The organism is Streptomyces sp. NPDC046335, assembly GCF_055587985.1.
Genome location: NZ_JBVJFF010000018.1, coordinates 112,795 through 170,465, shown reverse-complemented (window position 1 = coordinate 170,465; position 57,671 = coordinate 112,795). Strand labels below are relative to the sequence as shown.

The 57,671-nt window shown below is 71.7% G+C and carries 44 protein-coding genes (1 of these 44 running past the window's edge); 13 read left to right on the top strand and 31 right to left on the bottom strand.

Annotated elements, in window-relative coordinates; genetic code table 11:
* Positions 1-722, top strand: partial view of an RNA polymerase sigma-70 factor gene (locus ACZ6JY_RS35855; protein ID WP_469202888.1) — the 3' portion only. 205 nt of this gene lie to the left of the window's left edge; the window shows 722 of its 927 coding nt (coding positions 206-927); its start codon lies off the left edge, out of view; its stop codon occupies positions 720-722.
* Between the two features lies 1 nt (position 723).
* Here the strand turns inward: ACZ6JY_RS35855 and pcaDC are convergent, their stop codons facing one another.
* The 6 genes from pcaDC to ACZ6JY_RS35825 form a co-directional block, all read right to left on the bottom strand.
* Complete coding sequence (gene pcaDC / locus ACZ6JY_RS35850) at positions 724-1,851, bottom strand: bifunctional 3-oxoadipate enol-lactonase/4-carboxymuconolactone decarboxylase PcaDC (RefSeq protein ID WP_469202886.1); 1,128 nt, start codon at positions 1,849-1,851, stop codon at positions 724-726.
* Entirely contained in the window at positions 1,848-3,194 is a 1,347-nt protein-coding gene (gene pcaB, locus ACZ6JY_RS35845; protein WP_469202884.1) for a 3-carboxy-cis,cis-muconate cycloisomerase, read from the bottom strand. Before pcaB ends, pcaDC begins: the two co-directional genes overlap by 4 nt.
* Positions 3,195-3,213: 19 nt before the next feature.
* Entirely contained in the window at positions 3,214-3,801 is a 588-nt protein-coding gene (pcaG, locus tag ACZ6JY_RS35840; protein ID WP_469202882.1) for a protocatechuate 3,4-dioxygenase subunit alpha, read from the bottom strand.
* Complete coding sequence (gene pcaH, locus ACZ6JY_RS35835) at positions 3,801-4,586, bottom strand: protocatechuate 3,4-dioxygenase subunit beta (RefSeq protein WP_469202881.1); 786 nt, start codon at positions 4,584-4,586, stop codon at positions 3,801-3,803. Before pcaH ends, pcaG begins: the two co-directional genes overlap by 1 nt.
* Before the next feature lie 98 nt (positions 4,587-4,684).
* Positions 4,685-5,332 carry a CoA transferase subunit B gene (locus ACZ6JY_RS35830; protein WP_469202879.1) on the bottom strand — a complete coding sequence of 216 codons (648 nt, stop codon included), beginning with the start codon at positions 5,330-5,332 and terminating at the stop codon, positions 4,685-4,687.
* Positions 5,332-6,087, bottom strand: a complete 756-nt coding sequence (locus tag ACZ6JY_RS35825; protein WP_469202877.1) for a CoA transferase subunit A — start codon at positions 6,085-6,087, stop codon at positions 5,332-5,334. Before ACZ6JY_RS35825 ends, ACZ6JY_RS35830 begins: the two co-directional genes overlap by 1 nt.
* Before the next feature lie 190 nt (positions 6,088-6,277).
* Here ACZ6JY_RS35825 and ACZ6JY_RS35820 point away from each other — a divergent pair, with 190 nt between their 5' ends.
* Positions 6,278-6,739 (top strand): MarR family winged helix-turn-helix transcriptional regulator, encoded by a 462-nt coding sequence (locus tag ACZ6JY_RS35820; RefSeq protein ID WP_469202943.1) that lies wholly within the window; start codon positions 6,278-6,280, stop codon positions 6,737-6,739.
* 7 nt (positions 6,740-6,746) lie between these two features.
* Here the strand turns inward: ACZ6JY_RS35820 and ACZ6JY_RS35815 are convergent, their stop codons facing one another.
* From ACZ6JY_RS35815 to ACZ6JY_RS35805, 3 genes are all read right to left on the bottom strand, one after another.
* On the bottom strand, positions 6,747-7,676 hold the full coding sequence (locus tag ACZ6JY_RS35815) for a DUF3048 domain-containing protein (RefSeq protein WP_469202875.1): 930 nt from the start codon (positions 7,674-7,676) through the stop codon (positions 6,747-6,749).
* A gap of 30 nt (positions 7,677-7,706) precedes the next feature.
* Positions 7,707-9,497 carry a hydroxysqualene dehydroxylase gene (locus ACZ6JY_RS35810; RefSeq protein ID WP_469202873.1) on the bottom strand — a complete coding sequence of 597 codons (1,791 nt, stop codon included), beginning with the start codon at positions 9,495-9,497 and terminating at the stop codon, positions 7,707-7,709.
* A 151-nt stretch (positions 9,498-9,648) separates the two neighbouring features.
* Complete coding sequence (locus tag ACZ6JY_RS35805; protein ID WP_469202871.1) at positions 9,649-10,728, bottom strand: ATP-dependent DNA ligase; 1,080 nt, start codon at positions 10,726-10,728, stop codon at positions 9,649-9,651.
* Positions 10,729-10,801: 73 nt separating this feature from the next.
* On the opposite strand from ACZ6JY_RS35805, the gene ligD reads away from it, so the two are divergent.
* Positions 10,802-11,833, top strand: a complete 1,032-nt coding sequence (gene ligD, locus ACZ6JY_RS35800; protein ID WP_469202869.1) for a non-homologous end-joining DNA ligase — start codon at positions 10,802-10,804, stop codon at positions 11,831-11,833.
* Positions 11,834-11,894: 61 nt separating this feature from the next.
* Here the strand turns inward: ligD and legP are convergent, their stop codons facing one another.
* Complete coding sequence (gene legP / locus ACZ6JY_RS35795; protein WP_469202867.1) at positions 11,895-13,757, bottom strand: Dot/Icm T4SS effector Zinc-dependent metalloprotease LegP; 1,863 nt, start codon at positions 13,755-13,757, stop codon at positions 11,895-11,897.
* 103 nt (positions 13,758-13,860) lie between these two features.
* On the opposite strand from legP, the gene ACZ6JY_RS35790 reads away from it, so the two are divergent.
* Positions 13,861-14,202 (top strand): hypothetical protein, encoded by a 342-nt coding sequence (locus tag ACZ6JY_RS35790; protein ID WP_469202865.1) that lies wholly within the window; start codon positions 13,861-13,863, stop codon positions 14,200-14,202.
* A gap of 116 nt (positions 14,203-14,318) precedes the next feature.
* Here ACZ6JY_RS35790 and ACZ6JY_RS35785 read toward each other — a convergent pair whose 3' ends face one another.
* Entirely contained in the window at positions 14,319-16,547 is a 2,229-nt protein-coding gene (locus ACZ6JY_RS35785; protein WP_469202863.1) for an OmpL47-type beta-barrel domain-containing protein, read from the bottom strand.
* On the bottom strand, positions 16,547-19,072 hold the full coding sequence (locus ACZ6JY_RS35780) for a ThuA domain-containing protein (RefSeq protein WP_469202861.1): 2,526 nt from the start codon (positions 19,070-19,072) through the stop codon (positions 16,547-16,549). Before ACZ6JY_RS35780 ends, ACZ6JY_RS35785 begins: the two co-directional genes overlap by 1 nt.
* Positions 19,073-19,316: 244 nt before the next feature.
* On the opposite strand from ACZ6JY_RS35780, the gene ACZ6JY_RS35775 reads away from it, so the two are divergent.
* Positions 19,317-20,345 carry a multicopper oxidase domain-containing protein gene (locus tag ACZ6JY_RS35775; protein ID WP_469202941.1) on the top strand — a complete coding sequence of 343 codons (1,029 nt, stop codon included), beginning with the start codon at positions 19,317-19,319 and terminating at the stop codon, positions 20,343-20,345.
* A gap of 55 nt (positions 20,346-20,400) precedes the next feature.
* Here the strand turns inward: ACZ6JY_RS35775 and ACZ6JY_RS35770 are convergent, their stop codons facing one another.
* The 10 genes from ACZ6JY_RS35770 to ACZ6JY_RS35725 all read right to left on the bottom strand — a co-directional run bounded on the left by ACZ6JY_RS35770 (position 20,401) and on the right by ACZ6JY_RS35725 (position 33,632).
* Positions 20,401-21,384, bottom strand: coding sequence for a class I SAM-dependent methyltransferase (locus ACZ6JY_RS35770; protein ID WP_469202859.1), 984 nt, complete (start codon positions 21,382-21,384; stop codon positions 20,401-20,403).
* A 47-nt stretch (positions 21,385-21,431) separates the two neighbouring features.
* On the bottom strand, positions 21,432-23,591 hold the full coding sequence (locus ACZ6JY_RS35765) for an MMPL family transporter (RefSeq protein ID WP_469202857.1): 2,160 nt from the start codon (positions 23,589-23,591) through the stop codon (positions 21,432-21,434).
* Between the two features lie 24 nt (positions 23,592-23,615).
* Positions 23,616-25,337, bottom strand: a complete 1,722-nt coding sequence (locus ACZ6JY_RS35760; RefSeq protein ID WP_469202855.1) for an AMP-binding protein — start codon at positions 25,335-25,337, stop codon at positions 23,616-23,618.
* Positions 25,334-25,588: an acyl carrier protein gene (locus tag ACZ6JY_RS35755; RefSeq protein ID WP_469202853.1), complete on the bottom strand. Its 255-nt coding sequence runs from the start codon at positions 25,586-25,588 to the stop codon at positions 25,334-25,336. The genes ACZ6JY_RS35760 and ACZ6JY_RS35755 overlap by 4 nt, the downstream gene beginning before the upstream one ends.
* 11 nt (positions 25,589-25,599) lie before the next feature.
* The gene (locus ACZ6JY_RS35750; protein ID WP_469202851.1) at positions 25,600-26,658 is read right to left on the bottom strand and encodes a 3-oxoacyl-ACP synthase III family protein; all 1,059 of its coding nucleotides are present in this window, start codon (positions 26,656-26,658) and stop codon (positions 25,600-25,602) included.
* A complete protein-coding gene (locus ACZ6JY_RS35745) occupies positions 26,655-29,276 on the bottom strand; it encodes an aminotransferase class III-fold pyridoxal phosphate-dependent enzyme (RefSeq protein ID WP_469202849.1) in 2,622 nt (873 codons plus the stop codon). Before ACZ6JY_RS35745 ends, ACZ6JY_RS35750 begins: the two co-directional genes overlap by 4 nt.
* Before the next feature lie 20 nt (positions 29,277-29,296).
* Positions 29,297-30,286 carry an NAD-dependent epimerase/dehydratase family protein gene (locus tag ACZ6JY_RS35740; protein ID WP_469202847.1) on the bottom strand — a complete coding sequence of 330 codons (990 nt, stop codon included), beginning with the start codon at positions 30,284-30,286 and terminating at the stop codon, positions 29,297-29,299.
* Positions 30,283-32,043: an N-acyl-D-amino-acid deacylase family protein gene (locus tag ACZ6JY_RS35735; RefSeq protein WP_469202845.1), complete on the bottom strand. Its 1,761-nt coding sequence runs from the start codon at positions 32,041-32,043 to the stop codon at positions 30,283-30,285. Before ACZ6JY_RS35735 ends, ACZ6JY_RS35740 begins: the two co-directional genes overlap by 4 nt.
* Before the next feature lie 100 nt (positions 32,044-32,143).
* A complete protein-coding gene (locus ACZ6JY_RS35730; protein WP_447041549.1) occupies positions 32,144-32,272 on the bottom strand; it encodes a hypothetical protein in 129 nt (42 codons plus the stop codon).
* Between the two features lie 133 nt (positions 32,273-32,405).
* Positions 32,406-33,632: an MFS transporter gene (locus ACZ6JY_RS35725; RefSeq protein WP_469202843.1), complete on the bottom strand. Its 1,227-nt coding sequence runs from the start codon at positions 33,630-33,632 to the stop codon at positions 32,406-32,408.
* 25 nt (positions 33,633-33,657) lie between these two features.
* Here ACZ6JY_RS35725 and ACZ6JY_RS35720 point away from each other — a divergent pair, with 25 nt between their 5' ends.
* Positions 33,658-34,092: a helix-turn-helix domain-containing protein gene (locus tag ACZ6JY_RS35720; protein WP_469202841.1), complete on the top strand. Its 435-nt coding sequence runs from the start codon at positions 33,658-33,660 to the stop codon at positions 34,090-34,092.
* 295 nt (positions 34,093-34,387) lie between these two features.
* Complete coding sequence (locus ACZ6JY_RS35715) at positions 34,388-34,954, top strand: helix-turn-helix transcriptional regulator (RefSeq protein WP_469202839.1); 567 nt, start codon at positions 34,388-34,390, stop codon at positions 34,952-34,954.
* A gap of 44 nt (positions 34,955-34,998) precedes the next feature.
* Here ACZ6JY_RS35715 and ACZ6JY_RS35710 read toward each other — a convergent pair whose 3' ends face one another.
* Genes ACZ6JY_RS35710 through ACZ6JY_RS35685 form a run of 6 tightly spaced genes read right to left on the bottom strand, consistent with a single transcriptional unit; the run spans position 34,999 to position 42,726 of the window.
* Positions 34,999-36,108, bottom strand: coding sequence for a M16 family metallopeptidase (locus tag ACZ6JY_RS35710; RefSeq protein ID WP_469202837.1), 1,110 nt, complete (start codon positions 36,106-36,108; stop codon positions 34,999-35,001).
* The gene (locus ACZ6JY_RS35705) at positions 36,105-37,166 is read right to left on the bottom strand and encodes a M16 family metallopeptidase (protein ID WP_469202835.1); all 1,062 of its coding nucleotides are present in this window, start codon (positions 37,164-37,166) and stop codon (positions 36,105-36,107) included. The genes ACZ6JY_RS35710 and ACZ6JY_RS35705 overlap by 4 nt, the downstream gene beginning before the upstream one ends.
* 11 nt (positions 37,167-37,177) lie before the next feature.
* Positions 37,178-37,939 (bottom strand): DUF5944 family protein, encoded by a 762-nt coding sequence (locus tag ACZ6JY_RS35700; protein WP_469202833.1) that lies wholly within the window; start codon positions 37,937-37,939, stop codon positions 37,178-37,180.
* A gap of 10 nt (positions 37,940-37,949) precedes the next feature.
* Entirely contained in the window at positions 37,950-40,208 is a 2,259-nt protein-coding gene (locus ACZ6JY_RS35695) for a TOMM precursor leader peptide-binding protein (protein WP_469202831.1), read from the bottom strand.
* A complete protein-coding gene (locus ACZ6JY_RS35690; protein WP_469202829.1) occupies positions 40,205-41,773 on the bottom strand; it encodes a SagB/ThcOx family dehydrogenase in 1,569 nt (522 codons plus the stop codon). The genes ACZ6JY_RS35695 and ACZ6JY_RS35690 overlap by 4 nt, the downstream gene beginning before the upstream one ends.
* Positions 41,770-42,726, bottom strand: coding sequence for a hypothetical protein (locus ACZ6JY_RS35685; RefSeq protein WP_469202827.1), 957 nt, complete (start codon positions 42,724-42,726; stop codon positions 41,770-41,772). Before ACZ6JY_RS35685 ends, ACZ6JY_RS35690 begins: the two co-directional genes overlap by 4 nt.
* A 143-nt stretch (positions 42,727-42,869) precedes the next feature.
* On the opposite strand from ACZ6JY_RS35685, the gene ACZ6JY_RS35680 reads away from it, so the two are divergent.
* Together ACZ6JY_RS35680 and ACZ6JY_RS35675 are read left to right on the top strand one after the other, a co-directional pair.
* Complete coding sequence (locus ACZ6JY_RS35680; protein ID WP_469202825.1) at positions 42,870-44,408, top strand: FAD-binding oxidoreductase; 1,539 nt, start codon at positions 42,870-42,872, stop codon at positions 44,406-44,408.
* 140 nt (positions 44,409-44,548) lie between these two features.
* Positions 44,549-45,634, top strand: coding sequence for a LacI family DNA-binding transcriptional regulator (locus ACZ6JY_RS35675; protein WP_469202823.1), 1,086 nt, complete (start codon positions 44,549-44,551; stop codon positions 45,632-45,634).
* A 30-nt stretch (positions 45,635-45,664) separates the two neighbouring features.
* Here ACZ6JY_RS35675 and ACZ6JY_RS35670 read toward each other — a convergent pair whose 3' ends face one another.
* On the bottom strand, positions 45,665-46,600 hold the full coding sequence (locus ACZ6JY_RS35670; RefSeq protein WP_469202821.1) for a LysR family transcriptional regulator: 936 nt from the start codon (positions 46,598-46,600) through the stop codon (positions 45,665-45,667).
* A gap of 177 nt (positions 46,601-46,777) precedes the next feature.
* Here ACZ6JY_RS35670 and dnaE point away from each other — a divergent pair, with 177 nt between their 5' ends.
* Entirely contained in the window at positions 46,778-50,413 is a 3,636-nt protein-coding gene (gene dnaE / locus ACZ6JY_RS35665; protein WP_469202820.1) for a DNA polymerase III subunit alpha, read from the top strand.
* Here dnaE and ACZ6JY_RS35660 read toward each other — a convergent pair.
* Positions 50,408-51,643: a glycoside hydrolase family 64 protein gene (locus tag ACZ6JY_RS35660; RefSeq protein WP_469202818.1), complete on the bottom strand. Its 1,236-nt coding sequence runs from the start codon at positions 51,641-51,643 to the stop codon at positions 50,408-50,410. The two genes, dnaE and ACZ6JY_RS35660, sit on opposite strands and share 6 nt — an antisense overlap.
* A gap of 239 nt (positions 51,644-51,882) precedes the next feature.
* Between ACZ6JY_RS35660 and ACZ6JY_RS35655 the strand changes: the two genes are divergently transcribed.
* The 3 genes from ACZ6JY_RS35655 (at position 51,883) to ACZ6JY_RS35645 (ending at position 55,007) form a co-directional block, all read left to right on the top strand.
* A complete protein-coding gene (locus tag ACZ6JY_RS35655) occupies positions 51,883-52,668 on the top strand; it encodes a VOC family protein (protein ID WP_469202816.1) in 786 nt (261 codons plus the stop codon).
* Between the two features lie 259 nt (positions 52,669-52,927).
* Positions 52,928-53,179, top strand: a complete 252-nt coding sequence (locus ACZ6JY_RS35650; RefSeq protein ID WP_469202814.1) for a WhiB family transcriptional regulator — start codon at positions 52,928-52,930, stop codon at positions 53,177-53,179.
* Between the two features lie 538 nt (positions 53,180-53,717).
* Positions 53,718-55,007, top strand: a complete 1,290-nt coding sequence (locus tag ACZ6JY_RS35645) for a hypothetical protein (RefSeq protein ID WP_469202812.1) — start codon at positions 53,718-53,720, stop codon at positions 55,005-55,007.
* Here ACZ6JY_RS35645 and ACZ6JY_RS35640 read toward each other — a convergent pair.
* Entirely contained in the window at positions 54,998-57,469 is a 2,472-nt protein-coding gene (locus ACZ6JY_RS35640; protein WP_469202810.1) for a prenyltransferase/squalene oxidase repeat-containing protein, read from the bottom strand. The genes ACZ6JY_RS35645 and ACZ6JY_RS35640 overlap by 10 nt on opposite strands.
* Positions 57,470-57,671: the final 202 nt, after the last annotated feature.

Here is a 57,671-nt window from a genome sequence, read left to right as displayed (position 1 = left end):
GGGCGAGGCGCGAGCAGTACGTGGGCCCCTGGTTCCCCGAGCCGCTGCTCAGCGACCCGTACGAGGACCCGGCGCGCTCGGCGGAGCTGGCGGACTCCGTCTCCATGGCCGCCCTGCTGCTCATGGAGCGGCTCAGCCCGCTGGAGCGGGCGGTGTTCGTGCTGCGTGAGGTGTTCGGCTTCGGGTTCGACGAGGTGGCCGCGGCGGTGGGGCGTTCGGAGCCGGCGTGCCGGCAGCTCCTGGTGCGGGCGCGGGGGCACATGCGGGCCGGCCGCCCGCGTTTCGAGGCGGACCGCGAGGAGCGGGAGGCGCTGTCGGCGCGGTTCTTCGACGCCCTGCGCGAGGGCGACGTCGACGGGCTGCGGGAACTGCTCGCCGCCGACGTGTCGCTGGTCGGCGACGGCGGCGGCAAGACGCCGCAGCTCGCCAGGTCCATCTTCGGCGCGCAGAACGTGGCGCGGCTGCTCGCCGCCGTCATCCCCCGGATGGCCTGGATCGACGTCACCTTCGCGCCGCAGGAGGTCAACGGCCAGCCGGGCGCGGTCTTCCGCGACCGGGACGGCAGGGTCCTGCACACGTGGGCGCTCGACGTGATCGAGGGCCGGATCCAGGCGATCCGCATGGTGGTCAACCCCGACAAGCTCGGGCACGTGGGTCCGGTGGCGGACGCGTGGGCCCTCCACCACGAGCTGAAGAAGGCGGGCCGGACGCCTCCGAAGTGACCTACGACCGCTCCTCCTCCGCGAGCACCCGCTGGGCCACCGCGAACGCCGAGTTGGCCGCGGGGACCCCGCAGTAGACCGCCGTCTGGAGCAGGACCGCGCCGATCTCCTCGGGGGTGAGGCCGTTGCGCCGGGCGGCGCGGACGTGCATCGCCAGCTCGTCGAGGTGGCCGTGGGCGACCAGCGCGGTCAGCGTGATCATGCTGCGCTCGCGGCGGGCCAGCGTCGGGTCGGTCCAGATCTCGCCCCAGGCGTAGCGGGAGATGAAGTCCTGGAAGCGGGCCGTGAACGGCGTGGTGTTCGCCAGCGCGCGGTCCACGTGCGCGTCGCCGAGCACGGCCCGCCGGACGGCCGTCCCGCCCTGGGCCGAGAGCCCCGCGAAGTGTGCGCGCAGGGCGGCGGCCACGGCGTCCGGGCGCTCGGCGGGCGCCAGGTGCGAGGCCCCCGCGAGCTCCACGAGGGACGCGCCGGGCACCGCGTCGGCGATCTCCCGGGCGTGGGAGGGCGGGGTCGCCGGGTCCTCGCGCCCGGCGATCACCAGGGTCGGCGCGCCGATCGCCGCCAGGGACTCCCGCAGGTCGTACGCGGCCAGGGCGTCGCAGCACGCGGCGTACGCGCCCGTATCGGCGGCCCGGTGGTCCGCCACCAGGGCGGGCACGGTGAACCCGGGCGTGAACCAGCGCCCGGGGGCCGCGTCCGCCAGTTCGGCGAGGCCGGCGCGGCGCACGGCCGCCGCCCGCCGTTCCCACGGCTCACGGCCGCCGAAGTGCGCCGAGGAGCAGATCGCGGCGAGGCCCGTCACCCGCTCGGGGTGATGGACCGCGAGGTGCAGCCCGACGGCGCCACCGATCGACACCCCCGCGTACGCGAAGCGGTCGATGCCGAGCGAGTCGGCGAGCCCGAGCACGAGCCCGGCGAGGTCGGCGACGGTCGCGCCGGGCCCGATCAGCCCGGCGGGGGAGCGGCCGTGGCCGGGCAGGTCCCACCGCACGACGCGATGAGCGGTGGACAGCGCGGGCGCGACACCGTCCCAGAGCCGGCTCGATGTGCCGAGGGAGGGGCCGAGCAGCAGCGGGGGCGCGGTGTCGGCGCCCTCGACGGTGTGATGCGGCAGGTTCTCGTGGGTCAACGTCGCTCCAGGGCACGGTCGGTCAGGGGGCCGGCGGAGCCGGTGTAGTGGGTGGGGTCGGTGAGTTCGGTGAGGTCGACGCCGGCCAGGGCGGGCTCCTCGCCCAGGGCCTCCGCGAGCGGCCGCCCGTCCGCCCGTGCGCGCCGGGCCGCGTCCGTCACCAGCTCCTTCGCCCGCGCCCTGCCGACCCGTGGCGCGAGCGCGGCCACGAGCCGCTCCGACACGATCAGCCCCTCCGTCAGGTCCAGGTGCGCACGCATGGCCTCCGGGTGGACGCGCAGCCCCTCGGTGAGCTCGGCCGCGTCGCGGGCCGCGCCGCCCACCAGACGGAGCAGGTCACGCAGTGGCTCCCACTCGGCGTGCCAGGCACCCGGGGGCCGCTCGTCCTCCGCGACCAGCGAGCCGAGCAGGGTGGCCGCGAGAGAGGGCGCGCGGCGCGCGGCGGCGGCGATGAGCGTGGCGCGCACGGGGTTGGCCTTGTGCGGCATGGCGGACGAACCGCCCCCCGACCCCTCGGAGACCTCGGCGATCTCGGTACGGGAGAGCGTGAGGACATCGACCGCGGCCTTGCCGAGCGCCCCCGCGGCGACGGCGAGGGCGGCGGCGAGGTCGGCCACGGGGGTACGCAGCGTGTGCCAGGGCAACGGCGGCTCGGCGAGCGGCAGTTCACGCGCGTAGGCGGCGACCAGTGCCTGCCCGATGTCACCGTCCCGCGTGGCCGACGGCGCCTCGGGCGAGGCGTACGCCCGGAACGCGGCCAGCGTCCCCGCCGCTCCCCCCAACTGCACCGGCAGCCCCTCCCGTGCCCGCACCAACCGGTCCCTGGCGTCCAGCACCAGTGACCGCCAGCCCGCAGCCTTCAGCCCGAGTGTCGTCGGCACCGCGTGCTGGGTGAGCGTGCGGCCCGGCAGGACCGTGTCCCGGTGCTCCGCCGCGAGGCGGGCCAGGGCGCGTTCCGTACGGGTCAGGTCGGCGAGGAGCGGGTCCAGCGTCCGCGTGGCCACCAGCATCAACGCCGTGTCGAGGATGTCCTGGCTCGTCGCGCCCCGGTGGACGTGCGGCGCGGCCTCCGCGGGTACCGCCGCCGTCAGGTCGGCCACCAGGGGGATCACCGGGTTTCCGCCCGCCCGCGCGCGCAGGGCGATCGAGCGGGTGTCGAAGCGGGCCGTGTCGGAGGCCGCCGACGTGACCGCCGCGGCGGCCTCGCGGGGCGCCAGACCCACCGCGGCCTGAGCGCGCGTCAGGGCCGCCTCAGCGTCGAGCAGGGCCCGCAGGAAGGCGTCGTCGCCGGTCGCCTCCTCGGCTGCCGAGCCCGCCCACCCGGGGGAGAACAACCCGCTCATGAGAACTCCCGGAAAACCGTCATGAGAACTCCAGGAAGGCCGTTTCGCCGGGCCCTTGGAGACGGATGTCGAAGCGGTACGTGCGATCCGGCCCGGCCTCTGCGATGAGCGTGGCACGCCGCTGCCCGTCCAGGGCGGACAGGAGCGCGTCGCCCGGCTCGTCCACCAGGTACGCCCGCGTATACAGGTGATGCAGCAGCCCCCGCGCGAACACGGCGAGCGAGATGTATGAGACGCCTCCCGGCGGCAGCGTCCGTACCGCCCAGTGGCCGTCCGCGTCGGTCGGCACCCGGCCGAAGCCGGTGAACGCGACACCGTCACGCCCGACGACCCGCCCGGTGACGGGGTCGTGCCGCAGCGATCCCGGCGCGCCCGACCGGGAGCCGTCCGGTCCGGGCTGCCAGGTCTCGATCAGGGCGTCGGGCACCGGCTGCCCCGCGCCGTCGTACACGTACCCGTGCAGCGTGATGGTCTCCGGGTGCCCCGCGGGCGCGACGTCGCCGCCGCCGGGGAAGGGCAGCGCGTAGCCGTAGAAGGGGCCGATGGTCTGGGAGGGCGTGGGGGCGCTGGCGGACGCGGCGGACGGCGTCGTCGGCGGGGAGGTCATCAGCGGGGGTCGCCTTCCTCGAAGAGGGTCGCACAGGGGCCGTCAAGGACGATGTCCCAGCGGTGGCCGAGCGACCACTCGGGGACGGACAGGTCGTGGTCGTAGGCGCAGACGAGGCGCTCCCGCGCGGCTGGGTCGGTCACCGAGCGCAGGACCGGGTCGTAGGGGAAGAGCGGGTCACCCGGGAAGTACATCTGAGTGACGAGGCGCTGTGTGAACGCCGTGCCGAAGAGCGAGAAGTGGATGTGCGCGGGCCGCCAGGCGTTGACGTGGTTGCGCCACGGGTAGGCGCCCGGCTTGACGGTCGTGAAGGAGTACCGGCCCTCGTCGTCGGTCAGACACCGGCCGAAGCCCGTGAAGTTCGGGTCGAGCGGCGCCGGATGCTGGTCGAGCTGGTGCGCGTAGCGCCCCGAGGCGTTGGCCTGCCAGAGCTCGACGAGCTGGCCGCGCACGGGGCGCCCGGCGCGGTCGAGGACCCGGCCGCCGACGGTGATCCGCTCGCCGAGCGGTTCGCCCGGGTGCTGCCGCGTCAGGTCGCGGTCCAGGGCGGTCACATCGGTGACGCCGAACGCGGGACCGCTCAGCTCCACCGCCTCGGGGTCCCGCAGCGGCACCAGCGGCTGCTTCGGGTGGCGGAAGTGGCTGCTGCGGTAGGGCGGGTAGTCACGGGGCGGATGGTGCGCCCCCGGCACCGAAGCGGCCTGCGCCTTGGCGACCTCGGCGTCTATCGCGCCCTGGGTGAGCCCCTCGGGGAGGGGCTGGGGGGTGGAGGTGGTCATCGTCATCTCGTACGGCTCCATGAGGCGTGGCGGAGGAGGTGCGGATCAGCGTTCGAGAACCAGGGCCGGGCCCTGGGCGTCGACGACGCGGACGTCACGCGGGCTCATGACGGGACTCCGTCCGGGACGTGGACGTGGGCGGCGGTCCGCGAGGTCAGTTCGTCGACCGGGACGGACGGGGCCAGTTCGACGAGCCGCAGCCCCTGCTCGGTGACGTCGAGGACGCCGAGGTCGGTGATGATGCGGTCGACGCAGCCCTTGCCGGTGAGCGGCAGCGCGCACTCATCGAGGATCTTCGGGGAGCCGCCCTTGGCGGTGTGGGTCATGACGACGATGACGTTGCGGGCGCCGTGCACCAGGTCCATCGCCCCGCCGATCCCGGTGATCATCTTGCCGGGCACGGCCCAGTTGGCGAGGTCCCCGCGCGCGGAGACCTGCATCGCGCCGAGCACGGCCACGTCGATGTGGCCGCCGCGGATCATCCCGAAGGAGAGCGCGGAGTCGAAGTAGGAGGCGCCGGGCAGCACGGTCACGGTCTCCTTGCCCGCGTTGATCAGATCCGGGTCGACCTCGGACTCGTCCGGGTAGGGCCCCACTCCGAGGATGCCGTTCTCCGACTCCAGGACGACGTGCACGTCCGGCGGGAGGTGGTTGGGGATGAGCGTCGGCAGTCCGATGCCGAGGTTGACGTACTGGCCGTCCCTCAGCTCGCGCGCGGCGCGGGCGGCCATCTGCTCACGGGTCCAGGACATCAGCCGCTCACCGTCCGCTTCTCGATCCGCTTGTCCGCCGCCTGCTCCGGGGTGAGCGCGACGACGCGCTGCACGAAGATGCCGGGCAGATGCACCGCGTCCGGGTCGATCCCGCCGGGCTCGACCAGCTCCTCCACCTCCGCGACGGTGACGCGGCCCGCCATCGCCGCCAGGGGGTTGAAGTTGCGGGCCGCCTTGTGGAAGGTGAGGTTGCCGTGCCGGTCGCCCCGGGCGGCGCGGACCAGCGCGAAGTCGGTGCGGATGCCGTGCTCCAGGACGTACTCGGCGCCGTCGAACTCCCGTGTCTCCTTGGCCGGGGACGCCAGCGCGACGCCGCCCTCGCCGTCATAGCGCCACGGCAGACCGCCCTCGGCGACCTGGGTGCCCACTCCGGCCGGGGTGTAGAACGCGGGGATGCCCGCGCCACCCGCCCGCAGCCGTTCGGCGAGCGTGCCCTGCGGGATCATCTCGACCTCCAGTTCGCCGCCGAGGTACTGCCGGGCGAACTCCTTGTTGGCCCCGATGTAGGAGCCGGTGACGCGGGCGATGCGGCCCGCCGCAAGGAGCACCGCGAGGCCCGAGTCCATGGCCCCGCAGTTGTTGGACACCACCCGCAGGTCCGAGACCCCGGCGGCGTGCAGCGCCCGTATCAGTTCGTTCGGCACGCCGCTGAGGCCGAAGCCGCCGACGGCGAACGACGCCCCGTCGCGGGCGTCGGCCACCGCTTCGGCGGCCGTGGCCACCACCTTGTCCATCCGCGCGGCCCCTCTCTTCCGGCCCCGGTCAATCAGGAAATTAATCAGGGCACTGACTATTTCGGTGAGGATAGGAGAGCGCGAACTCCCTGACAAGAGGGGAGACGTCCCGCCGGATGTACGGGTATCGTTCAGTGCACCGATGAATACGGACGCACCGATGCATACGGACGCGGAAGCGGAGGACCCCATGGCCGCGGTGGATCTCGCCACCCACCCCGGGCACCTGGCCCGGCGCCTGCAACAGGCGCACTACCTCCTGTGGAACACGATGGTCTCCGAGGAGATCACCTCGCCGCAGTTCGCGGTGCTCAACGCCCTCGTCGCCGAGCCCGGCCTCGACCAGCGCACCGTGGGGGAGCGGGTGGGCCTCGACCGCTCCACCATCGCCGAGGTCATCAGCCGGCTGATCCGCCGCGAGCTGCTCGACAAGGTCCGCGACCCGCAGGACGGCCGCCGCTATCTGCTGCGGCTCACCGACGACGGCAGGCGCACGCACGCCAGGCTGACCGTGCGCACGGCCCGGATGAACCAGGTGTTCCTGGGCCCGCTCTCCGCCGACGAGCAGGCCGTCTTCTTCGACCTGATCCGCCGCGTCGCGGACGCGGCGGAGGACCTGCGCCACCCCGGAGAGCCCCTGGCGAAGGCCTGAGCGGCGCTCACGCCTTCGCGTACACGACCCATACCTGGCCCTTGGCGAACGGCAGCGGTTTGCCGCCGGGCGTCGTGAACCGCGTGCCCTGCCCGGCCGACGGACGCTCCCAGCGCGCTTCGTAGCCACGCCCGTCCCGCAGGACGCGCGCCTTGCCCTCGCCCACCGTCTCGGTGAACGGGGAGACGCTGCCCGAGCGGTCGTGGAAGCGGGAAGGACGCACCTTCACGTACTGCACGACCACCGTGGAAGGGCGCAGCTCCTCGCCGTCGGACGTACGCGCCCGTGTCCCGTCCATGGCCACGCGCCAGCGCCCCTCGTACTCCACCCAGTCGAACGCGAAGCGCGCCGCGGGGAACCGCACCGTCCGCCGGGTCTCCGGTGTACCGCCCGAGGGACGGGGGCCGAACCGGAACCCGGTGCTCTCCAGCGCCCCCGCCCGCGCGTCGGTGTCCAGGGCCTTCGGCCGTACGAAGAGGTTGTGCGGCGCGGCCCTGCCGCCACCCCGGTAGTAGGCGCCACCGGGCGCCTTGCCCGGCGGCAGGGCCCGCAGGGGCGAGCCGTCGATCAGCGGCAGGAGCTTCGACTGCGCCCCGGAGAAGGCGAGTACGGGACGGTCGAACTGCCGCAGGAGTTCGAGGTCGGTCTCGCGCGCGCTGCGCACCGGGCCGACCACGGCGGGCAGCTCGGAGGCGAACACCGCCATCAGCCGGGTGAGCCCGGCCTCCACCTGCTCCACGTAGATGACGTCGGCCGCGTCGATGCCGGTCTGCGGGCGCGCCGCGCCTACGTTGTCGATCTTCACGGCGAGCACGGAGCCGCCGCTTCCACGGGCACCCGGAGCCCCGTTCCCGTCGGTCTGCACCGTGCACCCGACGGCCAGGGCGACGAGCGCCACCGCCCCGGCCCCTGCCCGCGTCCGCGCCAACCGTCTCATGCGTACGTCTTACCCCATGCGGTGCCGGTCTCAGCCCAGATCGAGAGCGTTGCGCAGACCCAGCCGGTGGCGGGTGCGGTCGTGGCGCTTGGCGAGCTCGATCGCCGGGGGCCGGAACAGCGGCGTCACCGTGCACGGCTTCTGGTCCGAACCGGACTGCCGCAGCAGGGCGTTGACGGCCTGGCGGGCCGCGGCGTTGGCGCCCTCCATCGTCGCGAGGTCGATGTCGACGGAGACGTAGTCGCCGGCGAGGAAGAGGTTCGGGATCTTCGTCGCCGCCGAGGGGCGGTTGTGGAAGGTGCCGACGGGGTGGATGAGGAGTTCGTCCTCGTTGGTGGGGTGCGGTGTGCCGAGGCCGTCGACGCCCGGGTCGAGGAACCACGAGTGCAGCTTGCCGTCGCTCAGCACCGTCCTGCCCGTCTCGTTCAGCGCGGCCTTGAGCTGTGCCCACACCTCCTTGGCGACCTCGTCCCCGGTGCACTGCTTGGCCGTCTTGCCGTAGAGCATGCCCGGCTTGTCCCACTCGGAGATGTCCACCGACAGGCACTCGACCGCGACGCCGTCGCCGTAGTCGGCGGCGAAGTCACGGCCCGGCCAGTGGCCCGCCTGCGCGATGCCGGTCAGCGACCAGGGCGAGTCGATGCAGTTGAAGTGGCCCTTCACCACCGGCGGTCGCTCGGTCAGATAGAACTGGATGCCGGTCATCCAGTCCGTCTGAAGCTTGTCGCAGCGCGCGAGCTGCGGGTCCGCCGCCTTCAGGGCGGCGCCCCACGTCCTGCGCGCGTGCTCCACCGGCATGGCCTGGACGTAGTGGTCGGCGGTGACGTCACGCCGTACGCCGTCCGGGTCCTCGATGACGGCCTTGGTGATCCGGCCGCCGCCGAACCCCAGCTCGCGCACGGTCCAGCCGATCCGGAACCGCACACCGAGGGACTCCAGAAGCGCCACCCACGGATCGATCCAGGCCTCGTTCGTGGGGGCGTTGAGCAGCCGGTCCGGCGGGCCGTCCGCGCCCTGGCCGAGCGCGTTGAGGACGAAGGCCTCGCCGAGCGTGCCGACGGTGCGGGTGCTCGCCACCTCGGCCTTGGTCGCCACGATGTTGCGGGTGATGCCGACCGCCAGGATGCGCTGGTAGTCCTTCGACATCCGCTCGGCCCGCACGAAGTCCCACCAGGGTGTCGACTCCCAGTCGTCGTCCCGGCGCTCGTCGCAGCTCGTGAGGAAGACCAGGGCGCGGTTCACGAAGTACGCGATCTCGTGGCCCGGCAGATGGAAGGCCGTGTCGAGCAGGGCGGTCAGGGCCCGCGCGATGTCGTCCAGGGTGAGCCGCTCGGGCTCGGAACCCGGCCACGGAATCGGCATCCGCAGATCCTCGCGGCCTGTGCGCGCGAACGACATCTCGCGCGGGGCGACGAGGTTGTCCCAGACGCCGTGGGCGTTCCCGGGGAAGGGGATGCGCCGCATGGTGTCCGGAAGGTTGTGATAGATCCCGGGAATGAAGCGGAAGCCGTGCTCGCCCGGCAGCGGCTTCCGCCCGCCCTTCGCGCTGTCCGGCACGTCCATGCTGCGGGCCTTGCCGCCGAGCGCCCTGCGTTCGTAGACCGTGACGTCGAAGCCGCGCTCGGCCAGTTCATGGGCGGCCGTGAGCCCCGCGACCCCGCCGCCCAGCACGGCCACGGACTGCTTCGCCTCCGCGGCGCCCGCCTTCGCCCTCGCGGGCACCGCGCCGGGCCCCACGCCCAGAGCCGCGGCCCCGCCGACCGCCGCGGCCCCCGCGACGAACCCCCGCCTCGTGCTTCCCCCGGCACCGCTGTGCCCCATGCCCCGTCCCCCTTACCGTCGGTAACTGGCGTGTCAGGCGGTGGAGCATACGGTCGCGCCCGACGGGGTGGAAGGCACGGGCGTGCGTGATCGCACATTGGCGTGATTACGGTGCCGGGGGTGGCCGCGGGGCTCGAAGCGGCCGGTGGGCTCAGCGGTGGCTCTCGGGGCCGCCGAGCACATCCGCGAGGGAGTAGGAGACCGGCTCCTCCAACTGGGCGTACGTGCAGCTCTCCGCGTCGCGGTCGGGGCGCCAGGCGCGGAACCTCGCCGTGTGGCGGAAGCGCTGCCCGTTCTCCATGTGGTCGTACGCGACCTCGCAGACCCGCTCCGGGCGCAGCGGCACCCACGACAGGTCCTTCTTCCCCGTCCAGCGGCTCGGCGCCCCCGGCATCCGCGCCTGCTCGTGGGCCGCCTCATCGCCCCAGGCCGCCCAGGGATGGTCCCCGGCGGACTCCATCCGCAGCGGCTCCAGCTCGTCGATCAGTTCGGCCCGCCGCACCATGGAGAACGCGGCGGCCACGCCCACGTGCTGGAGGGTGCCGGCGTCGTCGTACAGGCCGAGAAGGAGCGAGCCGACGACGGGCCCGCTCTTGTGGAAGCGGTAACCGGCGACCACGCAGTCCGCCGTGCGCTCATGCTTGATCTTGAACATGGAGCGTTCGTTCTGGCGGTAGCGCAGGTCGAGCGGCTTGGCGATGACACCGTCCAGGCCCGCGCCCTCGAACTGGTCGAACCAGCGCCGCGCCACGTCGATGTCCGTGGTCGCCGGCGCCACGTGGACCGGCGGCGTCACCCCGTCAAGCGCCTCGACGAGGCGGGCACGGCGGTCTGCCATCCGGGTGTCGAGCAGGCCCTCGTCCCCCAGCGCCAGCATGTCGAAGGCGACGAAGGAGGCGGGCGTGCGCTCGGCGAGCGTCGCGACGCGCGAGGCCGCCGGGTGGATGCGTTCGCTGAGCGCGTCGAAGTCGAGGTGCCCGTCCCGCGCGATCACGACCTCGCCGTCCAGCACGCAGCGCGCGGGCAGCCGCTCCCGCAGCGCCGCCACCAGCTCGGGGAAGTAACGGGTCAGCGGCTTCCCCGTCCGGCTGCCGACCTCCAGCTCGTCCCCGTCCCGGAACACGATGGCGCGGAACCCGTCCCACTTGGCCTCGTACTGCATGCCCGGCGGAATCTTCGCCACGGGCTTGGCGAGCATGGGCTTCACGGGCGGCATCACCGGCAGATCCATGGTCCAAACGTACGAGGGGTTCACCCATACCGCCCGGTGTGCGGTGAATGTCCGCCCCGCTTAGCGTGGCCCCATGGGTGAAGCGAAGGGCAAGAGCCCGGCCGTGGAGATCGACACCGGGGAGCGGAAAGTGCGGCTCTCCAGTCCCGATCGCGTCGTCTTCGCCGAGCGCGGGTTCACCAAGCTGGACGTCGCCCGGTACTTCGTGGCCGTCGGCCCCGGCATCCTCCGCGCGCTGCGGAACCGGCCCACGACCTTGCAGCGTTACCCGGAGGGGGCGGCCGGGGAGTTCTTCTACCAGAAGCGGGTCCCCAAGAATCACCCCGAGTGGATTCCCACCGCCACCATCGCCTTCCCCAGCGGCCGTACCGCCGACGAGATGTGCCCCACGGAGCTGGCCGCCGTCATCTGGGCCGTCCAGTACAACGCCCTCACCTTCCACCCCTGGCCGGTCCGGCGCGGCGACCTCGACCACCCCGACGAACTCCGCATCGACCTCGACCCGCAGCCCGGCACCGACTACGCCGACGCGGTGCGGGCCGCGCATGAACTGCGTGCCGTCCTCGATGAGTTCGGCGGACTCGAGGGCCGGCCCAAGACCTCCGGCGGGCGAGGGCTGCACGTCTTCGTGCCGATCGAGCCGCGCTGGACCTTCACGCAGGTACGGCGCGCCGCCATCGCCGTCGGGCGGGAGCTGGAGCGCCGGATGCCGGACGCGGTCACCACCGCCTGGTGGAAGGAGGAGCGCGGGGCGAAGATCTTCGTGGACTACAACCAGACGGCCAGGGACCGCACCATCGCCTCCGCCTACTCGGTCCGCGCCCGCCCGCACGCCCCGGTATCGGCGCCGCTGCGGTGGGAGGAGGTCGAGGACGCCCGCCCCGAGGACTTCGACATCGCCACCATGCCGGCGCGGTTCGCCGAGGTCGGCGACGTCCACGCCGGCATGGACGACCAGGCTTACACGCTCGACGCCCTGCTCGACCTGGCCAACAAGGACGAGCGCGAGCACGGCCTCGGCGATCTCCCGTATCCGCCGGAGTACCCGAAGATGCCGGGCGAACCGAAGCGGGTACAGCCGAGCCGGGCCAGACACGAGGACTGACCCGGCCGGTGCTCACCGCGGGGGGCTCAGCCCCGAGAAGGCGGCGGCCACCACGCGACGCTCAGTCCGTGAAGCGGGTCAGGGCCCCGCCGAGCGACTCGAAGCCCTTCACGCTCGGGCCCCACGCCTTGCCGTCCCACCACTTGTGGTGCAGCGCGGAGTCCGTGCCGCGCACGAACACGTCGATCCGGTTCTGCTCCCAGGCGACCGCGTTCGGCGAGCTCGTGCAGACGCCGCCGAGCGACTCGAAGCCCTTCACGCTCGGCCCCCACGCCTTGCCGTCCCACCATTTGTGGTGGAGCGCGGAGTCGGTGCCGATGACGAAGAGGTCCAGGCGGTCGGCGCCCCAGGAGACGGCGGCGGGCGTGCCCGCGCAGACGCCGCCGAGGGATTCCCAGCCCTTCAGGCTCGGGCCCCACGTCTTGCCGTCCCACCATTTGTGGTGGAGCGCGGAGTCCGTGCCGATCACGAAGAGATCCAGCCTGTTCTGGCCCCAGGAGACGGCGACAGGCTCACTCATGCAGACGCCGCCGAGGGATTCCCAGCCCTTGATGCTGGGGCCCCACGCGTTACCGTCCCACCACTTGTGGTGGAGCGCGGAATCCGTACCGACCACGAAGAGATCGAGCCGGTTCGCGCCCCAGGACACCGCTTTCGGCTTGCTCATGGAAATCCCGCCGAGGGATTCCCAGCCCTTGACGCTCGGGCCCCACGCGCTTCCGTTCCACCATTTGTGGTACGTCGCCGAATCGGTGCCGGTCACGAAGAGATCGAGCCGGTCGGGGCCCCAGGAAATCGCTTCCGGCGCGCCGGCGCACGTTCCGCCGAGGGATTCCCAGTCCTTGACGCCGGGGCCCCACGCGTTGCCGTTCCACCACTTGTGGAACAGCGCCGAGTCCGTGCCCACGGCGAAGATGTCCAGCCGGTCGTGCGCCCACGCGAGCGCCGTCGGCGGGCTCTTGCAGACGCCGCCGAGCGACTCCCAGCCCTTGATGTCAGGACCCCACGCCTTGCCGTCCCACCACTTGTGGAAGAGCGCGGAGTCGGTGCCGATGCCGAAGACGTCGAGACGGTCCGACTCCCACGACACCACGGGCCCCGAGGCGGGCGAAGGCCCGTACATCGCGTGCACGGCGGCGACGTCGTCCGTGCTGAGACCGCTCCGCTGGCCGATGGTGACGCCCTGCACGGTCGGCACGATCGTGTCCTGGCCATTGCTGGAGAAGGCGCTCCGCGGATAGTGCATGATCGAGGCGTAGTCGTACGGACCCACGTCGTCGCCGTCCGTGATGTGCTGGTCGAAGTTGTGCTCGAAGCCCTGCGTGATGTTGGCCCAGACGATCGTGATGAACTGGTCGCGGTCCTCACGGCTCTGCTCGTGCCACAGACCGATCGCGTGCCCGATCTCATGGATGCAGTTGCCCGTCGAGCAGCCGGCGGCCAGCGTGAGGTTCTGCGCCCCGCCCTGCCGGCCCACGAACGACGAGCAGCCGCCGCCCGGCACGAAGCGCACGAAGTCGGGGAACTGCGCCTGGTTCGCCGGAGTGCGCCGCACGAAGCGCATCCGGGTGCGGGACTGCCAGTGCGCGATCGCGTCGGTCACGCGCTGCTGGTTCGGCAGGCCGCCGTCGATCTCGAAGGGCACGAGCGCGTTCGGCCAGCGGAACTGTTTCCCGGAAATGATGACCGCCGACTGCGGCGCCTTTCCCTCCGACTCCGCCTGCAATTCAACGGTACGGCGCTCGACTTCCGCGACCGTCCCGAGCACGATGTCGCCCTCGAATACAGCGAGGCCGTCGATGTCCACGTACTGCACCGGTTTTGTCTGGAAGCTGATGCCGTCGATCAGCCCTGTTTTCTTGTCCCGGGAGGAGCGGAACTCCCCGTGTCCCTCACCCGCAACTCGCGACTCGGAAGCAGCCATCCGGTCTCTCCCCTCGGTCCCGGTCTTTCCGCCCCGCCGTAAAGGGCGCTATTTTGCGGAAAATAGTGGGGTACGACACGACCAACAAGGGATGGGCGAGCGTATGCGGAACGTAGAAATCGCTGTCCGTATCGCGCCGGGCACACTTCCGCCGCGAGGGACCGTGACCCTGCGCGCACAGGTCGAGGAGATCACCGCGGCGGACGCGCCCGCCCGCGTGGTCTCACGCGCGGCCGAGAGCGGCGTCGATCTCACCGCGGCCCCCCGGCTGACGCTGGAGGTCCCGCCGCCGGACCCGCGGGCGCGCTACACCGTCCGCGTCCACGCCGACGTCGACGGCTCCGGCTCGGTGGCCCCGGAGGACTTCGTCTCGGTGCGCGACAACCCGGTGCCGGCCCGCGGCGGCCCCGGCACGGTCGCGGTGGAGGTGAAGCCGGCCGGCTGAACGGGCACGGGGCGGCACCCACCTCGATCGAGCACGACAGCGCCCCGCGCCGAGCGCAACGGCGCCCCCGCCCCGAGCGGGGCGAGGGCGCCGAAGCGGTGCCAGGAACCCCGTGCCTACAGCTCCTTGACCCTGATGTCGCGGTACGAGATCACGTCCGTGACCCCGTGCACCTGGACGCCGACATAGCCGGACGAGTAGCGCCGCCCGTCCGTGCCCGGGTCGTCGCCGCGCGGCGGCGTGAAGGCCTGGCCGCCCGTGTTGTCGAACTCGTTGATCAGGACGCCGTTGCGGTAGACCGAGTAGTGCTGGTCCACCACCCGGACCTCGTAGTCGTTCCACGTGCCCTTCGGGGTGACGCCGGCGCCGGCGAGACCCACCCGGTCGAAGCCGTAGATCGACCCCGTCTTGTACATGTCGCCGTCAGGCCTGTCGAGCGCCTGGATCTCGTGCCCGTACTTGATGGCGACCCACTCCGGACGTGACTCCTCCGGGTGGTCGTGGACCTGCGGGAAGCGCACGAAGACACCGCCGTTGGCGTTGCCGTTGCCCGGGGCGTCGTCCCGCCACTGGAGCTTCAGCGAGAAGTCGCCGTACTTGCGCTCAGGGAACCAGAGCATGCCCATGCCGTCGACGGTGGTGCTGCTGGTGATCGAGCCGTCCTCGTTGAGGCCGAACTTGCCGCCGCCGACCTGCTCCCACTTGTCCAGGGACGCCTGGGTGCCGTCGAAGATCTTGCGGTAGCCGTCCGTCTGGCCCGGCTTGCCGATGCCGGACTCCTTGGCGGCGCGGTTGATCTTGTTGTACTCGCGCTTGTCGATCTCACCGTCCTTCTTGAGCTTGTCGGTGACGGTCTTGACGTGCTTCAGGAAGAGGGCGTGGGACGTCCACTCCTTCTCGTCCTCGATCAGCTCGTTGATGCGGCAGCGGCTGTTGGTGACCCGGTTGGGGATGCCCGTGTCGACGGTGCCGACGATGACCGTCAGCCGCTCGTCGAACTCGGGGCAGTTCGGGGCGGGCACTCCGCCGCCCTGCGCGACCGTGAACGACACGTCCTTGGCCGCCGCGGTGTTGCCCGCCTTGTCGCTCGCCCGGTACGCCACCGTGTGCCGGCCCGCGCGGTCGACGGTGACCGGCGCCTCGTATGCGATATACGGGCCGCCGTCCAGCGAATACTCGACCTTGTCGACGCCCGAGTCGGCGTCGGTCGCGGTGACCGTCACCTTCGCCTTGCCGATGTAGGCGCCGTCGGAGTTCTTGGTCCCTTCGACCTTCGCCGACGTCTCCGGCGGCGTCTTGTCCTGCACCGGCGGGGCGACCACGGTGAACTCGACGGACTTCTCCGCCGCTTGGTTGCCCGCCTTGTCGGCGGCGCGGTAGCGGACCTTGTGGGCGCCCGTCGCGTGCACCATGACCGGGGCGGTGTACGTGGTCCAGGCGCCGTCACCGACCGCGTACTCGATCTTGTTGACACCGGAACCCGTGTCGGACGCCGTCACCGTGACCGTCGCCATCGAGATGTACTGCCCCTGGTCGTTCTTCTCGCCCGTCACCGTGGCCGAGGTCTCCGGGGGCGTCTTGTCGTCCGTGTCCGGTGCGACCACCTTGAAGTCGGTGGACTTCTCGGCCGCGACGTTGCCCGCCTTGTCGGCGGCCCGGTAGCGGATCTTGTGGCTGCCGACCTGGTCGACGACCACGGGCGCGGTGTACGGCTGCCAGGTGCCGTCCGCGCCGACCGCGTACTCGATCTTGTCGACGCCGGAGCCCTCGTCCGTAGCGGTCAGCGCCACCGTCGCCGAACCGACGTAGGCGCCGTCGGCGTTGGTCTGTCCCTCGACCTTCGCGGAGACCTCGGGGGCGGTGGTGTCCTCGCCGCCGCCCTCGGTCACCACCAGGATGCCCTGCATCGACGCGTGGCCCGGGATCGTGCAGTGGTAGCGGTAGCGGCCCGGGGAGAGCGTGACCTCGGCGGTGTGCTTGCCGCCCTGGTCGTCGTCGGGGTTGGCGAGGATGTTCAGCGGGACGTCGTTGTTGTACTCCGGGTCGGAGACGTCGAACGTCAGCGTGTGCGGCATGCCGGTCGTGTTGCCGGTCGCCTCGCTGTTCTCGAAGACGATCGTCGTCGGGCCCGCCACGGCCGTCGTGGGCGCCGACTTGTACTTGGCGATGTCGTTGTCGGCGGTCCACGTGAGGGTCTGCGCCTGCGCGGAGCGCCCGGTGTTGTCGGGGCGCGCCACGGCCGCCGTCGAGGTGAGGCCGAGCACCATCAGGAGCGAGGCGAACAGCGCTGTATACAGTCTTCGTTTCTGTGTGGACCGTATGGTCCGCCGGGTCGCAGAACGCATCATCCCGCCTTCCTGGCCAGGTCGTCGGCGGCCGGGGTCGCCGCCTTGCCCTTGTAGGTCACGCGCCACAGCGCCGACTTGGAGTCCGAGGTGAAGAAGCCGCGGCCGTAGTCCAGGACGTACAGCGAACCGTCCGGCGCGAACTTCCAGTCCATGAGGTTCTTGATGCCGTCGTTGCCGATCGGAATGATCTTCTTCAGCGATTCGGCGTGCACCGGGAGGCCGCCGCTGCCGACCGTCTTCGGGTCGGTCACCACGGCGTGCCGGGGCTGGTCGGCGTCGTAGAAGTCACCGACGAACCACTTGCCGTCCCAGTACGAGGGCCACTTGTCGGCGCTCGTGCTCGCCGCGTCGTAGCGGTAGACCGGGCCGTTCATCGTGGCCTGGCCGCCGCCCTTGAGCCACGGCAGGAGCGTCTTCTGCTCCTCCGTCTTGTAGCTCGGCACGCCCTTGGCGTCGCGCGGGTAGTCGACGCCGCCGCCCTGCGGCGAGTACCAGATGTTGTTCGGCTCGGCCGGCGGGATGTTCACCAGGCCGTCGTTGTTCGGTGACTCGTTCTTGAGGTTCTTGCAGTCGTACCAGCCCAGCGGCTTCGTCGGGTCCGGCAGGTTGCGGTCGCGGTAGGGCTGGTTGTTGCCCATGCAGTACGGCCAGCCGCGGTTGGAGGCGTGGGTGATCGCCGCGAACGTGTCGTACTTGGCCGGGCCCCACGTCGTCGACGGCGCGCCGGCGTCCGGGCCGACCCACCCCGCGTACAGCGTGTCGGTCTTCTTGTCGATGGAGATGCGCGCCGGGTTCCTGACGCCCATCACATAGATCTCGCCGCGCGTCTTGCCGCCGCCCTCGTCCGGCTCTTTGCCCGTGAAGAGGTTGCCCTCGGGGAGCGTGTACGTCCCGTCGGCCTCGGGGTGGATGCGCAGGATCTTGCCGTTGAGGTTGTTGGTGTTGCCGGCGGTGCGGCGCGCGTCGGCGAACGAGACACCCTTGAAGTTCGGCTGCGGGTTGTTGCCCGAGTAACCGTCCGAGAACTGCGAGGAGTTGTTGTCACCCGTCGCGATGTAGAGGTTGTTCTTGGAGTCCCAGGCCATCCCGCCGCCCGCGTGGCAGCAGCTGTGGATCTGCACCGGCCACTTCAGCAGCACCTTCTCGCTGCCCATGTCCAGCTTGTCCGTGCTGCGGTCGAGCGTGAACCGGGAGACGTACCGCTCGGCCATGTGCGTCTCACGGTTGATCTTCGAGTGGGGCGTGTAGTGCAGGTACACCCACCCGTTCTGCTCGAACTTCGGGTCGAGCTCGATGCCGAGGAGACCCTCCTCGACCTTGATCAGCTCGTCGCCGCCGCCCTTGTTGCCGAAGACGGTCAGCGCGCCCGCGAGCGTCGACTTCTTGGTCTTGGGGTCGTAGACGTGGATCTCGCCCGTGCCCTTGCCGACGTCGGGGTCGTTCCAGTCGGTGACCACCGGCTGCGAGGAGTCCGCGCCGCCGCGGCCGATGTAGAGAACCTTGCCGTCGGGCGCGGTGACCAGGCCGTGCGGTTCGCCGATCTGGTCGTTCTTGCCCGGCTGGTTGGCCTGGGTGAGGCGCTCCGCCTTGTAGTTGGCGTTGATCGTCGACTGGCAGTCGGCCCGTGCGATGCGGGTGGTCCACAGCAGGGCGCCGCGCAGATGGCCGCGGAAGTCCGTCTCGTCGTACGACGCCGCGGTGCCGCCCATGCCGGTGTAGAAGGAGCGGCCGCCGTCGTAGTCACGGCACCACGACACCGGGTGGTCCCAGCCGTTCTTGCCCGCGCCCGGCTGGTAGGTCGACTCCCGTACGCGGGCGACCGTATGCACGTCCCCCGAGGGGTTCTTCTTCCAGTTCAGCCACCGGTCGGGGCGCTTCCACTCCAGGGGCAGGTCCTTGGTGGCCGGGTTCTCGCGGTCACCGACCTCGACGGTGGCGCGCTGGACGTTGGTGGGGCTCGCGTCCGCCGGACGGGCGCCGATCAGTCCGGTGAACCACGAGGAGTACGGCTCGGCGCGGGCCGCGTCATGGATGCCGAGGAAGCCGCCGCCGGCCTCCATGTACGCCTCCAGGCCCGCCTCCTGCTCGGCGTCAAGGACGTCGCCGCCGCCCGTGAGGAACGCGACGGCGTTGAACCTGCCGAGCTTCTTCTCGTTGGTGAAGACGGACGCGTCGTCCGTCGCCACGATCTTGAACCGCTGGGCCTCGGGGCCCGTGAGCCCGATCTTCTCGATGGCCTCGATGCCGGCGTTGACGACGGGAGACTCGTCGCCGCCCGCCGCCGAACCGTGGAAGACGAGCACCTTGACGTTGGCGCCGCCGGGCGGCGACGGAAGGGACATCGTTGTCACGGGCGGTTCCGGGTACGGCCGCGCGGAGGCGGCCTGCGCCGAGAGCGCCCCGGTGACCATGGCTCCGGAGAGCAGCGCGGCCGCCCAGGCCCGGCGCGAGCGTTTCGGTCTGCGTCGTGCTCTGCCCAATTCTCGTACGGCCAAGGGCCCTTGATGCGGTGAGAGCCGCATGAGTACACCCACCCCTCGTCGGTCACAGCAACAGCGCCGACGAAGCTAGACCTCTTTTCGCGACTCGCCAATAGGTATCACCGGGATAGCACCAACTTTGTCCTGAGTGTGGATAAACGAAGGTGCGGTCGTTACCGTATGGCCGTCCCCGGGGCCTCCCGCGCCCCGTCAGTCTCCGTAGGGCAGTGGGGAGTTCAGCATGGGTGGACGCGGCATGGACAGATTCCGCTCGGCCACGTTCCGCATGGACAGGCGGAGCTTCAACAAGAAGATGCTCGCGGGCGGCGCGGTCGCGGCCGCTGGGGTGACATCGTTGTCTCTGGTGAACGCGCCCGAGGCGAGCACCGCCGAGGTGCCGAGGACCGCCCCCGCAGGCGGTGACGTCAAGCGCATCAAGATGTACGCCGAGAAGCTCCCCGACGGGCAGTTGGGGTACGGCCTGGAGAAGGGCAAGGCGTCGATCCCCGGCCCGCTCATCGAGCTCAACGAGGGCGACACCCTGCACATCGAGTTCGAGAACGCCACCGACGCCGACGCCAGCCTGCACGTCCACGGCATGGACTACGAGATCTCCAGCGACGGCACCCGGCACACCAACAGCCACGTCGAGCCGGGCGGCAAGCGCACCTACACCTGGCGCACGCACGCCCCGGGGCGCCGCAAGGACGGCACGTGGCGGCCCGGGACCGCCGGCTACTGGCACTACCACGATCACGTGGTCGGCACGGACCACGGAACGGGCGGTGTGCGCAAGGGCCTCTACGGGGCGCTGATCGTGCGGCGCAAGGGCGACCTGCTGCCCGACAAGACGTTCACGATCGTCTTCAACGACATGACGGTCAACAACAAGTCGGGCCACGACAGCCCCAACTTCGAGGCCACGGTGGGCGACCGGGTCGAGTTCGTGTCGATCACCCACGGCGAGTACTACCACACGTTCCATGTGCACGGTCACCGCTGGGCCGACAACCGCACCGGCATGCTGACGGGCCCCGACGACCCCAGCCAGATCCTCGACGACAAGATCACCGGGCCGGGTGACTCCTTCGGCTTCCAGGTCATCGCGGGCGAGGGCGTGGGGGCCGGGGCGTGGATGTACCACTGCCACGTCCAGAGCCACTCGGACATGGGGATGGCGGGCCTGTTCCTGGTGAAGAAGAAGGACGGCACGATCCCGGACTACGAGCCGCATCACGCGGGCAAGGCCGCGGGGGAGACGAAGGGGGAGAAGAAGGATTCCGGCGGGGGCGAGGCGTCCGGGCATCACCACTAGAGGAGACGGGGCGGCCGGGCGTCACGACGTGACGAGACGGGGCGGCCGGGTGTCATCACTGGCTCGCCCGCCCCTCCCCGGGCGGCCGCCGCAGGAACTTCGGGGTCGGCAGGGATTCACGGCCGATGACGTTGTTCACCAGGAAATGGCGGGCCGGGCCGACCGGGCGTGGCACCGGGCGGAAGGTCAGCCGGTGCAGATAGAACCACCCCTCCTGGAAGACGCGTACGGCGGTCGTCATGCACGTCCTGAAGTCGTCCGCCCGCTGGTGGCCGACCAGTTCCACCGCACGGTCGTGGTCCGCGTCCAGGTTGGCCAGCCAGCATTGCAGCGTACGTCCGTAATGGCCGAAGTCGTTGCGCAGCGCTGTCAGGTCGAACAGGCCGTCACTGGCCGCCTGCAACTCGCTCAAGTAGGAGGGGTTGCACTCGGGGTAGACCCGGCTCGCCAGATACAGGCCGCGCAGCAGCTCCGGGTCCATCGGGAAGCGGTGCCCCCAGGTGATCGTCTGCACGACGAGGCGGCCCTCCGGCGCCAGCCAGTCGCGGGCGCGCGTGAAGAACTCCCGGTAGCCGCGGATCTTGGCCCGGCCGGACATCCCGGGACGGGCGAAGTGCTCCATCGCCTCCACGCAGATGATCGCGTCGTACGGATGGGCGGGCCGGTGGTCCGCCCAGTTCTCGAACCGCACGTCGGTACGGGGGATCGCCAGGTTCCGCGTCCAGTCGACCGCGGCCTTGCTCAGCGTGATGCCCATGACGGACTCGACGTCGTACTCCTCGACCATCCGCCGCATCTCCCCGCCGTAGCCGCAGCCCACGTCGAGCACCCGGCTGCCGGGCCGCACGCCCGCCTGGTCGAGGAGGTAGTCGGTCTTGCGGAGCTGGGCCTTCTCCAGCGTGTCGTCGTCGCCGTCCCACAGCGCGGCGGCGTACGCCAGACTCGGGCCGAGCCAGATGCGGAAGAACGCGTCGGAGACGTCGTAGTGCTTGGCCGCGGCCGTGCGGGAGACGCCGCGATAGCCGTTGGAACGGGACATGCTGTCCACCTCTCGATAGGGGGCGCGCCGGGAGGGCCCGGCGGCGGTCATTCCTTCCACACGGTCGGCAGCCGCCGTTCCAGACGGGCGGGCAGCCACCAGTTGGCGCCGCCCGCGACGGCCATCACCGCGGGGACGAGCAGCAGCCGTACGACGGTGGCGTCGAGCAGGATCGCGAAGGCCAGGCCGAAACCGAACTGCTTCAGTTCCAGGACGCGGGCGAAGAGCAGACTGCCGAAGACGATCACCATGATGGCGGCGGCCGTGGTGATCTGAAGGGCCGTGCGCGCCAGGCCGGCCGGGACGGCCTCCGTGTCGCTGCCGGTGCGCGCCCGCTCCTCCATGATCCGGCTGACGAGGAAGATCTCGTAGTCCATGGACAGCCCGAACAGCACCGCGAACAGGGCGACGGGGAGGTACGCCTGGAGCGTGCCCGAGCTGGTGAAGCCGAAGATCTGCTCGCCCCAGCCGAACTGGAAGACCGCGGTCGTGGCGCCGAGCGCGGCCGCCGTCGCCACCAGGTTCAGCAGCACCGCCTTGACCGGCACGAGCACGCTGCGGAAGACCACCAGCAGATAGCAGAACGACAGCACGAGGATGACCAGCACGACCAGCGGCAGCTTGCCCGAGGTCTCGTCGGCCAGGTCGACGTACTCCGCGCTGAGCCCGCCGACGCGCACCTCGGTGCCGGAACCGGCGAAGGCGTCGTCCACCGGCCCCGACCTCAGGTCGCGGACGAACGTGCTGGCCTCGGGCGAGTCGACGCGCTCCGTCGTGACGATCTGCACGCTCGCGCAGTCCCCCGACCGTTCGACGGGCAGCAACCGCGCGACCTGCCCGTCGTCCCTGACGTCGGACGCCACCCGCCGTACGCCCGACTCGGCGGTCGGCCCGCAGGCGACGACCTGCACCGGGCCCACCGCGCCCGGACCGAAGGACGAGGCGACGATCTGCTGTCCCTTGCCCGACGGGGTGCCGGTCAGGGAGGCGAGCCCCCAGTCGACGCCCAGCTTGACCGAGGCCAGCGGGGTTGCGAGCAACACCAGCACGCACAGCGCGGGCACGCCGAGGCGGTAGGGGTGGCGCAGCACGGTCGACGCCCACCGCGCCCACCGGGTGCTGTCCTGTGCCGCCATCCGCAGCCGGCGCGGCAGCCTGCCCTTGTTCACCCGCGGGCCGAGGACGGCGAGCAGCGCGGGCAGCGCGGTGAGGGAGGTGACGACGCAGCAGACGACCATCAGCCCGGACGCCACGGCGATCTCCATGAAGATGTGGCCCCGGATGAGCACCATCGAGCAGAGCGCGACCGCGACGATCAGACCCGCCGTCAGCACGGTCCTGCCCGAGGTGCGCAGGGCGATCGACACCGACGTGTGCACCGCCGCCCGGTCGTCGCCGCGCCGGGCCAGCTCCTCGCGGAACCTGCTGATCACGAACAGCGCGTAGTCGATGCCGATCCCGATGCCGATGACGGTCGCGACGACCGTCACGAACCGGTCCAGGCTCAGCGGCTCAGCCAGCAACCCGAGCAGCGCCGTGCACACAAGGACCGCGCTCACCGCCATCGCCACCGGCACCAGGGCGGAGACGAGGACACCGAACGAGAGCAGCAGGGCGAGCAGCGCGACCGGGATTCCGATGGCCTCGGCGACGGACTGGTCGCGCAGCTCGACGTCCGACAGGTCGTCGGTGAGCGCCGAGGGCCCGGTCAGATACGCCTGGACCGGTTGGCCCTCGGCCGCTTCCCGGATGTGGTGCTGGACCTCCGCGGCCTGGTCGGAGCGGTCGGAGAGGCTGCCCGTCATCGGGAACGTCGCCACCGCCGCATGGCCGTCCGGCGACACCTGTCCCTTCGCGTCGTAGGGCCCGGTCGGCCGTGCCGTGTCCGGGGGCAGCGCGGCGAGGACGTGTGCGACCGATCGCCGGTAGGCCGGGTCGTCGGCGGTCAGCCGCGCCGAGCGGAACACGACCACGCCGTGCTCCGCCCCCGAGTCCGGGAAGTGCCGCTCCATGAGCCGCTGCGCCTTCCCGGACTCGGAGCTCTGGACCGTGTAGTCGGGAGCGGCCAGCCGTGACTCCACGCTCGGATAGAACAGCGCCGACGCGATCAGCAGGCAGAGCCAGGCGGCGAGCACCGGAACGCGGTACCGGGCCATGAGCCCGCCCCAGCGGTACAGGGGGGAGGGGCCACGGGGTGCGTCGGGCAAGGGAACGTCCTCATCTCGTGTACGTCATTTCCGGTACGACGGCTCTCGCGGGACCGTCGGCGCCGTCGGCGCCGGAGCGGGCCGTACCGTCCGGTCGGCCTTCAGGCTCCCGTCGGCGAGCCGCTGGCGGGTGGTGTGATAGCGCTTCTTGCCGCTGGTCGTACGGGGTATGACGCGGCGGCGCGCGAACAGCACGGTGTCGATCGGCAGGTCGAGCAGACGCAGCGCCGCCGCCTGCTCGGCGGTCACCTCACGGCCGCCCCGGTCGTGTTCGAGGAGGGCGATGATCTCGCCGGCCGGGTCGTGGATGTCCGCTTCGAGGACGACGATCTCGTGGGCGGGGTGGTCCAGGATGCGGGAGACCTGCTCCTCGAGGAGCGTGGCGAGGTGGTTGCGGCCCTGCCGGATGATCACGTGTTTGCGGCGCTCCAGGACGAACAGCTCGCCACGGTGGAGGAAGCCCAGGTCCCCGGTGGGCAGCAGCCCTCCGGGGAAGGGCTCGGGGACGCCGGTCACGGGATCGAGACGGCCGGCGGACACGCTCGTCCCGCGCAGGATGATCTCGCCGAGGACGCCTTCCTCCTCGACAGGACCGCCCTCCTCGTCGACCAGCGTGGCCGTCAGCCCGTTCAGCGCCCGTCCCACGGAGAACACCGGGATGCCCCCGCCCGCGGGTGGCTCCTCGCCGAGCAGCCCCTCGCCAAGCAGCCGCAGTGACGCACCGCTCTCCAGGCCGACGGGGTCGACGACCACGTAGCGCGGTGTCTCGCCGGGCACCCACATGGAGCTGGCAAGGGTCGACTCGGCCATGCCGTAGCTACAGATCAGGCTGCCGTCGCCGAGCCCGTAGGGGGTGTAGGTGCGGTGGAAGCCCGCCATGGTCGCAAGCCGGATCGGCTCCGCGCCGATCACCGCACACCGCAGCGCCGACAGGTCACAGCCCGTCAGCTCCTCCGTGTCGACGGCACGGTAGGCGTGGTCGTAGCCGAAGTTGGGCGCGGCGGTGATCGTGGCCCGGTAGCTGCTGAGCGCCCGTATCCACAGATGCGGGCGCATGATGAAGTCGGTGGGCTTCATCAGGTACAGCGGCCAGGCGTGGAAGAAGCTCAGCAGCCCCATGCCGACCAGACCCATGTCGTGGAAGAGCGGCAGCCAGGACACCACCCGGTCGTCGCGGCGGGCGTGCATCGACACGTACAGGGCGCGGAGGTTGGCGCAGATGTTGGCGTGCGAGACGGCCAGCAGCTTGGAGTCCCCGGTGGAGGCGCTGGTCGCCTGGAGGAAGGCGACCGCGTCACCGCCGGGCCCCGGCGTCGCGGGGAGCTCGTCGAGGGCGTCGTACCCCTCGGCCTCGCGCGGCAGCATCACCACCGGACCCGGGAACGACGCCTCGGTCAGGCCCTCCTCCAGGGCGAGGACCGCCTCGCCCGGCGGGAACACCGCGAGCATCCGCTCGACGTGCCGCCGGAACGCCTCCTCGCCGCCGAGCGCACGCGGCGACGGCAGGACCAGAGGCCGGCCGCCCGCCCACAGCGCGGCGAAGAAGGCTTGCAGCGTCGGCAGTTGCCCGTCGGCGGCGATCACCACCACCCGGCCCTCCGGCAGCTTGCCGCCGAGCAGGGCGCTGGTGCGCAGGAACCTGTCGTACGACAGGAACACGTCCGGCTTGCCGGGGGTCAGGAAGTGCACGCCGTTGCCGGGATCGGCCTCCCGTACGGCGTCGCGTACGGCGTCCAGGAAGTTCATGCCGCACCTGCCAGCCGCCGCTCGACCAGCGTCACCAGGCTCAGCGGGGACGTGGCGAGCAGCGAGTCGCTGTCCTCGAAGGGCACTCCGTACAGTTCGGCGAGCTTGACGCCGACGCGCAGCTGGCTCAGCGAGTTCAGCCCGTAGGCCAGGAAAGGCGTCTCGTCGAGCCGGAGCACCGAGGGGTCGACGCCCTCGTCCACGGCGGAGACGGTCTCGACGAGCCTCTCGAAGATCAGGTCCTTGTTCATGCCGCGTCCCTTCACCGTCCGTGGAAGACGAACTTGGCCAGCGCCGTGGTGATCCCGGCGGAGGCGACCACCAGCAGTACCCGGTCACCCTCCGCGAGCTCGCCGTCGCGCACCGCCTCCGACATGCTGACCGGTACCGCCGCCGACGCCGTGTTGGCGTGCCGGGCATGGTGGAAGCGGTATTTCGTGGCGTCGATGCCGCACTCCGCCGCGACGTGCCTGCTCGCCCCGTCGCTCGCGGAGTGACCGAAGACCAGGTCCGCCTTGAACTCCTCGAACCGGGGCTCTTCCCGGTAGTGCTCGATCAGCTTGCGGGTGCCGAACTCCATCAGGCTCAGCCCGAACGACACGAACTGGAGCGGGCGTGGCTCGCCCGCCGCCGCGGGCTTCTTGCCGAAGTAGGCGTCGAAGCCGGGCAGCGGCACGAAGCACAGGTCGCGCGCCTCACCGTGGGTGCGGAAGTCCGCGTCGAAGCCGTCGTCCTCGTCCGGTGGCCCCGCGGTGACGATGGTGGCGGTGGCCGCCTCGCCCAGGGTCACCGTCGGATGCCAGTGGGCGAACTCCGTGAGGGAGCGCAGCTCGTAGCGGTAGACGTCGGCCGCCCCGAACTCCGCGTTCAGGATCATGACGGTGCGGTAGCGGCCGGTGCGCAGGAAGGCGTCCGCGACCTGTAGGGCGCGCACCCAGCTCGCGCACGCCTCCAGCACGTCGAAGGCGCTGGCGCGCCGGAGGTCCAGCAGGTCCTGGAACGTGGTCGCCGACGCCGGCTCCAGCACACCCCGGCCGATCCCCGCGTACAGCAGCAGATCGACGTCAGAGGGGTCCAGGCCCGCCGAGGCGAGCGCCCGGCGCCCGGCGTCCGCGGCGAGGCCGCTCGGCGTCTCGCCCGGGGCCCGGTGGCGGCGCACGGTGGTGCCGCTGGAGGCGAAGCACGCCTCGACGAGACCCTCGACGGTGGACAGTTCGGACGGGGACAAGTGCGGGGCACTCGCCTCCCGCACCCGCGCCTGCACCTCCTCGTTGGTGACCTCGCGGGTCGGAAAACTATGCTCGATGGCTAGAAATTTCACTCGATTCCCCCAGAATTCTGATGAGCGTCGAAAAAGCCGGTCGACAGCATGTCGCGCACGCTCTTGCCGAACGCCACCGAGATCTGCTCCAGGTCGCCGTCGGAGTGCGCGGCGCTCAGCAGCATCGTGTGCAGCTCCGGCAGGAAGACCCCGTACCGGCGCATGTGGTAGGCGAGCGCCAGCGTGGCCGTGACGTCCAGGCCCGCCAGACGGTCTCGGACCCGGTGCGGTGCGGCGTGGTCGAAGGCGACCGAGAAGACCGAGTCCCGGCCCCGCACGGCGCACGGCACCCCGCAGTCGGCGGCCTGCGCGGCGAGGTCGGCGACCAGCCACGCGGTCCGCTCGCGCAGCCGGGTGTAGATCTCCGGGTGGTCGCGCAGCTCCCGCAAGGTCGCCGCGCCCGCGGCGGCGGTCACCGAGTTGCCGCTCATCGTGCCGCCCGCGAACGCCCGGCTGTCGACGTCCTTGAACGGGTCCCCGCTGGTACGCACGGTGTCGATCAGCCCGGCCCGGCCCACCACGGCCCCGGCGGGCAGCCCGCCGCCGATTATCTTGCCGAGGCAGGTGAGGTCGGGCCGCACCCCCGCGAGGTGCTGCGCCCCGCCGTAGTGCACCCGGAACCCGCTCACCACCTCGTCGTGGACGACCAGGACGCCGTTGGCCGCGCACACCCGGGACAGCTCCCGCAGGAAGTCCGCGTCGAAGTCGCCGAGGGCGGCCGGCATCGGCTCGACGATCACGCACGCGAGCCGGTCGCCGTACGCCTCGATCCGGCGCAGGGAGGCCGCCTCGCCGTACTGGAGTACGAGCGTGCCGTCGACCACCGACTGCTGCATGCCGGCGCAGTTGCCGACCGGCTCGGGGGCCTCGGGGTCGCCGCGGTAGCGGAACCAGGAGCTGACCAGGCCCTGGTCGGAGAACCCGTGGTAGTGCCCCTCGAACTTGGCGACCTGCTGCCGGCCGGTGTACGCGCGGGCGATCCGCAGGGCGATCTGCACGGCCTCGGTGCCCGAATTGCTGAGCACGGTCTTGTGGTCGGGGCCGAACGCCCCGGCGATCAGCGCGGCGACCCGCACCTCGTCCGGGTTGCCGATCGCGTTGACCGCGCCCCGGGCCGCGGCCTCCTGGATCGCGGTCACCACCGCCGGGTGCGCGTAGCCGAGGATGTGCGGACCGTATCCACCCGACAGGTCGATGTACTCGTTGCCGTCCAGGTCCCGCAGCCGCGAACCGTGCGCCTCCGCGACCGCCAGGGGGAACGGGCTCGGCAGCACGAACCGGTCGAAGTGCGTCGGCGCGACCAGATGCCGCGCGGCCTCCTCCCGCAGGGCCGTCGTGCGCGGCGAGCGCCCGGCGATCTCGGCGCGGAAGGCCGCGTGCAGCTCTTCGTTGAGGTATGGGGAGAACCGGCCGGTGAAGCGGCGGGTCGTCGCCCACAGGTCGATCTTCGGATCGACAGCCGAGATGAACCCCTCGCCGGTCAGCAGCGACAGCGCGAGCACCGAGAACGTCGTCGTGATCCGGGTGCCGTGCCGGCCGAGGAGCCGGATCGCGTCGTCGAGGAACGCCAGCGTCGACCAGCGCGACGCCTCCTCCTCGAAGTGCCGCCGCAGCACCACGCCGAGCTGCTCCTCGTACGAGCCCTGCCCGAGCACCGCCTGAGGGTCCACCGCGAACGCCCGCGTGAAGCGGCGCGCGGCAAGGTCCCACTCACCGCGCATGCACGCGTAGTAGAAGGACGCGAGGTCCCACTTGTCGTCCTCGGACAGCCGTCCCACGAGACCGAAGTCGATGAGGGTGACCCGGCCGTCCGTGCCGAAGAGGATGTTGCCGGGGTGCGGGTCCACGTGGAAGACGCCGTGGAAGTAGACCATGCAGTAGAAGGCGTCCTGGAGGCGCGCCGCCAGCTCCGGACGCCCCAGCGCCACCTCGTCGACCCGGTCGCCGGGCACACCGTCGACGTACTCCATGACCAGCAGGTCGGGGCCGTACGACAGCTCGTGCACCCACGGCACCCGCACGAACGGGTGGTTGCGGAAGTTCTCGCCGATCTCCCGCTGCCTGGCGGCCTCCCCGACCAGGTCGCACTGGCCGACGAGGAGCGGGCGCAGCTCGCCGAAGTGCCCCGGCAGGTCGTAACCGCGCAGCCGGGGCAGCAGATGCGCGACGGAGGCCAGCCGGCCGATCACCGACGAACCGGCCTCCAGGCGCCCGCGCACGCCCGCCTTGACGGCCTTCACCGCGACGGCCCGCCCGTCGAGCACGGCCCGGTGCACCTGCGCCACCGAACCGGCGGCGACCGGGGTGCGCTCGAAGGAGTCGAACACCTCCTCCGGCGCCCGGCCGAGCGCCCGGCGCAGCACCTTCTCCAGCGCCGTGTCCCGCATCGGCGGGAGCTGTGCGAAGAACTCCCGGAACTGCTCGGTCACCTGGCGCGGCAGCAACCCCGACTGGGTGCCGAGCACCTGACCCGCCTTGATGTACAGCGGACCCATGCGCAGCAGATACCGGCGCAGCAGTCGCGCGGCCCGCACCCTGTCCCGCCGCCCGAGCCCGAACCCCACGACGAGCACCGCCGTCCACCAGGCCACGCGGAAGCTCTCCAGGACAGCCTTCACCGATCCTCCTCCGGCTTCGCTCACTCTGCGGTCGACTGCTCGGCGCGCAGCCGCAGCAGCCCCTCGTCCGTGCCGACCCGGGGCACATAGCCGAGGTCGCGCCTGGCGGCCGTGATGTCGAACCAGTGGGCCGTGGTGAGCTGGTTGGCCAGGAAGCGGGTCAACGGCGGCTCACCCGTCCCGAGGGCCCGCGCCCCGTACTCCAGGGCGGCGGCCAGCGGGCGGGCCGCCCACTCGGGCAGTTCACGGGTCACCGGCCCGGCCCCGGCGGCCCACAGCAGCTGGTCGATGGTCTCGCCGACCGGGCGCGGGTCGTCCTGGGTGACGAAGTAGGCCCGTCCGGCCGGGGGCGCGCCGGGCGCGAGCCGGTCCAGGGCGAGCAGGTGCGCCTCGGCGGCATTGTCGACGTACACCGTGTCGATCTTCTTCGTGGCCTTGCCGATCCGCCGCAGCCTGCCGCGCCGCGCCTGCTCGGCCAGCCGGGGCAGGAAGTGCGGGTCGCCGGGCCCCCACACGATGTGCGGGCGCAGCGCGACCGTGGCGAGCCGCGCGGAGTCGGCGCTCAGCACAAGCCGCTCGGCCAGCGCCTTGCTGCGCGGGTAGGGGGAGAGGAACCGGGTCGCGTACGGGAGTGACTCGTCGGCGCCCTCCAGGTCGCCGCCGGTGTGCACCACCGCGGGGCTGGAGCAGTGGACCAGGCGCCGGACGCCGTGGGAGCGGCAGGCGGCGAGGACGTTCGCGGTGCCGGTGACGTTGATGGCGAAGTAGTCCCTGGCCGGGCCCCACACCCCGGCAAGCGCGGCACAGTGGACCACGGCGTCCCGGCCCGCCACGGCCCGCGCGGTGGCGTCCGCGTCGCGCAGATCGCCCAGGTGCTGCTCGACGCCGAGCTCGTCCAGCGCGGGATTCGGGTGGCGCTGGAAGGAGCGCACGCTGTCGCCGCGCTCGGCGAGCCGCGCGCACACCGCGCCGCCGAGGAAGCCGCCCCCGCCCGTCACCAGGACCTTCATCGGGCGTCCCCGCCGTGCCGCAGGAACCGCCCGGTGCCCCGGGTGGTGCCGAAGCCGTCCGTGAACTTCCCCTTCTCGAACACCACGTCACCGGCGACGCAGACGGCGTCGACGGCGGCGTCGTTGCGGTTGACCATGCGGGGCAGTCCGCCGTACGCCGCCATCGGCGCCTCGTGGTAGGCGGCGAGCTCGTCGTCGAGGCCGTCCGGGTCGAGGACGACCAGGTCGGCGCGGTCCCCTTCGCGCAGGGTGCCCGCGGGCAGGCCGAACCAGGCGGCGAGTTCCCCGGTCAGCCGGTGCACGGCCGCCTCGGGGGACAGGATCGGGCGGCCCGCCGACTCGGCGTCCCGCACCCGCTTCAACAGCCGCAGCGGCGCGTTGTAGAACGCCATGTTCCGCAGGTGGGCGCCGGAGTCGGCGAATCCGAACTGTACGACGGGGCTTGTCGCGAGCCGGTCGAGGACGGCCGGGCGGTGGTTGGCGATCGTGGTCCTCCAGCGCAGCCGGGTGCCGTGTGCGGCGACCAGGTCGAGGAAGGCGTCCACCGCGTGCTGCCCGCGCTCGTCCGCGACCGCGCCGAAACTCCGGCCCGCCAGGCCCGGTCGGGGGCAGGAGACGATCTCGGCGTCGTACAGGTCGCGGTGCCAGGCGCGCGGCGGAAGGGGCCTTCGGTACTCGCGCCTGAACCGGCCGCGGAAGCCGTCGTCCATGAGCAGGGCGCGCCGCTCGGCCTCGGTGCGCAGGTGCAGCGCGGCGGCGGTCGCGCCGAACTCCTCGAACACCACCAGGTCGATCCCGTCGGAGTACAGCTCGAACGGCACCGGCAGGTGCTGCCAGCGCAGATCCGTGCCGAGCAGCCGGCTCGCGGCGGCGGTGGTGCGGGTCAGGGCGGCGGCGAGGCCGGGGGCGGCCTTCGGGTCGATCGCGGTCAACAGGGTCGTGCGGAGCGCCGGCCGGGCCCGGCCGGCGCCGGAGGCGAGGAACAGCAGCGTGTTCAGCGGCATCGCGGGGTTCGGGGCGCTCTGCAGGATGCCGCCGGTGCGGCGCAGCGTGCGGTGCAGCCGCCGGTACTCGCCCCACGAGGCGTAGGTGGAGGGCAGCCGGGCCGAGCGGTAGCGGTCCCCGGCGAGCCGCGAGAAGGGGCTCGTCATGGTGGAGAGCCCGACCAGGCCCGCCGCGCGGGCCGCGGCGAGCAGCTCCTCCATCCGGCGCAGCTCCCGCTCGGTGGGCCGCGCCTTCGGGTCGACCGCGCGGCCCAGCCCCATCACGTGCGCGCGCAGGTCGGAGTGGCCGAGGAAGGCCGCCACGTTCGGGCCGAGGGGCCGCTTCTCCAGCGCGTCGACGTAGCTCTCGGCCGAGTCCCACGAGCGGTACGCGGTCAGCGCGTCGAGGATGCAGTCGTACGGCACGGCCTCGACGCGCGCGAACAGGTCGGCGCAGTCCAACGGAGTCGCGTACACGGCGGACAGGGAGCAGTTGCCCATCACCACCGTGGTGACGCCGTGCCGTACCGACTCGCGCAGCCCCGGGTCGAGCAGGACCTCGGCGTCGTAGTGGGTGTGGATGTCGAGGAAGCCGGGCAGGACCCAGCGCCCACGGGCGTCGATCGTCCGTCCGCCTTCCCCGGCGTGCAGCGGGCGGGCCGAGACCGCGGTCACCACGCCGTCGCGGATGCCCAGATTCCGTACGGCGGACGCCGCCCCGGTGCCGTCGAACCAGCGTCCGCCGTGTACGACCACGTCGAATGGCTTGGGCATGACCCTCCCGCTCGCTTCTCTGGCGCGTGCTGTTCTCCGGTCGCAAAGGGCGCGGCCCGCGGCGGGTGCCACGGACCGCTGACGGCGTACGACTTTCCGGTTACTCGAAGTCGACGTCGGAGATGTCCAGCGAGCTGCTCGACGAGCTGCTGCTACATCCCTCGTCCATGCCGATCTCTTCGAGACTGGAGACCTGCTCGTCGACGACCGTGACCTCGATGTCAAACATCTTTCTCTCCCCTCGTTGATTGTTGCACTGACCCGAATGACCCTACGAGAGTCGGCAGAGCGGATGCCATCACGGAATTCCGTGGTTCAAACCACGGGGAATCCGTTCGAACGGTCCCGGGAAATTACGTGCATCAGACCGATTCCGCTGATCCGGACGGCGTCTCGACGCCGGTGGGCACGGATTTCGGGCGGCGCCGGCCCTGAATCAGCAGCACGACGGCGAGCAGCACGGCAATGCCCGCCGCGACCCGGGCGGCCCCGGCGAAGCCAAGACCCTGCATGCCCCAGCCGGCGCCGAGCGGGGCGATCGTGAGGCCCGCCGTGTAGGCGAGCGTGTAGAGGGCGTACACCGAGCCGTAGGCCGGCGGCTGCTTGGCCTCGGCGATCTCCGACATGACGGTGATGGTGGGCGTGAGGACGAACGAGGCGCCGATGGTCACCACGGCGAGCGCGGCGGCGATCGGGATCACGCCGTCCACGGAGCCGACGGCGACCAGTGCCGCGGCGGCCAGCGCGCAGCCGCCCGCGGCGACCGGGCCCGGCGCGATCTTGCGCAGCAGGCTCCCCGCGACCGGCGGGGCGAGCGCGGCGGCGACCCCGGCCGCGCCGAAGACCAGGCCGACCGTGCCGACACCGGCATTCTCCGTAGTGAACAGGTGCAGCGGCAGGATGGGTTCGAGGAAGGCGAGGAGTGCGGCGCCCGCGGCCGTGAGCAGCGCCACCAGGACCAGGCCGCCGCGGCCACGGATCTCCGAGAGCGTGCCGCGCGCCTCGGTGACGGCGCCCTCGCGCGGAACCAGGTACCAGCGGGCCACGCCGTCGGCGATGGCGAGGACGCCGGCGAGGAGGAAGGGCGCGCGTGGGTCGAACCAGCTGGTCAGCAGCCCGCCCAGGGGTGGCCCGACCAGGGTGCCGACCGCGAACGAGGACAGGGCGACCCCCATGGCCTTGCCGCGCTCACGCGGTGCGTGGGTGGCCGCGATCAGGGCCAGGCTGGCCGTCCACACCACCCCGGCGGCGGCGCCCTGAAGCGCTCTCGCCACCAGCAGCGGGGTCGTGTCGTGGGCGAAGGCGAACAGCAGGGTGGCCACGACCAGGCCGATCACCCCTGCCAGCAGGGGCTGACGGTTGCCCCGGCGGTCCACCCAGAGGCCGACGAATGGGGTGACGGCCACGAGCGCGGCCGCGTAGACGGCGAACAGGATGCCGACATCGAGGGGCTGGGCGCCGTTCTCGGAGGTGAGTTTCGGCAGCAAGGGCACGGCCATGCCGTACACGAGCGCGTCCGTGGCCAGTGCCAGGGACGCGACGGTGAGCGCCGCCGTGCTGCGGGTTGCGGTCGGATGCTTGTGCTCCATAGTGAATCTGACTACCATAGTGAATGTGACCAAGCAACAGACCCCGCGGCCCACCAGACTCATGGGGGACCGCATAAGGGCGGCCCGCGAGGCGGAGGGCCGGTCGACGCAGTCGGCGGCGGCGGCGGCCGAGATCTCCTCCGGCTATCTCTTCAAGCTGGAGAGCGGCTTCGTCGGCACCCCTTCACCGCGCGTACTGCACCGGCTGGCCCACGTGCTGGGCCTGGACTACTGGGAACTGATGGGCCTCGCGGGATATGTGGTGCCCGACGGGGTCGAGGTGCCGGGCGCATCGGCGGAGGCGCCCTTCAGGCCCTCCGCGCCCCCCGCCTCCGCGCCCCAGGCGCCGGACGCTCTCGGCCGTATCGCCGACGCGTTGGAGGGTATTCGCGAGGAACTCGGGATGATCAGACAGGCGCTGCCGGTACGGGAAACCGCACCCCGCGGCAGGAACCCATGAACAGTGCTCCTCGCACCCCACGGATTTCCTTGAGGAATTCCCACGGAAAACCGGGCGCGGAAAAGACAAATTCGGCCATCGATTGACCACGGCAACCTTGACAGTTGCCCCGCGTCGCATGTTTATATGTCCAATGCATATGCCGTCTGTGATCGCCTTTATCTTCCGCCTCGGTTCCCGGGTTTCTGCATCGGAAGGAATTATGGCCTTCGAATTGTCTTCGCCGGATTACGTGACGACGGACAGAGACGAATGCGCGGTGGTACTCGTGGGGTGGTGGAAGGCGGTGGCGCGCTTGCCCCAGGGGACCGTCCTGCACGAGGAAATCGAGTTCCATCAGTGCACGGACGCCGATCTGCTGGCCGCCACCGTCCATTCCGTCCGAGCCGAATGGATGCTGGTCGGTGAACAGATCGACGACAGCGAGATCCACCGCGCCTTCTCCCGGGCGAAAGCGACCAGGGAGGACCTGAAGCTGGCGATCCTCGGCCCCCGCCGCGACTGGCGCCGCTGCGAGCGCTGGCAGCGCCGCGGCTGCCGGGTCTATCTGGAGGACACCGCCGACCTCCGGCGCACGGCCGAGGCCATACGCACCGCGCACGGACTCGGGGTCAATGTCACCGACCGCAGCTTCTTCCAACTGCTCCAGGAGCGTTCCACCGGTCCCACCCCGCACCTCACCCGGCGCGAACACGAAGTCCTGGACCTGCTGCGGCGCGGCCTGCGCAACCAGGACATCGCCCACGCCCTGCACGTCACCGAGAACACCGTCGAGTACCACGTACGCCACCTGCTCTCGAAGTTCGGCGCCCGCAGCAGACTGGAGGCGGTCGAACGCGCCTCCGCGTTCGGACTCGCCTGACCCCGGCGGGCGCCCTTGACCGCGGCCGGGCGGTGCCTCCCCCGTCATCGCTCGGCCGCACCCACCATCCGGACCTCCAGCAACGTCTTCGGCGCGAGCAGCTCCCGGGCCACGGCGCTCACCTCCTCACCGGTCACCGCGGCCAACGCCGCGGGATAGCCGTCGAATTCGGCGGGGCCAAGGTCTGCCGCCCGGTAGGCGGTGAGCCCTTCGGCCACGGCCCGCTCTGACTGAAGCGCCCGGTAACGCTGGATGATCAGCCGTTCCTTCGCCGACCGCAGCGCACCGGGCGGTACGACGTCCCGGCCGAGGCCCTCCAGCGCCGCGCGCACGCACCCGGCGACCTCGTCCAGCGCCTCCGGCCGGCATCCGGCGAAGCACATGCCGTATCCGCCCTCGGCGAGTTCCCTGCTGAACGCCGCGAGGGAGTAGGTCAGTCCGCGTTCCTTGCGCAGCAGCCGGTCGAGGATTCCCTCCCTGCCGCCCAGGAGGGCCCAGGCCAGGTGCAGGGCGCATTTCCGGGCGGAGCGCAGGGGGACGCCCGGGGTGGCGAGCAGATAGTGGGAGCGCGGGCCCCCGGCGGGGACGGTCCGGGAGCCGGGGGAGAGCACGGCGTCGACGAGCGGGGGCGCGGGGCGCTCCGTGAGCAGTTCGGCCGCCGCCGCCGCGACCTCACGGGCGTCGGCCTCGCGAATGCGGCGGATGCGCTCCTCATGGACGACGCCGTACCGGTGCCGGCAGCCGAACACCGCACGCCGGACCAGGTCGGACCGCCGTTCACCGAAGGCCGACCGCGCCAGGCACTCGGCGCGCAGCCGCTCGAGTACTCCGGGGTCCACGGCGGTCCCGGCCCGCCGCAGCCACTCGGGCAGGGCCCGCAACAACTCTTTATCCCCGCCCAGGAGTTCGGCGGTGACCCCGGCGACGTCGGCCGTCACCACCGGCTCCACCCGGCAGACCAGCCCCTGCGCCCGCGCGCCCCCGGCCACCGCCCGCGCCCACCCCGCGGCGACCAGTGGCGCGGCGAGCAGGGCAGGCCGCGAAACCCCAGCGAGCGGAACGGCCAGGCTGCCCGCGGCGACGGAGCCCACGGGCCCGTCGGGGAGGGTGAAGAGGAACGGGGGTGGCGCCGCTGCGGCGCCGCGGCTGTTCATCGGTGCTCCTCGGTGAATCGGCGGTGCCATTCCGTGAGTACGGCGGCGACCTTCTCGGGCGGACAGGCGGTCAGCTCGCCGCCGAGTGGCTCGGCGCACCGTCGCGCGACCGCCGCGACATCGTCTTCCGACCGCAGCCGCGGGATGAGCACCGCGGCCCGCAGCCAGTCGCCCCCATCCGGCGCGGTGAGACGTCTGCGGGTGGCCGACAGAGCACTCAACAGCGCCGCACGCGCCGGCTGTGCCCCCGATGCCTTCATCAGGGCCCACACGCACGACCACCCCCGTATGGACGCGCTCTGCACGACGAGACCGGTTGCCGCCTTGACGGCATCGCAGGCCAGGACCGAAGCGGCCGAAACACCCCCCGGGCAGGCCACCGCGACCCCCGAGACGGGCCCGTGCGTCACCGCGGCGCCCCGGGACGCGGGCCGCACGGGCGGGCGGGAAGAGGGGCCCCGGCGCCCCGGACCCCACCCCGAGACCGTCGCGGTCACCTCGCCCGCCAGCTCGGCGGGGCGGTCCGTCACGACCACGAGGGTCGCGTCCCGCGGGTCGTACCACGTGCGATGGGCGTCGTGGAGCCGCCGCGGTGTGAGCGCGTCGAGGACCCCGGCGCTGCCGAGCACCGGATGCGCGCAGGGTGTCCCCGACCACAACTCCCCGAGCAGCGCCTCCCGTAGCCGCCAGGAGGGATCGGCGGAACGCTCCGCGCGCTCCTCCCGGATCGCGGTGACCTCCGCCCGCAACTCCTCGGCCGGCACGTCAAGCGCGTCGAAGACCCGGCCGAGAGCCGTCACCGCCGTGACCGTGTCCGCCCGCCGCACCACCGTGTCGTACACCGTGGCCTCCCTGCCGGTGCGCGCCGACATCGGCGCGCCGTCGCCCACCAGGCCGCCCGCCAACGAGCAGCGCACCACGAGGTGTTCGAGCACATGGGCCAGCCCTTCCTCGCCGGACGCCTCGTCGGCGCTGCCCACCGGCAGCCGCAGCAGGACCGCAGCCAGCGGGGAGCCGGCACGCGGCACGGTGACGAGACGTGGGCCGGACGATGCCACCCCCACGCCCGTCACGCCGCGGTCTGCAACGTCACCAGCGTCTGTGCCAGGAAGCGGTCCTGTTCGTCCACCGCGATGAGCACCCAGTCCCCGCAGGCCAGCAGGGGGTTGTCGTCGAGCGGCAGATCGAGGTGGACCTCCGGCCGCTCCAGCGAGCACGTCAGTTCCACCCGCTCGATCCAGCCGATGCCCTGCCGGGCGAGGACGACCGTGGTCGGCTCGGTGAGGCCGGTCAGACCGACGGTGAAGCGCAGGACGCGGCGGCCGGTGCCGTCCACGGTCTCCTCCAGGTCGGCCCGGCCGAGGCCGAGCGGGGAGACGTACCGCTGGGTGAAGGGGTAGGGGACGGTGCGGCCCGTCCGGTCGAAGACGATGGCGTGCACCGCGAGCAGCCGGTTCTCGGCGTCGTACACCGAGGCGTGGCAGTAGTCGCGGTCCCGGCCGTCGAAGAGGACCAGGAGATCCGTCGTGACCTCGGGGTTCTCCGGGGTGACCACGTGGAAGCGCTCCCGGGTCTCCTCGTTGTCGACGAAGAAGAACTTGTGGACGAGCATGGCCGGTTCGCCCAGGCCGTCGACCTTGGAGGAGAAGCGCAGCCGGACACCGGCGCCGACCGGCTCGGCGGACACCGAGCAGTGGACGGGCGATTGTTCCGGCGGCAGGCAGCGGCTCGTGATGTGACGGCCGTACGCCTCGGGGATCAGGGAGGTGGAGTCGAAGTCCTCCTTGCGGACCATCGCCAGGGACGGGACGGCGACGAAACGGGCTGCCATGGCAGGTCTCCTAGGGGAGCGGGTGCGGATACGGGTTGTCCGGCGCCGAGTCGAGGCCCAGCTTCGTGACGACCGTGTGGAGCCGGGGGTTGCCGAGCATCCGGAGGCGATGGGAGCCGGAGAGGTGCTGTAGCCCCGGCACCAGCACCCGGACGACGTGCACACCGAGCCGCCGGGTGTCGGGGGTCGTCAGGTCGACCACGTAGGTGTGCAGGCCGATCGCGGCGAGTTCCTTGACGATCAGCTCGACGTCGTCCGCGGCCGCCGCGGGATCGCCGGGGCTGACCGGGCTGACCGGGCTGACAGAGCGGGCCGGGCGGTCGCAGGGCGTGGGCACGCTCGGGTGGACGAGATAGCCCGCGCGGGACCGCAGCTCGGGGTGACGGGTGTAGAGGATGGCGTGCTTGTTGAACTCGTCGACCAGGTCGAAGTCGGAGGCGGCCTCGAAACCCTCGTACGCCTTGACCAGGCGCCGTACGTACGTCAGCCCCTGGGCGGCCTCCAGGAAGGCCTTCTCGACGGCACGGACCGGGGAGAGGCGGCAGGCGGCGCCGAAGGAGAGGACGGGGCCGCCGGGGCCGCGGTGGTCCATGACGGCCACGACGACCGGCGGTGTGAGGTCAAGGGACAGGTCGTAGAAGGAGACCCGCCAGGAGGTCGCGTGGGACAGGTGGTAGCCGACCTGCGGTGAGGCGGCGACGACCTCCTCGGGGACCGGGCGCGGCGGCAACCGGTGCAGCCAGGAGATCGAGAGGGCGTCCCGTTCGACGATCTCGCTCAGCCCCCCGAGGACGGCGTCCGCGTAAGTGGGCCCGGCCGCGAGGCCCGTGGAGATCGACGGCGCGATCGGCGTCTCCTCCTTCGCGCGCCGGTAGTACAGGTACACCTGCGAGGCGGGCACCCAGCACGGCACTCCGTCCGCCCAGCGGGTCGCGCGCACCCAGCGCACCGGGGTGTCCTCGGTGAACGGGGCGAACGGGAAGCCGGGGGAGGCATACTGCTCGGCGCTGAACAGCCCGAACGCGCCCGGCGCGACCGCCTCCTCGCCCAGTCGGGCGTACGACGCCGTCCGCAGCCGCGACGAGCGGTACAGTCCCGCCGCGCAACGCTCCAGGGACTCCCCGATCGTCGCGTTCAGCGCCTCCTTCTTCGCGAACCCGGCGCCGCCGTTGCGGACCACGCCGAGGTTCGCGCGCAGCAAGGACAGGTCGGGGGAGGTGCTGCCGGCCAGGTAGATCGGCGGCCCGCTCTCGGCCCGGCGCACCGAGACCGTGTGCACGGCACCGACCTTGTCGTCGACGGCCGCCGTGAGCGGCGCGTCGGCTTCGGCGCCGGTGGTCCCGAGGTCCCCGCAGACCGGGCACGTCGGCACCGGCAGCAGGAAGCGGGTGGTCTCGCCGCCGTCCTCGTCCAGCCACAGCAGCTCGCCCGGCGGATCGTCGTCGGGCCGCTCCAGCCGAGCCGCCGCCCGCCGCGCCACCGCACCGGCGAGCCGGGCCGCGGTCCAGGGCGGCACCCGCCGGTCGAGGGCGGGCGTCCCCGACACGGCGAGGGAGGCGGTGTAGGCGCTCCACACCGGCCCGTGCACGGAGTTGGAGAAGATCCGGGTGCGCAGGCAGGCGTAACAGGCGCCCCCTCGCTCCGGCGACCACAGTGGGCCCGCGAACGCGGCGCCGTCCGGGAGGAGCCCGTAGAACAGACAGGCCAGGCCCTCGCGCACGCACCGCTCGTTGACCTCTCCGGCGCGCGGGTCGAAGAGGGAGGCCGTGGACGTGATGAGCAGATCCGCGTCCTGGGGGAGCGGCTGCGCCGAGTCGCCGAGGTCACGCACGCGCGCCCGCGTCCGACCGAGTACGGCGAGGAGGGGGCGGGTGAGTTCGGGCGGCCCGAGGACCGCGACGGACCCGCGGGCCGCGGCGGATCCGGGGGCCGCGGCGGATCCGGGGGCCGCGACGGATCCGGGGGCCGCGACGGACCCGGGGGAGTGGGCCGGGGCTGGCTCCGCGTACTCGATGACCCGCTGCTCCCGCAGCCCTTCGAGCAGTTCGAGGACGCGGGCTCGCGGCACGTCGGGCGCCAGGGCCACGGCGATGTCGGCGGCCTCGGCCGGTTCGGCGAGCCGGGGCAGCACCTGGTCGGCGAGCAGCCGCAGGCCGGTGCCGCGCAGCCGGCGCACGCCGCCCGCCGCCTCCACGAAGCCGCTGTGGTCGTCCTGGACGTGCAGCCGCACATCCGGGTTGAGCCGGATGACACTGTCTTCCCTGATCACGTACGGGCCTCCCCCAGGAGAGTCAGATGGACGACGGCGTCATCGGTGCCGTTCACGCCGACCAGCCGGTCGAAGTAGTCGTCGACGAAGCCCGAGAGCGGATGGGCCACCAGGCCGAGCGCCGCCGCGGCCGTCACCACGCTCTGCGCGACATGGCCGCACTCGATGAGCGCCATGCGGTAGCCGCGCTCCCCGTACTTCCACCGGCCGCGGCGGAACGCGGCGACGAACAGCACGACGGCCGCCGCCTCCGTGACCCGTCCCGCATAGCCGGTGTGCGCGGCCGCCTCCTCGAACGAGCAGTGCTCGTCGACCAGTTGGAGGACCCGGCGGCCCGGGTGGACGTAGTGCACGCCCGGCGCGAGACCTTCGACCCGCCGGACCAGGACGAACACGTCGTACGAGCACAGCCCCCCTGCCGACGGCGTGGCCCGCAACGGCAGTTCGACCCCGTCGCGGGTGCGTGCCGTTCCGGTGACGCCGACGGAGAGTTCGAGGACGCGGGCCAGGTCGGCCAGCCGGATCGGATCGCGGCCCATGGGCGCCGCCGAGCGACGGCGCCGTACCGCCGCGTCCAGGGGCATCAGCGGGCGGGCGCCCCGGACCGGCCACGGCTGCTCGGTCCGGGTGCGGCCGTAGTCCCGGTAGGGGCGGGCCAGCGCGCGCCTGGTGTCCGGGGCCAGGCGGTCGACGTCGACCGGGGGGAGCGTGCGGAACGCGGAGCGGATCTTGGAGTTCTCGTGGAAGGCGCGGGAGATCCTGGCGCGTTCGGGGTCGCAGCCGAGCGAGAGGTCGACGGGTGCGACGCGGCCGACGGGTGCGACAGGGGCGACGGGCGCGACGCGGCCGGCGGGTTCCCGGCGCGGAGCGACCTCGGGCAGACGGCACTGTACGACCGTGCCGCCCACCCCGTCGTAGGCCGTCCGTATCTCCGCGCCGGCCGGCCCGTCCCACTCGCCCTCCGGGACGCCCTCGACCTCGCCGACGAACTCCGGGTCCTTGCCCGGTGCGCTCCACCGGTCCTCGGCGGCCAGGGCCAACACCCCGTCCAGTGCGCGGCCGAGGGCACCGGCGACCGTCGTGTCACAGCCGAAGGCGCGGATCTCCTGGTCGTCCCTGCGCAGGACCGCGCCCACCCAGGGGGCCGCGTCGTCGTGGCCGTACAGATGGCAGTCGAGGCGGACGTCCCAGGCGGGGTGCAGGGGGGAGGGCACGGTCGCGGACCACGCCGTGAGCCGGCGTGCCACGGCGGGAGGGGTACGCCGTTCCAGGGCGTCGTGGAGAGCGTCGCGTACAGCGGCGTCCCGGGTGGCCGCGGCGCCGATGCCGTACGTCTCCCCGCCGAGCCGCAGTCGCGCCGCACGGGCCGCGAGGCGCCGCCGGGCCGCCTCCGGGTCCTGCCCGGCCGTGAGGGCGAGCAGCGGGACCGCCGCGCCCGAGGGCTCCAGGCGCGGGACGCGGTGCTCGGCGGGGACCAGGGCGTACGCCGTGCCGCGCAGGCGGGCGGGCAGCGGGTAAGGGCGTACGGCGAAGCCGAGGGCCTCGATCAGGGCGTCCGCGGTCACAGGGCCACCCACTCGCGGGCGGCGGGGACGCGGGTGGCGCAGTCCGGACAGCAGGGGTCGCGCCACGTGGTGACCGAGGACTGCTCACCGGTGGAGGCGTCGAGCGTGGTGACCCGGCCCCAGGCGTGTTCCGCGCCCATCGGCAGCAGGCTGCGCAGCGCGAGGTGGGCGATGAGGCCGCCGCTCCAGTGCAGGCAGCCCGGCTGGAAGGTGGCCCATCCGGCGGGGTGGAACGCCGATCGCCCGGGAGCTGAGGGCAGGTCGGGCAGGTGGCAGCGCAGGCAGCCCGACTCGCCGACGCGCACCCAGGGGCCGATCCGCACACGCTGGGCGCCGAGCAGCACCGGCAGCCAGTCGGCGCCCTCGGCGCACTGCCGCCGGTTGGCCGCGGCGAGGGTCTCCCCGTCGTGGGCGGCCACGATCCGCAGCGCCGGTTCCGCGTGGCTCATTCCCTCCTCCGCGAGGCTCAGCCCCTGTTCTGCGAGGAGGGGCGGCCAGGCCGAGACGACTTCTTCCGGTCCCGACACCGCGATGTGTTTCGCACGGAGATCCGCGAACACCCGGTCCGGTTCCTCGGTTCGCCGGCAGACATAGGAATACAGGCGGCGGCCGGGTTCGTCGGTGACGCTGACTTTCTCCCCCGGGAAAAGGAGAATTCCCATGTCACGGAACCGTTGTGCGAACGGTTCGAGCCGCCGCGCGCCATCCGGCGACAACTGCCGCCGGACCGGTGCGCTGCGCCGCATCCCGGGGACGACCTGCGTGAGCACGGTGGCCAACTGCCGTACGGCGTCCGGGTCCGCCCGCACCGCGTAGGAGCGCGGGCCGACGTCGATCTCGCAGCTTCCCGGCCCGCGCATCCGGAGGCCGACGTCGGCGGCGGCCACCGCCACCGCCTCCATGGGGTCGGATTCGGGGAATTCGGAGGAATCGGAGAGAGGAGGATGAGGCACCCGGTCAGCGTAGAACTCGCCGGGATGCGCGGCCGACCCTGATTTCCCCAGTTCCTTACTACGGAATTCCTGGGTAGGTGAACCATGTATTCCTCTGTTCAATCAGTCCCGTCTCAATCATCGCGGGACCGGGGGACGGCACAATGGAATCGATCAGCCGCAGAGAGATCCTGCTCGGCGCGGGTGCCGCCGCACTGCTGCCGAGGACGCCGAGGACGCCGAGGACGCCGAGGACGCCCCCCGTGCCGGGGGAGCGGCTGGGGCGGCGGCTGAGGGGCCGGCTCGTGACCCGTTCCGACCCCGCCTACGCGACGGCCCGACAGCTCGACCTCGCCCAGTTCGACGCCGTCGCCCCGAGGGCCGTCGCCTACTGCGCGAACGCGGGCGACGTCGCGCTCTGCCTGGCCTTCACGCAGGACCACGACCTGCCGTTCGCGGTGCGGAGCGGCGGCCACAGCTACGGCGGGTACTCCACCAGCAAGGGCCTGGTCGTCGACGTCTCCGCGATCGGCGCGGTGGTCGTCGACGGGGCGGTCGCGCGGGTCGGCACGGGGGCGCGGATGTCCGGCATCCTCGACGCGCTCGCGCCCCACGGCCTGGCGCTGCCGGGCGGGGCGCGGGCGACGGTCGCGGCGGGCGGGTTCGTCCAGGGCGGCGGCATCGGCTACCTCACCCGCACCCTCGGGACCGCCTGCGACCGGGTCGTCTCGGCACGGGTGGTCCTCGCGGACGGCCGGACCGTCACGGCCTCCGGGCGGGAGCACCCCGACCTGTTCTGGGCGCTGCGGGGCGGCGGGGGCGGCAACTTCGGGGTCGTCACCTCCTTCACCATGACGCCGGCGGCCGTCGACGTCGTCCGGGTGGCGAGCCTGTCGTGGGACTGGGAGCACGCCGTGGACATGCTCGACGGCTTCGCCCACTGGCTGGTCGGTGCCCCGCGGACGGTGGGTGCCGCGGCGGTGGCCGTCCTCGGTGACGCCGCGCCCGGCAACCCGCCTTTCGCGGGGCTCGTCCTGATGTCCACCGGCACCGAGACGCGGCTCGCCGCCGAGGTCGACCGCCTGCTCACATACAGCGGCCCGCCGTCGGCCCGCTCGCTCACCACGACGCGGCACCGCGCCTTCATGTGGGCGACGTACGGCTGCGCCACCCTCACCGCCGCCCAGTGCCGCCGCGCCCCCGCCGGCCTGCTCCCCCGCCCGGCCCACGGCCTGGTCCGCGGCAGGCTCTTCGGCCGTCCCGTGCCCCGCGCGGCGTGGGAGCGCGCCCTGGCCGTCTTCGACCTCGCCCGGCTGGCGGGCCAGACGCACAAGCTGGAGGTCCTCGCCCTGGGCGGCGCCGCGAGCGACCCGGCCCGCACCGACACGGCCTACGTCCACCGCGACGCCCTGTACGACATCAACTACCTGAGCGTCGTGAACGACTCGCCCGTCACCGCCGAGGCCGAGCGGGCGGCCCGCCGGTGGGCCGACGCGGGCTTCGCCGCCGTCGACCCCTATGCGGACGGCGAGACCTACCAGAACTTCACCGACCCGGCCCTGCCCGGATGGCGCCAGGCCTACTACGCCGAGAACTACCCGCGTCTGACCGAGGTCAAGGCCGCCTACGACCCTCACGGGGCGTTCCGCTTCGCCCAGGGCATCGGCCGCGGGGGCACCGACGGGCGACCTCGGACAGCCTGAAGGCACCCACCGGACGCGGGGTTCGGCCCCCGTACCGGCGGCCGTCGACGCCGATGCGAAAGGATGGCCCGGGCGGTGGTCGCGGACCGCCGCCCAGCGTGATCCCCCGAGCGTCCGCGGCCAGGAACGGAGCGTAGAAGGTGACCGAGGAGCCGAGCGCGGCACAGCGCCCCACCCTGGAGGCCGTGGCCGCCCGAGCCGGGGTCTCGCGCGCCACGGTCTCCCGCGTCGTCAACGGCGGCCCCGGGGTGCGCGAGGAGCTCGCCGACAAGGTCAGGCACGCGGTCGACGAACTCGGCTACGTCCCCAACCACGCGGCCCGCAGCCTCGTCACCCGCCGCCACGACGCGGTCGCCGTGGTGATCGCCGAACCGGAGACCCGGGTCTTCGCCGACCCGTTCTTCGCCCTCCAACTGCGCGGCATCAGCAAGGAACTGACGGCACATGACGTGCAGCTCGTCCTGCTGCTCACCGAGGGCAGGGACGACCACGAGCGGGTCGGCCGCTACCTCTCCGGCGGCCATGTCGACGGCGCCCTCGTCTTCTCGCTGCACCTGGACGACCCGCTGCCCGGCATCATCCGGCGCGCGGGCCTGCCCACCGTGTTCGGCGGCCGGCCCGGCTGGCAGGACGCGGGCGCGGAAACGGGCTCGGACACGGGCGCGGGCTCGGGCTCGGGCGCGGGGGAGTGGAGCGCGCCGTACGTCGACTGTGACAACCGCGGGGGCGCGCGAGAGGCGGTGCGCCACCTGGTCGGCCTGGGGCGCCGCCGCATCGCGCACATCACCGGGGCGCTCGACCAGACCTCCGCGGTCGACCGGCTCGACGGCTTCAGGGACGTCCTGGTCGACGCCGATCCGCGGCTGATCGCCGAGGGCGACTTCACCTTCGCGGGCGGCGAGCGGGCGATGCGGCGACTCCTCGACGCCGAACCGGACGTCGACGCCGTCTTCGCGGCCAACGACCTGTCGGCGTCCGGCGCCCTGCGGGTCCTGCGGGAGCGGGGCAGGTCGGTGCCTGACGACGTGGCGGTGGTCGGCTTCGACGACATGCTGCTCGTCGCCGAGCAGGCGGAGCCGCCGCTGACGACGGTCCGCCAGGACATCGAGGAGATGGGCCGCCTGATGGCCCGCATGCTGCTGCGGGGCCGCGGCGGCGAGGATCTCGCCGCGGGCCCTTCGACCGTGGTGCTGCCGACGTCCCTGGTGCACAGGTCATCGGCGTGAACACCGGCCGGGGCCGGACCTGAGGGCGGATCAGTTGTGCCGAGTCCACTTCGGCGTCCAGATACCGCCCTCGGGGCGGCCGGGGTACGCGGAGCCGAGGTGGGTGCGGAGCGCGGTGAGGGCGGGGTGCGGGTTGCCGGTGCGCCAGAGCAGTGAGTGCGGGTAGACCGGGACCGGGCTGTGCAGGGGGATGCGCCTCAGGTCATGGCCGGCGGGCCAGACGAGAGGGGTCTGCTCGCTGACGAAGGTCGCCAGCGTCGAGGAGCCCGCGATCGTGTCGAGGAGGGGCTCGATGCCGAAGTCGGGGCCGATCGAGTCGATGGTGAACCCGAACGCGGTGGCGAATTCGTCGTAGTAGGCGGCCCACTCCGTCCCGGGTGCGTTGCCGGGCATCCAGATGCGACGCCCGGCGAGCTGGGCGGGAGTGACCCCGCGAGCGGCAGCGAACTCGTGGCCCGGTCCGGTGAACAGATGGAGGGGCTCGTCGAAGACCGGGGTGGCCTCGACGCCGTCGGGGAGCGGGCGCCCGGGCATGGTGACGGCGCGGAAGGTCGCGTCGATCGTCCCGGACCGGATGGCGGAGATGGCCGCCGTGGAGTCCGGGAGGGTCACCACATCGAGGTCGACGTCGGGGTGCGCGCGATGGAAGTCACGCAGCAGTCCTGCCAGGGAGAGCTGCCGGCCGATCACGTCGACGCGCAGCGGGCGGCTGCCCGGCCGTACGGAAGCGGCTGCCCGCTCCTCGGCCTGGAGGAGGGCCCGGGCGTGGGGCAGGAACGCCTGGCCGTCGATCGTCAGCCGGGCGCCGCGCGCCGTGCGGCTGAAGAGTTGCACGCCGAGGTCCTTCTCCAGCACGGCGATGCGCTTGGAGACGGCCTGCGGGGTGATCGACAGGGTGGTGGCGGCTTCCTGGAACTGTCCCTCGTCCACGGCGGTGACGAAGGTGTACACGGCGGTGAGATCCACGCCGGCCATCCTAGGCGATCAACCAATGGTTGAGTCATGAGGGGGAAATGGTTGTTTGATTCCCTTGCGCACCGGCCGGTTTGATGTCGCTGGTCAACGTGTGGTGTTGCGTCGTACGCGATCACACGGTGACGGACCGATTGACCCGCCCATCCTCGCCGCGGAGGCAGCTCACCCGTGCCGGATTCCTTCGTCCACCTGCACAATCACACCGAGTATTCGATGCTGGACGGTGCGCAGAAGCTGAAGCCGATGTTCGGCGAGGTGGCCCGGCAGCGGATGCCCGCGATCGCCATGAGCGATCACGGCAACATGTTCGGCGCCCATGAATTCGCGCAGGTCGCGAAGGGCTTCGAGGGCATCACGCCGATCATCGGCATCGAGGCGTACGTAGCGCCTTCCTCCCGTTTCGGCCGGAAGCAGGAGTTCTGGGGGCCGGGCGGCCGCCGCGCCGTGAGCGATGACGGCGAGGGGTCGAAGGACGTATCGGGCGGCGGCCGTTTCACCCATATGACCATGTGGGCGCGGAACGTCCAGGGCCTGCGGAACCTGTTCTGGCTCAGCACGCGGGCCAGTTACGAGGGACAGTTCCCGGCCGGCAAGCCGCGCATGGACCGCGAGCTGATCGCCGAGCGGCCGGAGGGCATCATCGCCACCACCGGTTGTCCCTCCGGCGAGATCCAGACCCGGCTGCGGCTGGACCAGTACGGCGAGGCGAAGGCCGCCGCCGCGGCATACCAGGAGATCTTCGGCCGCGAGAACTACTACCTGGAACTGATGGACCACGGCCTGGACATCGAACGCGACGTCCGCGACGGCCTGTTGCGGCTGGCCAGGGAGCTGCGCATCCCCCTCCTCGCCACCAACGACGCGCACTACGTCACCGAGGACCAGGCCGACGCCCACGACAGCCTGCTGTGCATCGGCGTCGGCAAGAACAAGGACGACCCCAAGCGCTTCCGCTTCAACGGCTCCGGCTACTACCTCAAGACCGCCGCCGACATGCGCAGGCTCTTCTCGGACCTTCCCGAAGCCTGTGACAACACCCTGGTGATCGCCGAGCGCGTCGAGTCCTACGACGACGTCTTCGACTACGTCGACGAGATGCCGCGGTTCCCGGACGTCCCCGAGGGGGAGACCCAGGAGTCGTGGCTGCGGAAGGAGGTCCTCGCGGGCCTGGCGACGCGCTACGGGAACCCGGTTCCCCGGCACGTCCTGGACCGCTTCGAGACCGAGATGACGGTCATCGGCCCCATGGGCTTCAGCTCGTACTTCCTCGTCGTGGCGGACATCTGCCGCCACGCCCGGGAGAACAAGATCCCCCTCGGGCCGGGCCGCGGCTCCGCCACCGGCTCCATCGTGGCCTACGCCACTCGCATCACCGAACTGTGCCCCCTGGAGCACGGCCTCCTGTTCGAACGGTTCCTCAACCCCGAGCGCATCAACCCTCCGGACGTGGACCTCGACTTCGACGACCGCCGGCGCGACAGAATGGTCCGCTACGTCACCGAGAAGTACGGCGACGAGTACACCGCCATGGTCAACACGTTCGGCAGGATCAAGGCCAAGAACGCGACCAAGGACGCCTCACGCATCCTGGGCTACCCCTACTCCCACGGCGAGCGGATCACCAAGGCGCTCCCGCCGGACCAGAACGGCAAGCCGGCCCCGCTTGCGGCCGTCTTCGACCCCTCTCACGAGCGGTACGGCGAAGCCGGAGACCTCCGGCAGATGTATGACGACGACCCTGACGTGAAGCGGGTCATGGACACGGCGCGCGGGGTAGAGGGCCTGACCCGCGGCACCGGTGTCCACGCCGCCGCGGTGATCCTTTCCAAGACGAAGCTGACCGACCGCATCCCGCTGCACATGCGCGCCTCGGACGGCGTGAAGATCACCGGTTTCGACTACCCGTCGTGCGAGGCGATGGGGTTGATCAAGATGGACTTCCTGGGGCTGCGGAACCTGGGCGTCATCGACCAGGCCATCGAGAACATCCGCGAGAACCGTGGCATCCACCTGGCCACCGTCGACCCCCTGGACGGCGACCCGTCCACCGTCGTGATCCCGCTGGACGACGCCAAGACGTACCGGTTGCTGGCCGAGGGCAATACGTTCGGTGTGTTCCAGCTCGACGGCGGCGGCATGCGGGTCCTGCTGAGACAGATGGAACCCACCCGGTTCGAGGACATCGCCGCGGTCAACGCGCTCTACCGCCCCGGCCCCATGGCGGCGAACGCCCACACCAACTACGCGCACCGCAAGACCGGCCGCCAGGAGATCACCCCGATCCACCCCGAGCTGCGCGACGCCCTGGAACCGATCCTCGGCAACACCTTCCATCTGCTCGTCTACCAGGAGCAGATCATGGCCATCGCCCGGGAACTGGCCGGGTACACCCTGGGCGGCGCCGACCTGCTGCGCCGCGCGATGGGCAAGAAGAAGCCGGAGGTGCTGGCCGCCGAGTGGGACAAGTTCCACGACGGCATGCGGGGCAACGGCTTCAGCGAGGAAGCCATCAAGGCGCTGTGGGACGTCATGCTCCCGTTCTCCGGCTACGCGTTCAACAAGTCCCACACCGCCGGCTACGGCCTCGTGTCCTACTGGACCGCCTACCTCAAGGCGAACTACCCGGCCGAATACATGGCCGCCCTGCTCACCTCGGTCGGCGACGACAAGGACAAGGCGGCCATCTACCTCGCCGACGCCCGCAAGAACGGCGTCCGAGTCCTCCAGCCCGACGTGAACGAGTCCGTCGCGGAGTTCACCGCCGTCGGCGACGACGTGCGGTTCGGACTGCGGTCCGTACGCAACGTCGGCGACCATGTCATCGAGGCCATCATCGGTGCCCGCCGCGCCAAGGGGAAGTTCACTTCGTTCCCCGACTTCCTGGACAAGGCCGGACTGCCCGCACTGAACAAGAGGGCCGTCGAATCCCTGGTCAAAGCCGGCACCTTCGACTCCCTGGGCCATACGCGCAAGGGCCTGACCGCCGTCCACGAAGAGGCCATCGACGCCGTCATTCCCGTGAAGAAGGCGGCCGGCTTCGGTCAGGATGACCTCTTCGCCGGGCTCGGCGGAGAAGGTGGCGACGGATCGGCCCGCGGACCGGCCTTCGGCCTGGACTTCCCCATCGACGACGCCGAGTGGCCCCGCCGCCGGCTCCTGGCGACCGAACGCGAGATGCTGGGCCTGTACGTCTCCGCCCACCCACTGGACGGCGCCGAGCACATCCTCTCCGGTGCCCGGGACTGCTCCATCGCCGAACTTCTCACCTCCGGCCGCACCACCGGAGACGTCCGGCTCTCCGGGCTGATCACCGGCATCCAGCTCAAGGTGACCAAACAGGGCAACGCCTGGGCCATCGTGCACCTCGAGGACCGCGACGCCGGCGTCGGGGTGCTCTTCTTCCCCGCCGCCTACCAGCTCGTCCGGCACGCGCTGGCCGAGGACAACGTCATCTCCGTCAGAGGCAAGGCCGAAGACCGCGACGGTACGGTGAACGTCTTCGGCCGAGAACTGACGGTGCTGGACGTGTCCTCGGCCGAGCACGGCGGGAAACCTCCCGTACGACTCGAACTCCCCGCGCACCGTGTCACGGAGCGGTCCGTGAGCGAACTGAAGAGGATCCTCGCGGCTCACCCGGGCGACAGTCCGGTCCGCCTCAGCGTCCGCGGCCCACGGAAGACCACCGTCTACGCCCTGCGGGCCAGGGTGAACGCCACCACCATCGCCTCCGACGTGAAAGGCACGTTCGGAGCCGAAGCATGGGCGGGGAGCGGTGAGGGAGCCGGCGCGGCTACGGCGTCATGAGCCGACGACGACCGTGAACCGCCGCGGGTTGCCGTCGTGGGCGGCTCCGGAGACGTCGGGCTGGCCGTCGGGGCGCACGTCGTCGTACGGGAAGGCGTACCCGATGGGGGAGTTGGCGTGCACCACGCGTGACCAGTGGTTGGTCACCGCGTCACGGTAGTAGTCACCGGAGGTCGTGCCGTTGGGCTGCTCGGGGTGGGTGAGCATGATGCTCCGGTTGAACCCGGCGGCCAGCCGCGCGAGGAGCCCCTTCTTGTCGTCGGGGTCACCGGGGTTGTTGGCGAAGGGCCCGTGGTTGCAGGTGAAGATGTCCTTCGACGTGGGCTTGGTGAAGGAGTGACCGCCGTTGAACGTCAGTACGTCACCGCTGACGCGCCCGGTGAAGACGCCCCGGCCGCCCTGGAGGTCGATCTTGAGGTCGGTGGAGCGGTACTTGTCCCACACCTGGTCGATGTAGCCGTTCCACACGTCGCGGAACGGCATCTGGTCGGGCCGGTCGAAGTAGGGGGCCATGAGGTTCTGGGGGGAGATCACGCGCAGGACGCCGTTGTCGCCCCGGATGACGAGGTCGTCCCACGGCTGGCCGTCCTTCGCCGCCTGCGCCGCGAGGTCCGAGGCGATCTTGTCGACGGCGCCGTCGGGCAGCGGGGCCACGGTGTGCGTGCCGTCGCCCTCCAGGGACAGGCCGATGGGCAGGGCGGTGACGAGGTCGACGTAGCTGATGTTGGCGTAGAGCTGCTGGGTGTTGAAGGTGAACTCGCAGAACGACCAGGTGCGGCCGTAGTTGGGGTCCTCCTTGGTCGCGAAGGCGGGCTCGACCAGCGAGGGGCCGGGGTTGAGGAAGAAGTCCAGCTTGTCGTCGCGGACGAAGTAGACGCGGGCGCCGTACATCTGAGGCAGCGTCAGGACCTTCGGCGCCGAGCCTGCGGAGCCGAGCGGGATGGCGCAGTCGACGGGCAGCGGGGTCTGGGGCGCCGAGGGCGAGTCGGGGCGGTAGACGCCGCCGTCGGGCTTGAGCAGCACCCAGCGGTCGGTGCCGAGTTCGTGTCCGGTGACGTAGGCGTTGACCTTGCCCGGCAGCGACTTGTTCTGGAGGGCGAGCTCGCAGGTGGCGGGCGCGGCCTTGCCGCCGGCCCTGGCGCGGGGGCTGAGAGCGCTCCCCCAGACGGGGTAGGTGAGGGCGCCCGCGGCGCCCGCTGCGGTCGTCAGGAACATGCGACGCGATATCACGGGGGTACTCCTGCGCGGTGGGGGGAGTGGGGGTGGTGCACCACTGTCGTGGCGGGTCCTTGTGGCGTCAAGAGATGTGACTGAGAGCGCTCTCAGAAATGTTGTTCCTTCAGGTAATGACGGCTTCCTGGCGTGCCTCTTTGGCCAGTGCCGGGCGGTTCGGCGGCCGTCGGGCGGATTGTCAGTGGTGGGTGCCAGACTCGGAGAAAGAACGGCGAGACGCGACAAAGGAGTCGATCATGCTCAATACCCGTTTCGTTGTCGGCGCTCCGGTGTGGGCCGACATGTGCGCCCCGGACCTCGACGACGTCAGTGATTTCTACCGCGAGCTCTTCGGCTGGGAGCTCCTGCGCGGCGGCGAGGAAGTGGGTGGCTACGGCCAGTTCCGTCTGGGTGACAGGGCCGCGGCAGGCGCGATGGCCATGTCCGCGGACATGAGCCCGCCCGCCTGGACGCTGTATTTCCGCGCCCAGGACGTCGACGCCACGGTCAAGGCGGTCGAGCAGGCGGGGGGCGGCGCGACCTTCGACCCCATGGACGTCCGCGACCTCGGCCGCATGGGGATGTTCACCGATTCGGCGGGCGTCCAGTTCGCCGCGTGGCAGCAGGGCGAGATGAAGGGCGTCGATGTCCTGAACGAACCGGGCGGCCTGGTCTGGACCGAGCTGTACACCCCGGACGTGGCCGCGGCCAAGGGGTTCTATGGCTCGGTGTTCGGCTGGCGGACCGTCGAGCAGCCCTTCCCCGGCGGTAGCTACACCATGGTGTTTCCCGGCGACGGCGTCGAGGACGACATGTTCGGCGGCGTGGTCCCGCTCGACAGTGACCCCACCGAAGCGGAAGCGGGGGCCTACTGGCTGCCGTACTTCCAGGTCGACGACTGCGACGCGGCGGTGGCCACGGCGCGGCGGCTCGGCGGGACGGTGCGGATGGAGCCGATGTCCATGGAGGGAGTGGGCCGCTTCGCCAAGCTGACGGACCCGGCGGGCGCCCGCTTCGCGGTACTCCAGCCGTCACCCGCGTAGGCCTCCGGCCGGGGGTGAGCGGAAGCCGGGCCGCTGCCCGCGGTGTCGTACGGGTCTCGCGGGCGACGGCCCGGCAGCGGCAGCCGCACGCAGGCGGTGGTGGATCGCTCCTTGGTGATCGGCTGTCTCGGTTGTCTCGGCTGTGCGGCGGTTTCCCGCGGCGGCGGGCAGGGCAGGTAGATGCCGGGCTGACAGCCTGGACGACGGCGTTGATCGTTCGTTGATCGGTTGTTTCGCGCACTCGGGCAGCATCGGTGTCATGCAGATCGACATGACGGCCCAGTCTCAGCTCGCCTGGCAGGAGCAGGCGCTGTGTGCCCAGACCGGAGCTGACTTCTTCTTCCCCGAGCCCGGCAGCTCGGTGCGCGAGGCGAAGTACATCTGCCGGATGTGCACCATGCGCTCGGCCTGCCTGGAGTACGCCCTCGCCAACGACGAGCGGTTCGGCGTCTGGGGCGGCCTCTCCGAGAAGGAGCGGTACGCCCTCAGACGCGCCGCTCCCCGCGCCTGACCGGCCGGGCCACAGCCGGCCGTCAGCCCACAGCCAGCACGAGGGTGCCTGCCACGAAAGGTGCCCCCGCCCTGAGGAGGGCGCCCGCCACGGGGGACGGGCGGGCGCCCTCAGAACCCGTGAACCGCGAGCTTGGGGCATCGGTCGCTGCGAGGCTCGATCCGCAGGACGCTCGAGGCAGAGCTTGGCGGGAGGGACGGATGAGGTTGAGGACTCCCGCGGCGGGCCAGCGGAGGCACGAGGTCATCCGGAGAGTACGACGGCCTCGCGCGGGCCGCGCTCCGGCGTCGTGGCAAGCCCTTGACCTCGGGTTCCGCGAGACCGCGACCGCATGCGCGGGCCGCGAGGTCGGGCGGGTTCCCGCACTCGGCACCGGGGAATGAACAACATCGGCTGACCGACCGGTCAACTTTCAACCGCCGATGCGGGAGGTGGCATGGCTCGGTTACTCAGAGCCCCCCGGCCAGCGAGAAACCCGGAAACGTCCGATGAGGAGGGGGAAATATCGCCACCCAGGTGGAGCCTCCCCACGCGCGTCGTGTTCCGTTTCTTCCTGGTGTATGTCGTTCTGTTCTTCCTGTCCGAGTCGCGGATCATGTACGCGCTGGTGGGGGTCTTTGGCAGCGACCTCCCGGTGGACGCCCAGACCCGGCAGTACCACACCGTGCGCCCGGTCGTCACCTGGGTGGCCGAGCACATCCTCCACGTCGAAGCACCGCTCATCGAGCCGGTGTTGAGCGGCGACCAGGCGTTCTTCTGGGTACTCGCCCTGTGCTGGTTCCTCGCCGCCCTGCTCGTCACGGTGGTGTGGACGGCGCTCGACCGGCGACGGCCGCACCACGAGGCGCTGTACAAGTGGTTCTGCGTTGTGGTCCGGATGTGTCTGGCAGCGCAGTTGTTCACTTTCGGGTTCGCCAAGGTCTTTCCTCTGCAGATGTCGCTGCCGCTGACCAGGCTGGTCGAGCCCTTCGGGGACTTCGGAATGCAGAACGTGCTCTGGACGCAGGTCGGAAGCTCGCAGACTTACGAGATCCTGCTCGGGTGCGCCGAGGTGACCGCCGGGCTCCTGCTCGTCGTTCCCCGGACTGCTCTCCTGGGCGCGCTCCTGGCCGCGATCGAGATGACGCAGGTGCTCGTCCTGAACTTCACCTACCAGGTGCCCGTGAAGCTCTTCACCTTCCATCTGCTCCTGTTGAGCCTGATCCTGGTGGCTCCGCACGCGATGCGGCTGGCCACCTTCTTCGTCTCCGATCAAGGCGTGGGGCCAGTCTCCCGGCCGCGGTTGTTCCGCACGCGCAGAGCCCTGAGGCTGGCGCTGGCGGGCCAGTTGCTGTTCGGGGCGTGGCTGGCCGCTTCCCAGGTACACGAGGACTGGAAGCGGTGGGACGTGGTCGGGACATCGGGGCCGAAGCCTCCGCTGTACGGCATCTGGGACGTCGTGCAATTCTCGTCGGACGGACAGGACCGCCCTCCCTTGACGACCGACGTCGAACGCTGGAACCGGTTCATCGTCGACACCATGCACCCGTACCAACCGGGCACCGTGTCCAGCCAGCGCATGGACGGCTCCATCGTCGACTACGCGGCCACCTTCGCCCCTTCCAAGCGCGCGATCATGCTGGCCCGCGTCGGCGACCCGGCGTGGTCCGGCCGGCTCACCTTCGCCCGGCCCACGGGGGACAAGCTCACGCTGGATGGCGTCCTGGGCAAGGAGAAGGTGCACATCGAGCTGGAGAAGGTTGACCTCGACTCCTTCCCGGTCAGCCGTGACGGCACGCGGTGGGTGCAGGACGCGCCGTACGAACCACGCCTGCGGCCTCACGCGTAAGTGACCGTGAACCGCCTCGTCCCCGCCGGGACATGGACGTCGTCGCCGGAGACGGTGAGGTCGCGGCCGTCCGCGGTTGCCGCGCGGACCTGGCCGAAGCGGCAGGGGTAGACGTAGCGCACCCGCTCCGGCGCCTCGGTCACGTCCACCGTCACCGTCCGTTCGCCCGCGTCGTGCGCGAGGCGGTAGCCGAAGGGCTCACCGAACAGCGTCGGCGCCGCCTCCACGACCACCGTTTCACCGTCCGGCACCCAGTGCGGACGGACACCCGGCGCCACGTACAGATGCGGGTCGTGGTCCTCGTCCGCCTCGAAGAGCAGGATGTCGCGGATCAGGAGCAGGTACTCGGCGGCGGCCCAGCCGTGCGGGATGTCGCCCATGTACCAGTACCGCGACGGCACCTCGTGGAAGTCCGACGCGATGGTGAAGGCGTGCTGCTCGTTCCACGCGCCGAGGGCCACCGCCCGCTCCTCCGTCCGCGGGAAGGCCGCCCCGACGATCCAGCCGAGCAGCTCGTCCATCCGCCCCGGGTCGCCCGCCAGCAGATACGCGTGCGCCAACTGCGTGGTGAGGTAGGGGCCGAAGGCGTTCCACGCGGCCTCGTGGCGGTAGCCGCCGGAGACGAAGTGCGCGTACATCGTGTCGAGCGTCCAGCGCGCGGCCCGGTCGATGTCGGGCCCCAGCTTGCTGCCCATGTGCAGCCGCAGCGGATGGAAGAACGCCGCCGCGCCGATCATCGTCGAGTCGAGCCGCCCCACGTCACCGGGCCCGGTCGGGATGTACGTCTCCCAGGCCCCGCGCCGCCGCTGCTCCTCCAGGACCCAGCGGATCGAGGCAGCCGTCGCCCGCTTCACGTCGTCGAAGGCCGCCCACAGCTCCGGTACGTCAGGCGAGCCGATCCGCTCGGCGAGGCGCGCCGCCTCGTACAGGCCCGCCAGCGCCCACAGGTCGTCCCAGTAGTGCGGCTTGTCGCGCTCGCCCAGGTGCTCGGCGCTCCAGCCGCTGTGCAGCAGCCCGTACGCGTCGCGGTTGTCGCGCAGCCACCGGGCGCCGTCGATCACGTACGGCGTGTAGAGCCTGGTGCCGAACGCGGCGGCGCGGCCCCGCGTGCGGTCGAACCGGCCGATCGCCCAGAGCGCCTGGCCGTTGCTGTCCCACTCGCGGTCGTCGCGCTCGTGCGGGCCGCCGTAGAAGCCGTACTCGGCGCAGGGCCCGATACGGCCCGTGCCGCGGTTGAACTTCAGCGGGTAGTGCGTGCCGAGCTGGTGCTCGGCGAGCGCCGCGTCCCCGACCAGGGAACAGGCCGTGGCCTCCACGGACGAGTCGCGGATCCAGAACGAGTCGTAGACCGTGGGGCCCGGGTGGATCTCACCCCCGTCCGAGAGGATCAGCAACTGCGAGCGGGCCTCGCGGAACAGGTCCGTCAGGTGCGCCACACCGCGCGGCAGCCCGGGCTGCAACCCCTGGTCCAGCAGTTTCGTCGTCCAGAAGCCGCGGTTGGCCTCCTCCAGGTCGCCGGCCAGGGGCGCGGTGATCTCGGCGAGGTCGGCGGCGCCGCTGTAGAGGTCGACGGGCAGCCGCACGTCGAGCTCGAACACCTCGTCGTCGACGACCCGGAAGGGCCACGCGAACGCGGCGCTGCACAGCCCCGCGATCTGGTCCTGCGCCTGGAGCGCGCCGTTCAGCTTGCCGCCCGTGACCAGGTCGTGGAAGGGGCTGTGCGCCAGATAGGCCGCCGGGTCGTAGGAGAACCCGGGGTTGCCGTACACCCCGTACTGGTCGGGAGCCTTGTCGAACACCGGGCCCCAGCCGCTGTTCGTCTCCACCCGGTTCTCCTGCGGCAGGTGCCGCAGGAACGTCAGCCGCCGGTCCGTGACCTGCCGGCCGCTGCGGTCGTGCCGCTGGAAGCCGCTCGGCCCTGCGGGCATCACCGCCGCGCACAGCCAGCCCTCGCGCGGCCGGCCGGTGGCGGTGCCCACGGTCAGCCGCGTCACGACCAGGTCCCGCTGCCGGGCGCCGACCGTCGTCGCGAAGGTGCGCTGCACGAACTCGACGCCCTCCGGTGTGCGGAAGTCGGTCAGGACCACCGGCAGGTGCGGCGCCTCCATGCGCTGGTTGACCTTCCCGCCGTCCGGGAGCTGCGGCAGGCTCAGGGCGCCCGTGGCCGGGTCGAAGAGGAAGAAGGACAGGCAGTACTTGTCGTAGACCGGCTCGATCTCGCCCGCCTGCCCGATCAGGGACTCCTGGCGGTGGTCCTTCACCCCGACCATGTGCCAGTAGCGGTACAGGGCGTTGGAGGCCAGGGCGGCCTCCTTCGATTCGTAGGTGCCGGAGTCGAAGTCGTCGCTCCAGCGCCGGAAGGCCTGCTGCGCCCACCAGGGCACGGGATAAGGCACCTCTCCCTTGCCCGCCCAACTGCGCCACATGACCTCGTAGAACATCCACTCATGGGTCTGCGCCATGGGTCGTCACCCCCGCGTCCACCGTTGCACCGGGGAGGGCTGCCGTAAATCGCTGCGGCACGGGCTTGGCACGCGGACGGGGGGGGGGGGGGGGCTGTGGTGGTTTTCCTGGCCGTCCTGTTGAACTTGTGGGGGGAGGGTGGGGACCCGGTGCCTTCATTCGCCCCTTTTGTTTGGGCAGGTTCCCTTTTCAATTCGCCGG

Coding starts and splice junctions, on each gene's coding strand:
- ACZ6JY_RS35710 (WP_469202837.1), bottom strand. CDS start 36,108: ATGAACAGCCGCGGCGCCGCAGCGGCGCCACCCCCGTTCCTCTTCACC.
- ACZ6JY_RS35700 (WP_469202833.1), bottom strand. CDS start 37,939: ATGGCAGCCCGTTTCGTCGCCGTCCCGTCCCTGGCGATGGTCCGCAAG.
- ACZ6JY_RS35725 (WP_469202843.1), bottom strand. CDS start 33,632: ATGGAGCACAAGCATCCGACCGCAACCCGCAGCACGGCGGCGCTCACC.
- ACZ6JY_RS35810 (WP_469202873.1), bottom strand. CDS start 9,497: ATGGGGCACAGCGGTGCCGGGGGAAGCACGAGGCGGGGGTTCGTCGCG.
- ACZ6JY_RS35805 (WP_469202871.1), bottom strand. CDS start 10,728: ATGGATCTGCCGGTGATGCCGCCCGTGAAGCCCATGCTCGCCAAGCCC.
- ACZ6JY_RS35770 (WP_469202859.1), bottom strand. CDS start 21,384: ATGTCCCGTTCCAACGGCTATCGCGGCGTCTCCCGCACGGCCGCGGCC.
- ACZ6JY_RS35830 (WP_469202879.1), bottom strand. CDS start 5,332: ATGTCCTGGACCCGTGAGCAGATGGCCGCCCGCGCCGCGCGCGAGCTG.
- ACZ6JY_RS35815 (WP_469202875.1), bottom strand. CDS start 7,676: ATGAGACGGTTGGCGCGGACGCGGGCAGGGGCCGGGGCGGTGGCGCTC.
- ACZ6JY_RS35820 (WP_469202943.1), top strand. CDS start 6,278: ATGGCCGCGGTGGATCTCGCCACCCACCCCGGGCACCTGGCCCGGCGC.
- ACZ6JY_RS35790 (WP_469202865.1), top strand. CDS start 13,861: ATGCGGAACGTAGAAATCGCTGTCCGTATCGCGCCGGGCACACTTCCG.
- ACZ6JY_RS35780 (WP_469202861.1), bottom strand. CDS start 19,072: ATGCGGCTCTCACCGCATCAAGGGCCCTTGGCCGTACGAGAATTGGGC.
- ACZ6JY_RS35785 (WP_469202863.1), bottom strand. CDS start 16,547: ATGCGTTCTGCGACCCGGCGGACCATACGGTCCACACAGAAACGAAGA.
- ACZ6JY_RS35760 (WP_469202855.1), bottom strand. CDS start 25,337: ATGAACTTCCTGGACGCCGTACGCGACGCCGTACGGGAGGCCGATCCC.
- ACZ6JY_RS35825 (WP_469202877.1), bottom strand. CDS start 6,087: ATGGACAAGGTGGTGGCCACGGCCGCCGAAGCGGTGGCCGACGCCCGC.
- ACZ6JY_RS35775 (WP_469202941.1), top strand. CDS start 19,317: ATGGACAGGCGGAGCTTCAACAAGAAGATGCTCGCGGGCGGCGCGGTC.
- ligD (WP_469202869.1), top strand. CDS start 10,802: ATGGGTGAAGCGAAGGGCAAGAGCCCGGCCGTGGAGATCGACACCGGG.
- ACZ6JY_RS35650 (WP_469202814.1), top strand. CDS start 52,928: ATGCAGATCGACATGACGGCCCAGTCTCAGCTCGCCTGGCAGGAGCAG.
- ACZ6JY_RS35755 (WP_469202853.1), bottom strand. CDS start 25,588: ATGAACAAGGACCTGATCTTCGAGAGGCTCGTCGAGACCGTCTCCGCC.
- pcaB (WP_469202884.1), bottom strand. CDS start 3,194: ATGAGCGGGTTGTTCTCCCCCGGGTGGGCGGGCTCGGCAGCCGAGGAG.
- ACZ6JY_RS35735 (WP_469202845.1), bottom strand. CDS start 32,043: ATGCCCAAGCCATTCGACGTGGTCGTACACGGCGGACGCTGGTTCGAC.
- ACZ6JY_RS35740 (WP_469202847.1), bottom strand. CDS start 30,286: ATGAAGGTCCTGGTGACGGGCGGGGGCGGCTTCCTCGGCGGCGCGGTG.
- pcaG (WP_469202882.1), bottom strand. CDS start 3,801: ATGACCTCCCCGCCGACGACGCCGTCCGCCGCGTCCGCCAGCGCCCCC.
- legP (WP_469202867.1), bottom strand. CDS start 13,757: ATGGCTGCTTCCGAGTCGCGAGTTGCGGGTGAGGGACACGGGGAGTTC.
- pcaH (WP_469202881.1), bottom strand. CDS start 4,586: ATGACGATGACCACCTCCACCCCCCAGCCCCTCCCCGAGGGGCTCACC.
- ACZ6JY_RS35730 (WP_447041549.1), bottom strand. CDS start 32,272: ATGTTTGACATCGAGGTCACGGTCGTCGACGAGCAGGTCTCCAGTCTC.
- ACZ6JY_RS35655 (WP_469202816.1), top strand. CDS start 51,883: ATGCTCAATACCCGTTTCGTTGTCGGCGCTCCGGTGTGGGCCGACATG.
- ACZ6JY_RS35680 (WP_469202825.1), top strand. CDS start 42,870: ATGGAATCGATCAGCCGCAGAGAGATCCTGCTCGGCGCGGGTGCCGCC.
- ACZ6JY_RS35640 (WP_469202810.1), bottom strand. CDS start 57,469: ATGGCGCAGACCCATGAGTGGATGTTCTACGAGGTCATGTGGCGCAGT.